At 61.3% G+C, this 57,671-nt stretch carries 46 protein-coding genes, 2 rRNA genes and 3 pseudogenes (1 of these 51 running past the window's edge); 32 read left to right on the forward strand and 19 right to left on the reverse strand.

The features are described from left to right. The 8 genes from BLP99_RS24685 to BLP99_RS24720 form a co-directional block, all read left to right on the forward strand. Positions 1-228 (forward strand): 23S ribosomal RNA (locus BLP99_RS24685); the annotation flags it as partial. Positions 229-386: 158 nt separating this feature from the next. Then, positions 387-502, forward strand: a 5S ribosomal RNA gene (rrf, locus tag BLP99_RS24690). Positions 503-658: 156 nt separating this feature from the next. Then, a complete protein-coding gene (gene recC, locus BLP99_RS24695; RefSeq protein ID WP_092182021.1) occupies positions 659-4,111 on the forward strand; it encodes an exodeoxyribonuclease V subunit gamma in 3,453 nt (1,150 codons plus the stop codon). Next, positions 4,108-7,797 carry an exodeoxyribonuclease V subunit beta gene (gene recB, locus BLP99_RS24700; protein ID WP_092182024.1) on the forward strand — a complete coding sequence of 1,230 codons (3,690 nt, stop codon included), beginning with the start codon at positions 4,108-4,110 and terminating at the stop codon, positions 7,795-7,797. Before recC ends, recB begins: the two co-directional genes overlap by 4 nt. Next, the gene (recD, locus tag BLP99_RS24705) at positions 7,794-9,890 is read left to right on the forward strand and encodes an exodeoxyribonuclease V subunit alpha (protein WP_072388712.1); all 2,097 of its coding nucleotides are present in this window, start codon (positions 7,794-7,796) and stop codon (positions 9,888-9,890) included. The genes recB and recD overlap by 4 nt, the downstream gene beginning before the upstream one ends. 130 nt (positions 9,891-10,020) lie before the next feature. Further along, positions 10,021-10,596: a regulatory sequestration protein YfiR gene (locus tag BLP99_RS24710; RefSeq protein ID WP_072388710.1), complete on the forward strand. Its 576-nt coding sequence runs from the start codon at positions 10,021-10,023 to the stop codon at positions 10,594-10,596. Then, positions 10,593-11,843: a diguanylate cyclase DgcN/YfiN gene (locus BLP99_RS24715; RefSeq protein ID WP_092182027.1), complete on the forward strand. Its 1,251-nt coding sequence runs from the start codon at positions 10,593-10,595 to the stop codon at positions 11,841-11,843. The genes BLP99_RS24710 and BLP99_RS24715 overlap by 4 nt, the downstream gene beginning before the upstream one ends. 71 nt (positions 11,844-11,914) lie before the next feature. Beyond that, the gene (locus BLP99_RS24720) at positions 11,915-12,367 is read left to right on the forward strand and encodes an outer membrane lipoprotein YfiB (RefSeq protein ID WP_083568919.1); all 453 of its coding nucleotides are present in this window, start codon (positions 11,915-11,917) and stop codon (positions 12,365-12,367) included. On the opposite strand, the gene BLP99_RS24725 is transcribed toward BLP99_RS24720, so the two are convergent. Next, the gene (locus BLP99_RS24725) at positions 12,364-13,311 is read right to left on the reverse strand and encodes a LysR family transcriptional regulator (RefSeq protein ID WP_072388704.1); all 948 of its coding nucleotides are present in this window, start codon (positions 13,309-13,311) and stop codon (positions 12,364-12,366) included. The genes BLP99_RS24720 and BLP99_RS24725 overlap by 4 nt on opposite strands. A 138-nt stretch (positions 13,312-13,449) precedes the next feature. On the opposite strand from BLP99_RS24725, the gene BLP99_RS24730 reads away from it, so the two are divergent. The 8 genes from BLP99_RS24730 to gntB all read left to right on the forward strand — a co-directional run bounded on the left by BLP99_RS24730 (position 13,450) and on the right by gntB (position 22,904). Continuing rightward, complete coding sequence (locus BLP99_RS24730; RefSeq protein ID WP_092182030.1) at positions 13,450-14,976, forward strand: CoA-acylating methylmalonate-semialdehyde dehydrogenase; 1,527 nt, start codon at positions 13,450-13,452, stop codon at positions 14,974-14,976. 10 nt (positions 14,977-14,986) lie between these two features. Further along, complete coding sequence (gene mmsB / locus BLP99_RS24735; protein WP_072388700.1) at positions 14,987-15,874, forward strand: 3-hydroxyisobutyrate dehydrogenase; 888 nt, start codon at positions 14,987-14,989, stop codon at positions 15,872-15,874. 241 nt (positions 15,875-16,115) lie between these two features. Further along, the gene (locus BLP99_RS24740; protein ID WP_072388697.1) at positions 16,116-17,078 is read left to right on the forward strand and encodes a proline dehydrogenase family protein; all 963 of its coding nucleotides are present in this window, start codon (positions 16,116-16,118) and stop codon (positions 17,076-17,078) included. Between the two features lie 10 nt (positions 17,079-17,088). Next, complete coding sequence (locus BLP99_RS24745; RefSeq protein ID WP_072388695.1) at positions 17,089-18,150, forward strand: threonine aldolase family protein; 1,062 nt, start codon at positions 17,089-17,091, stop codon at positions 18,148-18,150. Further along, complete coding sequence (locus BLP99_RS24750; protein WP_072388693.1) at positions 18,147-19,451, forward strand: hypothetical protein; 1,305 nt, start codon at positions 18,147-18,149, stop codon at positions 19,449-19,451. The genes BLP99_RS24745 and BLP99_RS24750 overlap by 4 nt, the downstream gene beginning before the upstream one ends. Then, positions 19,448-20,656 carry an MFS transporter gene (locus tag BLP99_RS24755; protein ID WP_072388691.1) on the forward strand — a complete coding sequence of 403 codons (1,209 nt, stop codon included), beginning with the start codon at positions 19,448-19,450 and terminating at the stop codon, positions 20,654-20,656. The genes BLP99_RS24750 and BLP99_RS24755 overlap by 4 nt, the downstream gene beginning before the upstream one ends. A 3-nt stretch (positions 20,657-20,659) precedes the next feature. Next, positions 20,660-21,775, forward strand: a complete 1,116-nt coding sequence (locus BLP99_RS24760; RefSeq protein ID WP_072388689.1) for an aminotransferase class V-fold PLP-dependent enzyme — start codon at positions 20,660-20,662, stop codon at positions 21,773-21,775. A gap of 142 nt (positions 21,776-21,917) precedes the next feature. Continuing rightward, complete coding sequence (gene gntB / locus BLP99_RS24765; RefSeq protein ID WP_072388687.1) at positions 21,918-22,904, forward strand: guanitoxin biosynthesis L-arginine gamma (S) hydroxylase; 987 nt, start codon at positions 21,918-21,920, stop codon at positions 22,902-22,904. A 66-nt stretch (positions 22,905-22,970) separates the two neighbouring features. On the opposite strand, the gene BLP99_RS24770 is transcribed toward gntB, so the two are convergent. Both BLP99_RS24770 and BLP99_RS24775 read right to left on the reverse strand, forming a co-directional pair. After that, a complete protein-coding gene (locus BLP99_RS24770; protein ID WP_053152030.1) occupies positions 22,971-23,315 on the reverse strand; it encodes a cupin domain-containing protein in 345 nt (114 codons plus the stop codon). A gap of 99 nt (positions 23,316-23,414) precedes the next feature. Further along, entirely contained in the window at positions 23,415-24,299 is an 885-nt protein-coding gene (locus tag BLP99_RS24775) for a LysR substrate-binding domain-containing protein (RefSeq protein ID WP_072432057.1), read from the reverse strand. A gap of 218 nt (positions 24,300-24,517) precedes the next feature. Here BLP99_RS24775 and BLP99_RS24780 point away from each other — a divergent pair, with 218 nt between their 5' ends. Continuing rightward, on the forward strand, positions 24,518-25,282 hold the full coding sequence (locus tag BLP99_RS24780) for a sulfite exporter TauE/SafE family protein (RefSeq protein ID WP_072388683.1): 765 nt from the start codon (positions 24,518-24,520) through the stop codon (positions 25,280-25,282). Here the strand turns inward: BLP99_RS24780 and BLP99_RS24785 are convergent. Then, the gene (locus tag BLP99_RS24785) at positions 25,272-25,586 is read right to left on the reverse strand and encodes a putative quinol monooxygenase (RefSeq protein ID WP_072388681.1); all 315 of its coding nucleotides are present in this window, start codon (positions 25,584-25,586) and stop codon (positions 25,272-25,274) included. The genes BLP99_RS24780 and BLP99_RS24785 overlap by 11 nt on opposite strands. Before the next feature lie 197 nt (positions 25,587-25,783). Here BLP99_RS24785 and BLP99_RS24790 point away from each other — a divergent pair, with 197 nt between their 5' ends. Continuing rightward, complete coding sequence (locus tag BLP99_RS24790; protein ID WP_072388679.1) at positions 25,784-26,374, forward strand: NADPH:quinone oxidoreductase MdaB; 591 nt, start codon at positions 25,784-25,786, stop codon at positions 26,372-26,374. Between the two features lie 86 nt (positions 26,375-26,460). Then, entirely contained in the window at positions 26,461-27,363 is a 903-nt protein-coding gene (locus BLP99_RS24795; RefSeq protein ID WP_072388677.1) for a LysR family transcriptional regulator, read from the forward strand. 89 nt (positions 27,364-27,452) lie between these two features. Here the strand turns inward: BLP99_RS24795 and BLP99_RS24800 are convergent, their stop codons facing one another. Beyond that, positions 27,453-28,898: a SulP family inorganic anion transporter gene (locus BLP99_RS24800; RefSeq protein ID WP_072388675.1), complete on the reverse strand. Its 1,446-nt coding sequence runs from the start codon at positions 28,896-28,898 to the stop codon at positions 27,453-27,455. 370 nt (positions 28,899-29,268) lie between these two features. Here BLP99_RS24800 and BLP99_RS24805 point away from each other — a divergent pair, with 370 nt between their 5' ends. From BLP99_RS24805 to BLP99_RS24825, 5 genes and pseudogenes are all read left to right on the forward strand, one after another. Further along, positions 29,269-30,618 (forward strand): GntT/GntP/DsdX family permease, encoded by a 1,350-nt coding sequence (locus tag BLP99_RS24805; RefSeq protein WP_072459569.1) that lies wholly within the window; start codon positions 29,269-29,271, stop codon positions 30,616-30,618. A gap of 82 nt (positions 30,619-30,700) precedes the next feature. Further along, positions 30,701-31,561: a MurR/RpiR family transcriptional regulator gene (locus BLP99_RS24810; RefSeq protein WP_072388671.1), complete on the forward strand. Its 861-nt coding sequence runs from the start codon at positions 30,701-30,703 to the stop codon at positions 31,559-31,561. Between the two features lies 1 nt (position 31,562). Next, positions 31,563-33,035, forward strand: a complete 1,473-nt coding sequence (locus BLP99_RS24815; protein ID WP_092182033.1) for an N-acyl-D-amino-acid deacylase family protein — start codon at positions 31,563-31,565, stop codon at positions 33,033-33,035. 123 nt (positions 33,036-33,158) lie between these two features. Beyond that, positions 33,159-33,527, forward strand: coding sequence for a glyoxalase superfamily protein (locus tag BLP99_RS24820; protein ID WP_072388667.1), 369 nt, complete (start codon positions 33,159-33,161; stop codon positions 33,525-33,527). Between the two features lie 68 nt (positions 33,528-33,595). Then, a pseudogene (locus BLP99_RS24825) lies at positions 33,596-33,844 on the forward strand (FitA-like ribbon-helix-helix domain-containing protein). 79 nt (positions 33,845-33,923) lie between these two features. Here the strand turns inward: BLP99_RS24825 and BLP99_RS26995 are convergent. After that, positions 33,924-34,787, reverse strand: a complete 864-nt coding sequence (locus tag BLP99_RS26995; protein ID WP_440776639.1) for a methyl-accepting chemotaxis protein — start codon at positions 34,785-34,787, stop codon at positions 33,924-33,926. A gap of 42 nt (positions 34,788-34,829) precedes the next feature. Continuing rightward, positions 34,830-36,188, reverse strand: a pseudogene (locus tag BLP99_RS27000) (methyl-accepting chemotaxis protein); the annotation flags it as partial. Between the two features lie 345 nt (positions 36,189-36,533). On the opposite strand from BLP99_RS27000, the pseudogene BLP99_RS24835 reads away from it, so the two are divergent. Further along, a pseudogene (locus BLP99_RS24835) lies at positions 36,534-36,874 on the forward strand (DUF6124 family protein). 67 nt (positions 36,875-36,941) lie between these two features. Continuing rightward, on the forward strand, positions 36,942-38,450 hold the full coding sequence (locus BLP99_RS24840; protein WP_256327896.1) for a leucine-rich repeat domain-containing protein: 1,509 nt from the start codon (positions 36,942-36,944) through the stop codon (positions 38,448-38,450). A gap of 111 nt (positions 38,451-38,561) precedes the next feature. Here BLP99_RS24840 and BLP99_RS24845 read toward each other — a convergent pair whose 3' ends face one another. From BLP99_RS24845 to BLP99_RS26480, 6 genes are all read right to left on the reverse strand, one after another. Then, positions 38,562-39,158 (reverse strand): DUF4276 family protein, encoded by a 597-nt coding sequence (locus BLP99_RS24845; RefSeq protein ID WP_176776527.1) that lies wholly within the window; start codon positions 39,156-39,158, stop codon positions 38,562-38,564. Further along, positions 39,155-40,309, reverse strand: a complete 1,155-nt coding sequence (locus tag BLP99_RS24850) for an AAA family ATPase (protein WP_092182039.1) — start codon at positions 40,307-40,309, stop codon at positions 39,155-39,157. Before BLP99_RS24850 ends, BLP99_RS24845 begins: the two co-directional genes overlap by 4 nt. 570 nt (positions 40,310-40,879) lie before the next feature. Next, positions 40,880-43,252, reverse strand: coding sequence for a TonB-dependent siderophore receptor (locus BLP99_RS24855; protein WP_092182041.1), 2,373 nt, complete (start codon positions 43,250-43,252; stop codon positions 40,880-40,882). 139 nt (positions 43,253-43,391) lie between these two features. Beyond that, positions 43,392-44,375 (reverse strand): DUF4880 domain-containing protein, encoded by a 984-nt coding sequence (locus BLP99_RS24860; RefSeq protein WP_092182044.1) that lies wholly within the window; start codon positions 44,373-44,375, stop codon positions 43,392-43,394. Then, positions 44,362-44,877, reverse strand: coding sequence for a sigma-70 family RNA polymerase sigma factor (locus BLP99_RS24865; RefSeq protein ID WP_072388761.1), 516 nt, complete (start codon positions 44,875-44,877; stop codon positions 44,362-44,364). Before BLP99_RS24865 ends, BLP99_RS24860 begins: the two co-directional genes overlap by 14 nt. 54 nt (positions 44,878-44,931) lie before the next feature. Next, complete coding sequence (locus BLP99_RS26480) at positions 44,932-45,072, reverse strand: hypothetical protein (protein ID WP_156682187.1); 141 nt, start codon at positions 45,070-45,072, stop codon at positions 44,932-44,934. A gap of 31 nt (positions 45,073-45,103) precedes the next feature. On the opposite strand from BLP99_RS26480, the gene BLP99_RS24870 reads away from it, so the two are divergent. Further along, complete coding sequence (locus BLP99_RS24870; RefSeq protein ID WP_092182047.1) at positions 45,104-45,937, forward strand: oxidoreductase; 834 nt, start codon at positions 45,104-45,106, stop codon at positions 45,935-45,937. Positions 45,938-45,958: 21 nt separating this feature from the next. Further along, a complete protein-coding gene (locus BLP99_RS24875) occupies positions 45,959-46,897 on the forward strand; it encodes an AraC family transcriptional regulator (protein WP_072388655.1) in 939 nt (312 codons plus the stop codon). A 168-nt stretch (positions 46,898-47,065) separates the two neighbouring features. On the opposite strand, the gene BLP99_RS24880 is transcribed toward BLP99_RS24875, so the two are convergent. Next, complete coding sequence (locus BLP99_RS24880) at positions 47,066-47,575, reverse strand: Lrp/AsnC family transcriptional regulator (RefSeq protein WP_072388653.1); 510 nt, start codon at positions 47,573-47,575, stop codon at positions 47,066-47,068. Between the two features lie 199 nt (positions 47,576-47,774). Between BLP99_RS24880 and BLP99_RS24885 the strand changes: the two genes are divergently transcribed. The 4 genes from BLP99_RS24885 to mdeB all read left to right on the forward strand — a co-directional run bounded on the left by BLP99_RS24885 (position 47,775) and on the right by mdeB (position 52,547). Next, positions 47,775-48,791, forward strand: coding sequence for a 1-aminocyclopropane-1-carboxylate deaminase (locus BLP99_RS24885; RefSeq protein ID WP_076405610.1), 1,017 nt, complete (start codon positions 47,775-47,777; stop codon positions 48,789-48,791). 135 nt (positions 48,792-48,926) lie between these two features. Further along, positions 48,927-49,385 carry a transketolase gene (locus BLP99_RS24890; protein WP_072388649.1) on the forward strand — a complete coding sequence of 153 codons (459 nt, stop codon included), beginning with the start codon at positions 48,927-48,929 and terminating at the stop codon, positions 49,383-49,385. 46 nt (positions 49,386-49,431) lie between these two features. Next, positions 49,432-49,854, forward strand: a complete 423-nt coding sequence (locus BLP99_RS24895; protein ID WP_092182050.1) for a hypothetical protein — start codon at positions 49,432-49,434, stop codon at positions 49,852-49,854. Then, positions 49,851-52,547, forward strand: coding sequence for an alpha-ketoglutarate dehydrogenase (mdeB, locus tag BLP99_RS24900; protein ID WP_092182053.1), 2,697 nt, complete (start codon positions 49,851-49,853; stop codon positions 52,545-52,547). Before BLP99_RS24895 ends, mdeB begins: the two co-directional genes overlap by 4 nt. A 117-nt stretch (positions 52,548-52,664) precedes the next feature. On the opposite strand, the gene BLP99_RS24905 is transcribed toward mdeB, so the two are convergent. The 5 genes in view from BLP99_RS24905 to BLP99_RS24925 are tightly spaced (at most 16 nt apart) and all read right to left on the reverse strand, a layout consistent with a single transcriptional unit that may run on beyond the window. Next, complete coding sequence (locus tag BLP99_RS24905) at positions 52,665-53,819, reverse strand: M20 family metallopeptidase (RefSeq protein ID WP_092182056.1); 1,155 nt, start codon at positions 53,817-53,819, stop codon at positions 52,665-52,667. Continuing rightward, the gene (locus tag BLP99_RS24910) at positions 53,816-55,240 is read right to left on the reverse strand and encodes a M20 family metallopeptidase (protein ID WP_072459562.1); all 1,425 of its coding nucleotides are present in this window, start codon (positions 55,238-55,240) and stop codon (positions 53,816-53,818) included. The genes BLP99_RS24905 and BLP99_RS24910 overlap by 4 nt, the downstream gene beginning before the upstream one ends. Further along, on the reverse strand, positions 55,237-56,226 hold the full coding sequence (locus tag BLP99_RS24915; protein WP_092182059.1) for an ABC transporter ATP-binding protein: 990 nt from the start codon (positions 56,224-56,226) through the stop codon (positions 55,237-55,239). The genes BLP99_RS24910 and BLP99_RS24915 overlap by 4 nt, the downstream gene beginning before the upstream one ends. Continuing rightward, positions 56,223-57,239 carry an ABC transporter ATP-binding protein gene (locus BLP99_RS24920; RefSeq protein ID WP_072459561.1) on the reverse strand — a complete coding sequence of 339 codons (1,017 nt, stop codon included), beginning with the start codon at positions 57,237-57,239 and terminating at the stop codon, positions 56,223-56,225. The genes BLP99_RS24915 and BLP99_RS24920 overlap by 4 nt, the downstream gene beginning before the upstream one ends. A 16-nt stretch (positions 57,240-57,255) precedes the next feature. Beyond that, positions 57,256-57,671: the final stretch of an ABC transporter permease gene (locus BLP99_RS24925; RefSeq protein WP_072388636.1), read on the reverse strand. Its footprint extends 487 nt past the window's final position; the window shows 416 of its 903 coding nt (coding positions 488-903); the start codon falls outside the window, past its right edge; it ends in the stop codon at positions 57,256-57,258.

Below are 57,671 nucleotides of genomic sequence, written 5' to 3' on the forward strand. Positions count from 1 at the left end.
GAACCTCTGGTGTTCCGGTTGTCACGCCAGTGGCATTGCCGGGTAGCTATGTTCGGAAAAGATAACCGCTGAAAGCATCTAAGCGGGAAACTTGCCTCAAGATGAGATCTCACTGGAGCCTTGAGCTCCCTGAAGGGCCGTCGAAGACTACGACGTTGATAGGCAGGGTGTGTAAGCGCTGTGAGGCGTTGAGCTAACCTGTACTAATTGCCCGTGAGGCTTGACCATATAACACCCAAGCAATCTGTCGACTCGACAGAGACCAGATTGCGGTGTTGTGAAGACGAAACGAACCGAAAGTTCGAACGTGCTGCAGGCAACACACAAACTATCGCATACCCATTCGCTGGAACGTGACCGCAAGGCACGCGCTGGCTACCGAATTTCTTGACGACCATAGAGCGTTGGAACCACCTGATCCCATCCCGAACTCAGAAGTGAAACGATGCATCGCCGATGGTAGTGTGGGGTTTCCCCATGTGAGAGTAGGTCATCGTCAAGATTAAATTCCGAAACCCCTATCTGCTGATGCAGGTAGGGGTTTTGTTTTGCCTCCAGGAAAGTTCTTACGACAGACGCGGACCGTTCCCGGCTGTCACAACTGCCCGACAGTGCTAAGGTTCGGCCCTAGCTTATGCTCTTTCCAAGGATGCCTTCTATGCCGGACGCAACGTCCCTCAGCCCTGCTTTCATGGTGGTTCACGGAAATCGCCTGGATGAGTTGCGCAGTCTGGTCATCAGCTTGATGCGGCGGTATCCGCTGGCCCCTCTTGAAAATGAAATCGCACTCGTACAAAGCAACGGCATTGCCCAGTGGCTCAAGCTCGCATTGGCTGAGGATCCGGAAGATGATGGTAGCGGTGGCTGCGGTATCGCAGCTGCCATCGATGTGCAGTTACCAGGCAGCTTCATGTGGCATCTCTATCGTACGGTTTTGGGACGTGACGAAATTCCCGCCAATTCCCTGCTCGACAAGGCCCCGTTGACCTGGCGACTAATGCGTCTCCTGCCGCAATTGATCGAGCAGCCTCATTTCGAGCCACTGCGCCGTTTTCTGACCCACGACACCGACCTGCGCAAGCGTTACCAGTTGTCCGAGCGCCTTGCCGACCTGTTCGATCAATACCAGGTGTACCGTGCCGATTGGCTTGAGGATTGGGCAGAGGGCCGACATCAAACGAGAAATGTGCGTGGTGAAGCCAAGGCGCTTGCACCGGCCAATTGCTGGCAGGCCGAACTGTGGCGAGCCTTGCTACTGGATGTGGGAGAGCAAGGCATGGCTCAAAGCCGTGCTGGCGTGCATCAACGATATATCGAACGGATCAACAGCTTGGAGAGCCCACCCAAAGGCCTTCCAAGCCGGGTCATCGTGTTCGGCATTTCTTCGCTACCCGCCCAGGCCCTCGAGGCGCTCGCCGGTCTGTCACGGTTCAGCCAGGTGCTGCTGTGTGTCCATAATCCCTGCCGCCATCATTGGGCGGATATCGTGGCTGACAAGGACCTGCTACGGCATCAATACAAGCGTCAGGCGCGAAGGGCCGGTATGCCTGCCGTTCTCGATCCGCAAACTCTGCATCAGCACGCTCATCCTTTATTGGCAGCCTGGGGCAAGCAAGGGCGCGACTATATCAACCTGCTCGACAGTTACGACGATCCCAACAGTTATCGTTCTGTTTTTCGAGATGGACGAATCGACCTGTTCAGCGAAGGCAATCCCACGACGCTCCTCAATCAGTTGCAGGATGACATTCTTGAGTTGCGCCCCTTGGATGAAACCCGCGCAACGTGGCCCGCCGTGGATACAGGGCGAGACGGGTCCATTCGGTTTCATGTGGCCCACAGTGCCCAGCGTGAGGTCGAGATTCTTCATGACCAGTTGCTGGCTCATTTCAGTGCGGATCCTACGTTGCGTCCCCGGGATATCATCGTCATGGTTCCGGATATCGACAGTTATGCACCGCATATCCGCGCCGTGTTCGGCCAGCTCGACAGGACGGATCCACGTTTCATTCCGTTCACCCTGACCGACCAGGGGCAGCGCGGAAGGGATCCCTTGCTGATTGCTGTCGAGCATCTGCTGAAGCTGCCCGATAGTCGCTTTCCTGTAAGTGAGATCCTGGATTTGCTGGATGTCCCGGCACTGCGCGGGCGTTTCGGTATCGATGAAGCCGATTTGCCGACCCTGCATCGGTGGATCGAGGGCGCGGGTATTCGCTGGGGCATGAGTGCCGATCATCGTGCCGCGTTGGGACTGCCCGCAGAGCTTGAGCAGAACAGCTGGCGTTTTGGTCTGCGTCGTATGTTGCTGGGGTATGCCGTTGGCAGCTCGGATGCCTATGAGGGAATTGAACCTTACGATGAAATCGGCGGCCTCGATGCGGCATTGATCGGCCCGTTGGTCGCCTTGCTGGATGCTCTGGAAGTCGCTCATCAGGCGCTTACTCAGCCAGCAGCGCCGCAGACATGGGGGGCGCGTTTGCACGACCTGATGCAGCTGTTTTTCCTGGCGGGTAACGAGCATGAGGATCATCTGCTGGCCCAGCTCGAAGACCTGCGCGAAAACTGGCTGGAAACCTGCGAGTCGGTTGGTCTGCAGGATGAGCTGCCGTTGACCGTGGTGCGTGAAGCCTGGCTGGCAGGCCTTGACCAGGGGCGACTGTCCCAGCGTTTTCTCGCCGGAGCGGTGAACTTCTGCACGCTGATGCCAATGCGGGCAATCCCTTTCAAGCTGGTTTGCCTGCTGGGGATGAACGATGGCGATTATCCACGGGCCCAGCCGCCGTTGGATTTCGATCTCATGGGCAGCGACTATCGTCCGGGCGATCGTTCCCGGCGTGAGGATGATCGTTACCTGTTGTTGGAAGCGCTGCTCTCGGCCCGGGAAAAACTCTACATCAGTTGGGTGGGGCGCAGTATTCGCGACAACAGCGAACGACCGGCATCAGTGCTGATAGGACAATTGCGCGATCACATCGCCAGTGGCTGGCGGCTGGGGGGTACTGGTGAGGATCTTCTCGAGGCGCTGACCCTGGAGCACCCTCTGCAACCCTTCAGTGCCCGTTATTTTCTCCAGGGCGATGAGTTGTTCAGTTATGCCAGCGAATGGCGGTTGCTGCACGGCGATCGCAACACGGCTCTCAGCCCGCCTTTACTGGAGCCATATGTGCAGGAAGAACCCCTGAGCCTCGGACAGTTGCAGGATTTCATGCGCAACCCCGTCCGCCATTTCTTCAGCCAACGACTCAAGGTGTTCTTCGAGACCATCGAGGCTCCGCTGGCCGATGACGAGCCTTTCGTTCTCGATGCCCTTGAACGCTACAGCCTGAGTGACAGTTTACTGGAGGCTGCCCTGGCACGTCTGGATCAGCCGGATCTCGCCCTTTCGGCCCACGCCAGGAGGCTTCAGAACAGCGGCCTGTTACCAATGGCCGGTTTTGGTGAATGCCTGCAGCGCGAGCTGATCGAGCCCTTGCCTGACTTGCTCCAGCGTTATCAGCAGATCCTCGCGTCATGGCCTGTACCACTGACCAGCGCCGTGCCGGTCAGCCTTCAGTTGCAGGGAGTGAGTGTCGAAGGATGGCTTAGTGGCCTGCACCAGCGTTCCGATGGCGCCGTCCTTGCCATTACTGCAATACCCAATAGCATCGGCTCTGCGAAGACTCGTAAATGGCATCGTCTCATCCGACCCTGGGTAAACCACCTAGTGGCATGCGCCAATGGCTTGTCGATGACTACCGCACTGGTGGCCAGCGATGACAGCCTGCTATTGCCGCCTTTTGAAGAAACTGTCGCTCAAAGATTGCTCAGCGATCTGCTACAGGCTTGGCAGGCCGGCATGCGCCAACCGTTGCCGGTCGCGGTGAAGACTGCCTTTGCCTGGCTTGGCCAGCCCGAGCCGGTCAAGGCCATGGCGGCTGCTCGGAAAACCTACGAAGGCGATGGGCAGAACTCTGAAGGCGAGCGACGGGAGAGTCCTGCCCTGGCCCGGCAATTTGCCGACTTCGAAGCCCTGATGGCTGAGGAAACGTTTCCCGACTGGTGCAATGCGCTTTATCGGCCGCTGTTCGAGGCTCCATGGCGTTCGGCGGCTGGCGAGGAGGCACGCTCATGAGCCGGCAGACACCGTTGGCCCTGGCGTTTCCCCTGCATGGAAGCCAGTTGATCGAGGCCAGCGCCGGTACTGGCAAGACCTTTACCATCTCGGCGTTATACCTGCGCCTGGTACTGGGTCATGGTGGACCGGCGACCGGGTTTGGTCGCGAGCTGCTTCCTCCACAGATCCTGGTGGTGACCTTTACAGACGCCGCTACCAAGGAGCTGCGTGAGCGTATCCGTACTCGCCTGGCCGAAGCGGCACGTTTCTTTCGTGACGAGATACCGGCCCCGGACTCACTGATCGTCCAGTTGCGCGGCGAATTTGCCGAGGAGCATTGGCCTGCCTGCGCCAATCGGCTGGACATCGCCGCGCAATGGATGGACGAAGCCGCGGTTTCGACCATTCACAGCTGGTGCCAGCGCATGCTGCGCGAGCATGCTTTCGACAGCGGCAGCCTGTTTACCCAGACCCTGGAAACCGACCACAGCGAGTTGCTCGGCGAGGTGTTGCGCGACTACTGGCGGATGTTCTGTTATTCAATGCAAGGCGAGGCGCTGAACTGGGTGCGGGCCCATTGGGGTGGACCGGCTTCCCTGTTGCCGCGAGTGAAGGGACTGTTCGCCAGCGAGCATGGCAATGGCGAGGGACCCGAGCCGGCCGAGCTCATCGCCGCATCGCTACGCGAGCGCAGTGCTGCCTTGCTCGATCTCAAGGCACCCTGGCGGCAATGGGCGGTGGAACTGCTGGAAATCTGCCAGCAAGGTGTTGCCAACAAGCTTGTCGATGCGCGCAAGATGCAGGCTCGCTACTTCGAGCCTTGGTTCCAGAAGATTTCTGCCTGGGTAGAGGACGAAAGCGTCGAGTTGTTGGACATCGGCACCGGCTTCACCCGGCTGACGCCCGAGGGCATGGCGCAGGCCTGGAAGGGAGAGGTGCCCAGTCATCCAGGACTGGACGCCATGGTCGGTCTCAAGGCCAGCCTGGAAGCCTTGCCTACTCCGGATGCCGCAGTGTTGCAACATGCGGCGCAATGGGTTGGGGCGCGTTTCGAGGCGGAGAAGCGCCGACGCGCAGAGATGGGGTTCGACGACATGCTGCTGCGTCTGGATGCGGCGCTGCAGGCCGAAGGCGGCGAGCGCCTGGCGAGCCTGATCCGTGAACAGTTTCCAGTTGCGCTGATCGATGAGTTCCAGGATACCGACCCGGTTCAATACCGGATCTTCGAAAGCATCTACCGTATCGAAGGCAACAACCCTGAAACCGGCCTGTTCCTGATCGGTGACCCGAAACAGGCCATCTATGCCTTTCGCGGCGCCGATATCCACACTTACCTGCGGGCCCGAGTAGCCACCGCCGGCAGGTTGCATACGCTGGGGACGAATTTCCGTTCCAGCCATGCCATGGTGGGTGCGGTAAACCATGTTTTCCAATACGCCGAATCTCGTCCGCAGGGGCGTGGAGCGTTCCTGTTTCGTGAGGCTTCCGGGAACAATCCGGTGCCGTTTTTGCCCGTCGAGTCACAAGGGCGCAACGAGTTCCTGCAGATTGCGGGCCAGGCCGTCACGGCAATGAACATCTGGCACCTGCCATCGGAACAACCGCTTTCCGGCGCGGTGTATCGACAGAACATGGCGGCGGCCTGTGCCAGTGCAATCACGGGGTTGCTCAATGGGGGCCAGGCCGGTCGCAATGGCTTCATGGACCCTGAAAGCGGACTCCGTCGGTTGTTGCCTGCAGACATTGCCATCCTGGTGCGCGACGGCAAGGAAGCGCAGGCCGTGCGAGATGAGCTGTCCGCACGGGGCGTGCGCAGTGTCTATCTATCGGACAAGGATTCGGTCTTTGCCTCGCAGGAGGCGCGCGACCTGCTGATCTGGCTCAAAGCCTGCGCCGAGCCCGATGTCGAACGGCCGCTGCGGGCTGCGCTGGCCAGCATTACCTTGAACCTGCCGTTGACGGAGCTGGAGCGGCTCAACCAGGACGAGTTGGTATGGGAAGCCCGGGTCATGCAATTCCGTGGCTATCGCACGGTTTGGCGGACCCAGGGGGTACTGCCCATGCTCCGGCGGCTGCTGCATGACTTCGAGCTGCCCCAGGCGTTGATGGCGCGCAGCGACGGTGAGCGGGTACTGACCAACCTGCTGCACCTGTGCGAACTGCTGCAGCAGGCCGCCGGAGAGCTGGATGGTGAACAGGCCCTCATTCGACACCTGTCGGAGCACCTGGCGTTGTCCGGACAGGCCGCAGAGGAGCAGATCCTGCGCCTGGAAAGCGATGAGCAACTGGTCAAGGTGGTTACGATCCACAAGTCCAAGGGGCTTGAATACCCGCTGGTGTTTCTTCCGTTCATCTGTTCGACCAAGCCGGTGGATGGTACCCGCTTGCCTCTGCACTACCACGATGAATCGGGAAGGGCGGAGGTCAGTCTCAGGCCCACCGTCGAGTTGATTGCCAGGGCCGACGAGGAGCGCCTGGCCGAGGACCTGCGTCTTCTCTACGTGGCACTTACCCGTGCCCAGCATGCCTGTTGGCTGGGTGTCGCCGATCTCAAGCGAGGGAGTAACAACACCTCGATCCTGCATTTGTCCGCGTTGGGCTATCTGCTGGGTGGCGGAACGCCGCTGGCCGACTCGGTGGAGCTGAAGCGCTGGCTGGAAGACCTGCAACAAGGCAGCGCGACCGTGAGTTGCCAGGAGATGCCCCTGGCGACCGACGAGCATTACCAGCCTCCACGCAGTGAGGCGGTATTGCGCGAACCGCTCAAGCCTGCCCGCAAAGCCAGCGAGAACTGGTGGATTGCCTCCTACAGTGCGCTACGTATCGGTGAAAGCCTGAGTGCGGGCAGTGACGCCGCGCCGGAGGACCCACAAGCCCAGAAACTGTTCGACGACGAGCGACTCGATCCGGAGGCTCCAAGGGCAGTTGCCGTTGCTGGCGGCGATATCCATCGTTTTCCCCGTGGCCCCAACCCGGGCACCTTCCTTCATGGTCTTCTGGAGTGGATCGCGGGCGAAGGATTCGCGGCTGCGCCCTCGGTCATCGAAGACGTCATTGCCCGGCGTTGCAATCGTCGAGGCTGGAAAGGCTGGATCACGACGCTGAATGACTGGCTGCAACACCTCGTGGCCCTGCCTTTGCAGATTGGCAGCAACCAGGCGCCCGTGGTGCTCGCGCATCTGGACCAGTTCCAGGTCGAAATGGAATTCTGGTTCGCCAGCCACAAGGTCGATGTTCTCAAGCTGGATCAACTGGTCTGCCAGTTCACCCACGGTGGCGTGGCCCGCGTCGCCGCGGAACCCGTGCTGCTCAACGGCATGTTCAAGGGGTTCATCGACCTGACGTTCGAGCACGACGGTCGTTATTACGTGGCGGACTACAAATCCAACTGGCTGGGGGCCGATGACGCGGCCTATACCTCGCAGGCGATGGAGCAATCGATCCTGGATAATCGCTACGATCTGCAATACGTGCTGTACCTGCTGGCGCTGCACCGCCAGCTCAAGGCGCGCCTGCCCGATTATGACTACGACCGCCATGTCGGCGGCGCGTTGTACCTGTTTCTTCGTGGCACCCGCGCCACCAGTCAGGGCGTGTATTTCACCAGGCCTGCTCGAGCCTTGATCGAACAACTGGATCGTCTGTTCCAGGGCGTACCCGAGCCCAAGGCCGAGCCGGCATGGGTACAGGGAGAATTGCTATGAGTCGTTCTTTCGCCGATCTGCTGCCCGGCACCTCCGACGACGACAGCCTGGTAGAGCTGTCGCCCCTGAGTCGTGCCGATGACCTGTTGCGGCTGCTGACCCGTTGGGTCGAGCGAGGATGGTTGCGTGCCTTGGACAAGGCGTTCGTCGCGTTCCTCCAGGAGCTGGCGCCCGACGATGATCCACTGGTGCTGCTCGCCGCCGCGCTCACCAGTCATCAGCTGGGGCATGGGCATGTCTGCCTGGACCTGTACGAAACACTCAAGGAACCGGATTTTGCCCTGTCGCTACCCCCCGAGGGCGACCTGCAGGCCGGGGCAATGCTGTTGCCTTCACAGTTACTGCAAACCCTGGACGGGGCTCAATGGTGCAGAACCCTGGCCTCCAGCCGTCTGGTGGCCCTGGCTGCGGACCAGAGCGAGGAGGCAAGGCAGCGCCCGCTGGTGTTGTCAGGTAAACGGCTTTACCTGCGTCGTTACTGGAGCTATGAGCGGCGGATCGACGAGGCGCTGCGGCAACGGCTTGCCGAGCGGGACGCGGCGCCCGATGATCTGCGCGAGCGTCTGGATGGCTTGTTCGGGACGGCTGCCGGCCCGGGGGCGATCGATTGGCAGAAACTTGCCTGTGCCTTGGCCACCCGCGGCGCCTTCAGCATCGTTACCGGAGGGCCGGGAACCGGCAAGACCACCACTGTCGTGCGCTTGCTGGCCTTACTCCAGGCACCCGCCGTCGAGGCCGGCAAGCCGCTGCGCATTCGCCTGGCCGCGCCCACCGGCAAGGCCGCGGCACGCCTGACGGAGTCCATCAGCCAGCAGGTCCTGAGCCTGGAGGTGAGCGCCGCCGTACGCGAGCGCATTCCCTGCGACGTGACCACCGTCCACCGTCTGTTGGGCAGTCGGCCCGGGACCCGTCATTTCCGCCACCATGCGGGTAACCGGTTGCCATTGGATGTGCTGGTGGTCGATGAGGCCTCCATGATCGACCTGGAGATGATGGCCAATCTGCTGGATGCATTGCCGGCCCAGGCCCGTCTGGTGCTGTTGGGAGACAAGGATCAACTGGCCTCGGTGGAGGCCGGTGCGGTCCTGGGGGACTTGTGTCGAGACGCCGAAGAGGGCTGGTACACGCCCCGGACTCGGGCCTGGCTTGAATCGGTCAGCGGCGAGAACCTGGCGACCAGTGATCTGCAGCAGGACCTCGACGGCACCCATCCGTTGGCCCAGCAAGTGGTCATGCTCAGGCATTCACGACGCTTCGGCGAGGGCAGTGGTATCGGCCAACTGGCTCGCTGGGTCAACCAGCAGCAAGCCGAAAAGGCTCGCCAGCTCCTGCAGGGCAAGCAGTATGCCGATCTGTTCTCCCTGGCGCTGAAGGGGGAGCACGATGATGGGCTGGAGCGCTTGCTGCTCGAGGGGCGCACGGAGGGCCCCCAGGGGTACCGACACTACTTGAATGTGTTGCGACAACGGCGCCCGGACACTTCCCGCCCCTTGGACGACCATTGCTGGGCCGACTGGGCTCGGGAAGTCCTGTCGGCATTCGATGCTTTCCAGTTGCTCTGTGCCGTGCGCAAGGGCCCGTGGGGTGTCGAAGGGTTGAACCAGCGGATCACTGCCGCGTTGCTCAAGGCCCGTCTTATCGACAGCGATCACCACTGGTACGAAGGGCGCCCGGTGTTGATGACCCGCAACGATTACGGGCTGGGGCTGATGAACGGTGATATCGGCATTGCCCTCAGGTTGCCCGAGCGTGAGGGGCCGGAGGCGGGCAAGCAGGTCCTGCGGGTCGCATTCCCTCGTAACGATGGGCGAGGTGGTGTGCGTTTTGTCCTGCCCAGCCGCTTGAATGACGTGGAAACCGTCTATGCCATGACGGTGCACAAGTCCCAGGGCTCGGAGTTCACCCATACGGCCTTGATCCTTCCGGATGCGCTGAACCCTGTGTTGACCAAGGAGTTGGTATACACGGCCATTACCCGTGCCAAGCAGTGGTTCAGCCTGATCGAACCCCGGGCGGGCGTGTTCGAGGAAGCGGTTCGGCGCAAGGTCAAGCGGCTGAGCGGGTTGATGCTGGATCTGGATCGGGACGACTGAATGATTCGGCTTTCTTAGGTCGGTCGCGATTCTGCCTGCTTCTGTCAGAAGAGACGTAGGACGCTGTCTCGCTGGGTTTTTGGCACTGTGCTATCGTTCCGGCATTTATCGGACCGACAAGAGATTCTTCATGGATGTGGCTGGTCGAGAGGCGGCGCGCAGCAAGGGTTGGAAGCATTACTTGCTTGCCAGTCTTCTGGGCCTGTTGCCGCCTGTGATCGCTGCTCAGGATCAGGCAACCACGACCAGGGCTGAACAGCGAGCCGAGTCGGTGACCCAGGTGGTATTGGGCATTCTCAGCTATGCCCGATGGCCGGTGGAGCCCACGCAGTTGCAACTGTGCATCGTCGGGCCGACCCAATATACCGATGACCTGGTCAAGGGGACCGCCCAGGCCACGGGCCGACCGGTCACCGTCCAGCGTCTGTTGGCAGATCATCCCGGCATCGCGACCGACTGTAACGCGGTCTATGTGGGACGGCTCACCAGCGAGGAGCGCACCCGTCTGTACGCCTCCTTGATCGGCAAGCCGGTCTTGAGCATCAGCGAAGGAGGCGACCCATGCACCGTGGGCAGTCTCTTCTGCCTGCGGGTGGGTGACGAGCAGGTGTCGTTCGAGGTCAATCTCGATTCCGTGGCACGCAGCGGCGTGCGTATCCATCCCAGTGTCTTGCAGCTTTCCCGACGCAGGCCGGCGGCACCATGAGCCTGTCCACCCCAAGGATTCTTCCTACCCTGGGCTCGGTCATCGGGCGCGGTCACTTGATCGTCGCGTTGGTGGCGATCGCCATGGCCAGCATTTCCCTGACCTTGCTCGGTGTCCTGGCGCTGCGGGTATACGCCGACCACAACCTGCACCTGATCGCGCGTTCGATCAACTACACCGTGGAAGCGGCCGTGGTGTTCGATGACTCGGCTGCCGCCACCGAAGCGCTGGCCTTGATCGCCAGCACCGAAGAGGTGGCCGACGCCCAGGTGTTCAATGAACACGGTCGCTTGCTGGCGCGCTGGCAACGACCGGAAACCGGCTTGTTGTCTGATCTGGAAATGCACATCGCCAAGGCCTTCCTTGGGAAGCCCATCAGCCTGCCTATTATTCACCAGGGCCAGGCCATCGGCAGCGTCCTGCTGGCGGGGCACGGCGGCAGCCTGTTGCGCTTCCTGCTCAGCGGCCTGGCGGGGATCATCCTCTGCACGGCGGTCAGTGCATGGATGGCGTTGTACCTGGCCCGGCGTCAGTTGCGGGCGATTACCGGCCCTTTGCGTTGCCTGGCGGAAGTGGCCCACGCCGCGCGCAGCGAGCGGGCCCTGGACCGGCGGGTACCACCGGCCGCCATCGCTGAGCTGGATAACCTGGGCAATGACTTCAATGCACTGCTCGCCGAACTCGAATCCTGGCAGACCCACCTGCAAAGCGAAAACGAAAGCCTGGCCCACCAGGCCAGTCACGACAGCCTGACCGGATTGCCCAACCGGGCGTATTTCGAAGGCCGGCTGATTCGCGCCCTGCGTAACGCCAGCAAGCTCGACGAGCAAGTGGCCGTGCTGTACCTGGACAGTGATCGGTTCAAGGGGATCAACGACAATTTTGGTCACGCTGCGGGAGATGCGGTGCTGACGGCTGTGGCAACCCGGGTCCGGGCGCAGTTGCGTGAGGATGACCTGGTGGCGCGGCTGGGCGGGGATGAATTTGCCGTGCTGCTCTCGCCGTTGCACAAGCTGGAGGATGCCGAAATGATCGCTGAGAAAATCATCGCCAGCATGGAAATGCCGATCCAGTTGCCCGGCAATGCCTCGGTGCTGACTTCCCTGAGCATCGGCATTGCGGTGTATCCCGAGCATGGCACCACTCCAGGCGCCTTGTTGCATGCCGCCGATGCAGCGATGTACCAGGCCAAGCGTCTCGCCCGGGGAGGGCGACATTCGTCGGGGGCGGAGCACCCCGTTGCTTAACCACAATCAGGAGCCAATCCGTGCGTTCATTTTTCCAATCCAGCCTGCGACGGTCCTTCGTATTTCTGTTCATGGCCATCCTGGCCATGGGTGGTTGCCAGACCACACCGCCGAAAGGGCTGACTCCGGCGCAAATCACCGTATTGAAGGAGCAAGGCTTCAAACTGACCGATGAGGGTTGGGCGTTCGGCCTGTCGGGCAAGGTGTTGTTCGGCAGCGACGTGGAAACCCTCAACCCGGCCAGTACCGAGATCGTCGAGCGGATTGGCAAGGCCCTGCTGGGGGCTGGCATCGAACGGGTACGCGTCGATGGCCACACCGACGCATCTGGCTCCCAGGCGTATAACGAACAATTGTCGATACGGCGCGCCAACAGCGTCGGCAAGGTCCTGACCAGTGTCGGCATGCGCGAAGAGAATATCCAGCTGCGCGGCCTGGGCAGCAGCAAGCCAGTGGCCTCCAATGACACGGCCAGCGGGCGTACCGAGAACCGTCGAGTCGCCATCGTGGTCATCGCCGACTAGTCGGCGAACACCATCTCCCGGCTGTCTCCCATCAGCAGCGACCGGTTCTGTTCGGTCACTTCGCGAATGTAATCCCACAACAAGGTGATCCGCTTCAACTTGCGCAGATCCTCCCGGCAGTACATCCAGAACTGCCGGGTGACGTTGATTTCCTCCGGTAGCACGGGCAGCAGGTCTGGATCCTGGGCGGCGAGGAAGCACGGCAGGATCGCCAGGGAGCGCCCTTGCTGCGCCGCCACGTACTGTGCGATCACGCTGGTGCTGCGCAGATGGGCATTGGCCCCAGGCAGGACATTCGCCAGGTAGAGCAGCTCGGAACTGAATGCCAGGTCGTCGACGTAACTGATGAACGAATGCTTGCCCAGATCCGCCGGGCGCTGGATGGGTGGGTGATTATCGAGATACGACTGGGTAGCGTAGAGCTGCAAGCGGTAATCACACAACTTGCAACACACGTACGGGCCGTGTTCGGGGCGCTCGAGCGCGATGACGATGTCGGCTTCTCGCTTGGAGAGGCTGATGAAGTGCGGCAGCGGGAGGATGTCCACCGAAATGGCCGGGTAGGCATCGACGAAGTGGCTCAGTTGCGGCGTGATGAAGAAACTGCCGAAGCCCTCGGTGCAGCCCATGCGCACGTGGCCGGACAATGCGACGCCAGACCCCGAAACCTGCTCGCAGGCCATGTGCAGGGTGCTCTCGATGGACTCGGCGTAGCTGAGCAGGCGCAGGCCTTCGGCGGTGAGCACGAAACCGTTGGTCCGGGATTTTTCAAACAGCAGCGTTCCCAGTGAGGTTTCCAGCGAGCTGATGCGACGCGACACCGTGGTGTAGTCGACAGCGAGGCGTTTGGCCGCCGTGCTGGCCTTGCGGGTGCGGGCCACTTCCAGGAAGAACTTGAGGTCGTCCCAATTCAGCGACCCCAGGGAGGTGATGTTTTTTTGCATGATGGACCGGTTTTTATGTGCGTTCTTATTAGAAGTTTGCACATCTATACTCCAAAAACCGTCTCATCACCAAGGTCTCTGCATACCTTGGCCTTTGCTCGAAACAGCGCTCCCTACAAGAACAATCCGGAGGCCAGCATGAACGTTTCCCTCACGCCCAGCGACACCACCCTGCAAACCGTCAAACTGTTGATCGATGGCGAGTGGGTCGAATCCCGCTCCAATGAATGGCACGACATCATCAACCCGGCCACCCAGCAGGTGCTGGCGAAAGTCCCGTTCGCCACCGCGACGGAGGTCGAGTCCGCCATTGCCGCGGCCCAGCGCGCGTTCCAGACCTGGAAGCTGACGCCCATCGGCGCGCGGATGCGCATCATGCTCAAGCTCCAGGCATTGATTCGCGAGCATTCGAAACGCATTGCCGCGGTGCTCAGCGCCGAGCAGGGCAAGACCCTGGCGGATGCCGAGGGCGATATTTTCCGCGGCCTGGAAGTGGTCGAGCATGCCTGTTCCATCGGCACCCTGCAGATGGGCGAGTTCGCCGAGAACGTCGCCGGCGGCGTCGATACCTACACCTTGCGCCAGCCCATCGGCGTGTGTGCCGGGATTACTCCATTCAACTTTCCGGCGATGATTCCGCTGTGGATGTTCCCGATGGCCATTGCCTGCGGCAACACCTTCGTCCTCAAGCCGTCGGAACAGGATCCACTGTCGACCATGTTGCTGGTGGAGCTGGCGATCAAAGCCGGCGTGCCGGCCGGCGTGCTCAATGTGGTGCATGGTGGCAAGGACGTGGTGGATGCGCTGTGCACCCACAAGGACATCAAGGCGGTTTCCTTCGTCGGTTCCACGGCGGTCGGTACTCATGTGTATGAGCTGGCGGGGCGCCATGGCAAGCGTGTGCAATCGATGATGGGCGCCAAGAACCACGCCGTGGTGCTGCCGGATGCCAATCGCGAACAAACCCTCAATGCCCTGGTCGGTGCCGGTTTCGGTGCGGCGGGCCAACGCTGCATGGCCACTTCCGTGGTGGTGATGGTGGGCGCGGCCAGGCAATGGCTGCCAGAACTCAAGGCCCTGGCACAGAAGCTCAAGGTCAATGCGGGCAGCGAGCCGGGCACCGACATCGGTCCGGTGATTTCCAAGCGGGCCAAGGCGCGGATTCTCGAGTTGATCGAGAGCGGCGTGAACGAAGGCGCGAAGCTGGAACTCGACGGTCGCGACATCAGCGTGCCGGGCTTCGAGCAGGGCAACTTTGTCGGCCCGACCCTGTTTTCCGGCGTGACCACCGACATGCGTATCTACACCGAGGAAATCTTCGGTCCGGTGCTGGTGGTGCTGGAAGTTGACACCCTGGATCAGGCGATTGCCCTGGTCAACGCCAACCCATTCGGCAACGGCACGGGGCTGTTCACCCAGAGCGGTGCGGCGGCGCGTAAATTCCAGAGCGAAATCGACGTGGGCCAGGTGGGGATCAATATCCCGATTCCGGTTCCGGTGCCGTTCTTCAGCTTCACCGGCTCCCGCGGTTCGAAGCTTGGCGACCTCGGTCCGTACGGCAAACAGGTGGTGCAGTTCTACACTCAGACCAAGACCGTCACCGCCCGCTGGTTCGACGACGACAGCATCAATGACGGTGTGAACACCACCATCAACCTGCGTTAAGGAGCCGGACATGAACATCGCATTTATCGGTCTGGGCAACATGGGCGCCCCGATGGCGCGCAACCTGCTCAAGGCTGGCCATTCGCTGAACCTGTTCGACCTGAACCAGACGGTGCTGGCTGAACTGGCGGCGCTGGGTGGCACCATCAGCACCTCGCCTCGCGATGCGGCCCAGGGCGCTGCGCTGGTGATTACCATGCTGCCGGCCGCCGCCCATGTGCGCAGTGTCTGGCTGGGTGAGGACGGCGTGCTGGCGGGGATTGCCACCGGCACTCCGGCAGTGGATTGCAGCACCATCGACCCGCAGACCGCACGTGATGTCGCTGCCGCAGCCGCCAGGCAAGGCGTGCCCATGGCCGATGCGCCCGTCTCGGGTGGTACCGGAGGCGCGGCAGCTGGCACGCTGACGTTCATGGTCGGCGCCACCGCCGAACTATTCGCCACCTTGCAGCCGGTGCTGGCTCAGATGGGCCGTAACATCGTGCATTGTGGCGAGGTCGGGACCGGGCAGATCGCCAAGATCTGCAACAACCTGCTGCTGGGCATCTCGATGGTGGGGGTCAGCGAGGCCATGGCCCTGGGCGATGCCCTGGGCATCGACACCCAGGTGCTGGCGGGCATCATCAACAGTTCCACCGGACGTTGCTGGAGTTCGGATACCTACAACCCTTGGCCGGGGGTGATCGAAACGGCGCCGGCCTCGCGTGGCTACACTGGCGGTTTCGGGGCCGACCTCATGCTCAAGGACCTGGGCCTGGCCACCGAGGCTGCGCGGCAGGCTCATCAACCGGTGGTGTTGGGGGCGGTGGCACAACAGCTGTATCAGGCGATGAGCCAGCGCGGCGAGGGTGGCAAGGATTTCTCGGCCATCGTGAACAGCTACCGCAAGCCTCAATAACCATTGCCTGATGCTTGTCCCCGCCTGAACCGCGGCGGGGACAATATGAGCGTCCGATGTTTCGTGAAGCTGTAATAAATAATATTTAATGTTGGGTTCGCTCCGTTATTCCCGAGTTTCATATATATATGAAACTTTGGAGAATTGGAGCGGGCCATTATTATTCGAGGGTTGACAGACAAAAATCGTTGCACAATACTCGGCGCTCAGGACGAGCACTACATATCAAGGAGCGATACCCATGCCTTCGCAGGATACATGCGTACTTACGGCTGCCGGCCTAAAAAAATTGGCACTCAATCAGGAATGTCGAGATGCCTTCAATAGGGACTCGTTATTCTTCAGGTTATTTGAGCGCGCCGCGCAGCGCTACATCGTTTCGTCCAGCCTGGACGGGCTTCCTGAAAAGTTGAAACTGCTCTGGGACAAGGGTTACAGGCTGGGTGTCGAATATGTCGGCGAAGAAAACCATGATCCGCGAGTGGTCCAGGCCTTTGTCGATGAATACTTGAAATCCATTCAGGTTTTCTCCAAGGCCAAATTAACTCCCCAGTTAGGTTTCGATTTAAGCGCCGTGGGTATGCTCATATCCGCGGAAACTGCTTATCGCAACGCAGCCACTATCTTGTCCGCCGCTGCGGAACATAATATTCCAGTGATGATCAGCATGGAACATTCCTCCGCGGTCGATAAGATCCTGGAGATATATTCCAAACTGGCCCCCGACCATTCAAATGTCGGCCTTACTGTTCAAGCCCATTTGCATAGGACGGTAAATGATCTGCCGGCCATCATTGGTCATGGTCGCAAGATCAGGTTGGTCAAGGGTGTCTATAACGAAGCGCCTGAAGTTGCTCTTCCTCGCGGTGCGGAACTTGATGAGCGCTATCTGAAACTGCTCGCCGATATCCTGGATGCCGGGGTCCCGGTCAGTTGTGCGACCCAGGATCCAGGCCTGATCCAGCGCATCTTCGACCAGGGCCTGCACACCCGGATTCACGAGTTGGAGATGCTCCACGGTGTGCAGCCCGAGGCGTTGCGCAAAGCCAGGGAGGCGGGGGTGGCCTGCCGGATAGCGGCGGTTTATGGCGACAGCTGGTACCTGCACTTCCTGCACCGATTGGCGGAGTCGCCTGAAAACGTCCTCGAGGCCTTGGCCGATTTCTACGATCCCTCCCGCATTGTCTTTGGCGCAGGTTACTAAGGAAGCCCTCATGTTTATCGATCTCAGAAGCGATACGGTCACCAAGCCAACGGAAGGCATGCGCAAGGCGATCTATCAGGCGGAAGTGGGGGACGATTGCTTCGGCGAAGACCCGACCGTACGAGCCCTGGAAGAATACTGCGCCCAGTACTTCCAGAAGGAGGCGGCGCTTTTCACCTCTGGCGGTACGTTGAGCAACCAGTTGGCGGTCAAGGCCATGACGAGTCCGGGCGATGAGATCTTCCTGGATGCGTCCTACCACATCAATTTCTATGAATCTGCCTCGACATCGGCTTTTTCCGGGGTCAACTTCTCGCTATCGACCCACGACAGCGGGCTGTTCGATGTCAGCGACCTGGAAAGGCTCTACGCTTCCAAATGCCGCTGGAGCCAGAACTATGCCTTGCCCCGGGTGGTGGTCATCGAGAACACGCTGGGGTGCAAAGGCGGCGCGATCTTTCCCCTGCAACAGATGAACGACGTCTTCGCCTACGCCCAGGGCATCGGGGCCTATCGTTACCTCGATGGAGCGCGGATTCTCCATGCCTCCATCGCCTCCGGCATCGACGTGACGTCCTATACCGATAACGCCGACCTCCTGTCCATGTGCCTGTCCAAGGGCCTGGGAGCGCCGATCGGTTCGATCATGGTGGGCTCGCTGGAACTGATACAGCGGGCCAGGAAGTACCGCAAATGGTTCGGGGGCGACCTGCACCAGGCCGGCATGATGGCCGCCGCCGGACTCTACGCGATGCACAACCACGTCGAACGCCTGGCCGAAGACCACGAGCACGCGGCGTTGCTGTATCGACTGCTCGACGACATCGATCAAGCGCCGGCCCGCTACAAGGGCACCAACATGGTGACCCTGGACATTTCCGCCCTGGGGATCGCCCCGGTGCAGTTCGCCGGCTATCTGCGCCAGCAGGGCGTTGGCGGGCTGCCCTACAACGCCAGGGAGATGCGCTTCATGCCGCATATCAACATCACCCGTGACGATATCCAAAAGGCGGCCGGCATTATCAAGGATGTCGTGCGAGCCCTGAGCCAGGCCCGGGAGACGGTCAAGTGATCTACAAGAAGAATGTCGTGCTGATCGTCGATGCCTATTCGATCGGCAGCCTGATCGCGCCTGCTTTCATTTCCCGGGGGCTGGAGTGCGTACACCTGCGTTCCACCGCCAACGTCAACGAGTTCTACAAGCCCTGGTTCCGTCCCGCCGATTTCATCAAGGACATTCTCTACCGTTCGGATGCCGAGCTGCGCCAGGCCCTGTCCGGATATTCGGTGCAGTTCGTGCTGGCCGGTTGTGAGTTCGGTGTCGAACTGGCCGCTCACCTGGCTGCGCTGTTCGAAGTCGAGCGTCGGAACGACCCGAGCCATGCCATTCGCTGGCGCGACAAGTTCGAAATGCATGAGGCCCTGCAACGGGCCGGGGTGCGTTCGATCAAGCATTTCAAATCGGGGTCGCTGGCGGCGATCCAGGACTGGATCAAGGAGCAGAAAATCCTGCCCGTGGTCTTGAAGCCGATCAAGAGCGCCGGCTCGGACAACATCCATATCTGCACGCGGGAAAGCGAAGTCGAGCGGGCGTTCGAGATCATCAAGTCGAGCCGCAACCTCTTTCTCGAAGACAACGATGAAATCCTGGTCCAGCAATACCTGGACAATTGCGACTTCAAGTCCGAGCTGTCGGCGAGCAAGTCCAGCGATGTGGATATCGAGTATTGCGTCAATACCGTGAGCGTCGACGGCCAGCACTATGTCAGCGAAATCATCCGCGTCTTTCGCACCCGGATCGGCGACTCGCCGGTGCATGACTACAACCAGCTGATGTGTCCGGTGGACAACGCCGATGTCTACAGTCGGCTGTCGCGGTACATCTTTTCCGTGCTCGATGCGCTGGGCATCCGCCAGGGCGTCGGTCACAGCGAGCTGATGATCGTCGACGACGAACCGGTGTTGCTGGAGACGGCCGCACGCATGCCGGGCGGTATCGACCTGTCGGCCTACACCCGGGCCCTGGGGCATAACCAGTTGAGCCTGTGGATCGATTCGTTGGTCAATCCCGAGGCCTTCTTCGATTACCGTCAGCGGCCGCGCAAAAGGCTCTATTTCCACTCCAGTTGCGTGTTCCTGATCGCCCGACAGTCCGGGCTCATCAAGCGGGCGCCGGAGCTGGCGCGGTGGAAGGCGATTGCCGGGGTGCACAGCATCAAGATCCAGGACGAAGGTGAGCTCAAGGAAACCGTCTCCCTGGAAAACTGCCCTGGCCATGTCTTCATTCTCGGCAAGGATCGCGCCGCCATTCAGCACAGCATCGAACTGCTGCGCGAAGACGAGCCCGGCGTGTACAGGGACATGCTGGCATGAAGGACCTGTCGGGAGAGCTGACCGTGTCGGGGGAAGCCAGGGTCTACACCAGGCCGGTGGTGTTGTTGCTGTCGGCAACATTTGTCCTGACCATTGCCCGGGCCATGGCCTTGCCGTACCTGGTGGTCTATTTCTCCCAGGCGTTCGGCCTGGGCGTGACCGACATCGGCCTGGTGGTGGGCGGCGCGTTGATCGTCAGTTCCGTTCTGGGAGTGTATGGCGGCTTCCTGGTGGACAGGTTTTCCAACGACCGGATCCTGCTGGCCGCCGCGAGCCTGTTTGCCCTGGCCTTTGCCGTGGCATTCCAGGTCGGCAGCCTGGTGCCGTTCATCATTGCCATTGTGGTGGTGAACCTGTCCTATGCGGTGGTGGATATCGCGGTGAAATCGGGGATTGGTTTCCTGGTGACGCCGGACAAGCGCGGCGGCGTGTTTTCCATGAAATACACCCTGACCAACGTCGGCTACGCCATCGGTCCGTTCCTGGGCGTGCTGTTCGCCAAGATCAGTCCCGGCATGCCCTTCGCGGTCTCGGCGATCATCGGCGCGGGGTTCGTGGCGTTCTACAGCAGCCTGGGTGCGCGGCTGCCGCGGGCAGGACAGACGGAGCGCACGAACCAGCCGTTCGCCCGCGTGCTGGTCCATCTGGTGCGCAATTACCGGCTGGTCTGCTTCACCATCGGAGGTGTCCTCAGTGCCATCGTGTTCGGACAGTTCACGGCTTATCTGTCGCAATACCTGATCGTCACCAGCACCCCCGAGAACACCTACCGGATCATCAATTACCTGGTGACCACCAACGCTTGCGTGGTGATTGGCTTGCAATACCTGATCGGCTCCAGGATCCACCAGAAGAACCTGTTCCGCATGCTGATGCTGGGCATGGCGTTCTTCATCGCGGGGCTCATGGGGTTCGCTCATGCACAGGCCTGGATGGCCTGGGTGGTCGCGATGATCGTTTTCACCGTGGGTGAAATCATCATCATCCCGGCCGAGTACCTGTTCATCGATTACATCGCGCCGGAGGACATGCGAGGCGTTTACTACGGCGCGCAGAACCTCTCCAACCTGGGCGCGGCCCTGGGGCCTGTGCTGTGCGGATTCGTGCTGTCGCTGTATGCGCCCCAGGCGATGTTCCATGTGTTGTCGCTGTGCGTGGTCGCGGCCAGTGTTTTCTATTTCCTGGGTTCAAGGCGAAAGGGGTAATGGATGATCCATTTCAACACTGCGGGGTCGGGCATCATGTCCCCAGAGACATTGAGTCTGATGCAGGCCTACTTGCAGGAGGAAGTCGAGGCGGGCGCCTATGAGACCGAGCTGAATCATTCGCCTGTCCTGGACGTCGAGGTCTACGAAAACATCGCCCGCCTGCTGGGGGCTTCTGCACGCAACGTCGCGCTGTTCGACGGCGCGACGAAGGCCTGGGTGACCGCGCTGGAGGCGCTGACCTGGTCCGAAGGCGATCGCGTTCTGGTCACGCCCTATGAATACGCGGGCAATCTGATCGCACTGTCTACGCTGCAGCGCCTGCATGGCGTGGTGGTCGACGTGATGCCGTTGCTGTCCGATGGCAACCTGGACCTGCACTGGCTGGCCCGGCACATGAGTGCGCAGGTCAAGCTGGTCTCGGTGGTCCATGTGCCTTCCTGCTGCGGCATCGTGAACGACATCGCGGCGGTGGGAAACCTGCTGCGGGATTTTCCTTGCCTGTACTTCGTCGACGCCTGCCAGTCGGCGGGAATGCTGGCGCTGGATGTGCAGGCCATCGGTTGTGACGTGCTGACCGCCGCTGGCCGGAAATTCCTCTGCGGACCACGGGGCACGGGCTTTGCCTTTCTTTCCGAGCGTTTCCTGGCTACCGCGCGGCCTCGTTTCACCGATCTGGGACGGGCCAGCGTGGATGTGCATGGCACGGTCCATCGGACGCTCGAGGATGCGCGCGGCTTTGAATACGCCGAACGCAACAATGCCGCCGTGGTGGGGCTGAACCAAGCGATCAAGGAGCGTCTGTCGAAGGCCTACGGCACGGAATCCGAACGCTATCGCAACCTGTTCGAGCGGCTGGCGACGATGCCCGGCATCAACCTGATTGCCCCAGGCACGCAGCACCAGGGCATCATCGCCTTCACCCATGCCCGCTGCCCGGCCACGGAGCTGGTCGCCTACCTGCGCTCGCGCGGCGTCAACGGCTGGCCTGGGTATGCGTCGCATACGCCGTACTTCATGTTGAAGCAGGGGCATGAGCGTTTCGTACGCTTGTCCGTCAACGCCAGTAACAGCGTCCGGGATATCGATGAAGTCATCGCATTACTGTCGCAACTTTGAATGACCGGAGGGCATGAAACGCAAGAAACCATGGCAGTGGACTGCCTGGTAAGTACCGCACTGATTGTTTGGAAAAATGATTGAGGGCCGTGCAGGCGGGCGTCGCCTGTATTGATCACGTTGAGTACGAAAGGGAATTCCGATGAACGAGGTAAACAGGTTCAATCCTGCTGCTGAACTGAGGCAGCGCTTGCGTCCGCTGTACAGGAAAGACAACTGGCACTGGCTGGTTGCCCTGGGTGCGGACCTCATGGTCATTGTTTCGGCTGTATTGCTGGGCCATCGCTACAACGTCCTGTATCCCCTGGCGCTGCTGTTCATCGGCTCGCGGCAGCGGGCCCTGGCTTCGCTTCTGCACGAGGCGGCGCACATGACCATGGCCCGGAACAAAGTGATCAACAAGTGGGTCGGCGAGTACCTGCTGGCTTATCCGATCTTCCAGAACTACGAAGCGTACCGTCGCTCCCATGTGCAGATGCACCATCATCACCTGGGTGACCAGGACAAGGATCCCGATCACCGGTTCTATATCGAATCCGGCTTGTACGAGGCTCGGGATCGCCTGGACTTCCTGTCCCGTCACCTGTTCAGGAGCGTAACGCTGGTCAACACCTACAAGTATTTCCTCTACCTGGTGAAGAATCGCGCCGGGGACATCCTGGCGAGCCCCTGGCAGGGCGTGAAGCTGCTGGCGGTTCATGGCGCCATCCTGCTGCTGTTCAGCCATTTCATCGGCCCGTGGGGCTATGTCCTGTTCTGGCTGGTTCCGTACTTCACGGTGTTCCAGGTCATCGGCTGGTTCTCAGAGATTTCCGAGCACTTCGGCATGTTCGGCGTGTACAAGGATGAGGTGCAGTTGACCCGCAATCGTTTCCCCACCCGGATCGAGCGGTTGTTCATCGGCATGCATGGCGACAACTATCACCTGACCCATCATCTGTTTGCCGGCGTTCCTTTCTGGAACCTGCCGCACGCGCATCGGATATTGATGGAAGACGAAAGCTACGCCGCAGCCAATCGCGGCTGTGGTGGCATCTTTACGGCCAGGGGAGAGGCCCGGTCCAGTATCCATCAGATACTCGAGGCCTATCGCAGCGGGAAGATCGCGACCATCCAGGTCACGGGATAGGGGGCGTCCTGTTGCGCTGTGCTCAGGGGCGAGCACAGCGCAACGCGCGGATCTGTCGGAGCGGTATCAGGCGAAGACGAAGTACTTGCGCACCGTTTCGACCACTTCCCAGGTGCCTTTCATGCCCGGTTCCACCACGAAGATATCGCCGGCCTTCAAATGGATGGGGGCGTGTCCGTCCGGGGTGATGATGCAGTAGCCTTCCTGGAAGTGGCAGTATTCCCACTTCACATAGTCCACACGCCATTTGCCCGGCGTGCAGATCCAGGTCCCCATGATCTTGCTGCCGTCTTCGCTGGTGTAGGCGTTGAGGTTGACGGTGTGCGGGTCGCCTTCGAGCTTTTCCCACTTGCAAGCGTCGAGGACGGGCAGCGGGTGGGTATCGCGCAGGACGGTGATAGGTGCGGTCATAGGGACTCCGGGCAGTGGACGGTAAGCTCAAGAGCACCCTATAGGCCCGGGCGTGGGGTCAGTTGTCTGTACTCGACATCCGGCTACCCAGAAACGCAATCAATCGCCGGCCAGGTGCAGGGCCAGCGCCCTGGCGTAGGCCGGCAATGCCTGGAAGTCGCGCGCGGCCAGCAGCAAGGCCCGTTGCGCCCAGGCTTCCTGCAGTGGCAGGCATCGGTAAGAGGGCGCGGGCGTGCGGCGCTCGATGGCGGCCCTCGGCACGATGGCAATGCCTGCGCCGTGGGCCACCATGCGAATCACCCCGTCGAAGCTGTCGGCACGGATACGGATCTGCATGCGCAGCCCGCTGTGCAGGGCCTGCTCCTCGAGGTAAACCGCCAGGGCGCTGGAAGCGTTCAGGCCGACGTAATCATGGGCCAGGGTCTCGCTGAAACTCACCACGCGACCGTCCGCCAAGGGATGCCCGGAAGGCAGGATCAAGGTCAGTGGATCGTGTCGAAAGGGACGGGTCTGCAAGCCATCGGTGTCGACTGCGTCGGAGACGATGCCCAGGTCCGCCGCGCCCTGGCGCAACGCGTGGGTGATCCGCGTACTGGGCAGTTCCTGCAGGTCGATGTCCAGATTGGGGTGGCCCTTGAGGAACGTCGCCAGCAATTCGGGCAGGTATTCGCTCATGGCGCTGGTGTTGCACAACAGCCGCACGCGGCCTTTGACCCCCTTGGCGTATTCAGCCAGGTCTTGCTGCAAGTGCTCCGCATGCTGCAACAACACCCTGGCATGTTGCGCCAAGGCCTTGCCTGCCGGGGTCGGTGTGACGCCCCGCCGCCCGCGTTCGAACAGGGCGATCCCCAGGGAGGCCTCCAGGGCGCGGACCCGGGCACTGGCCGCCGCCAGGGACAGATGGCTGCGGCTGGCACCGGCGGTGATGTTGCCGGTGTCGAGAATGTTGAGGTAGAGGCGCAGGTCGGTGAAGTCGAAATGCATGGGCGTTGATTCTCTGCCGGGTTCGGCGGTGGCCGATGGGACACCTTCGCGGGCAGGATGCGCGCGCCTCATGTGAGGGGCATCCACTTTTTCTCTGTGGAAGCGAGCCTGCTCGCGAAAATGCCAGATGCGTGAACTTCTCTGCCTCTTGTCCTGCAAGAGGCTGCCTCAGTATATGGCAGATTTCCAAATCGGCGTGCGCAGGCCAGGATAGCGCCATGGACACTCTCATCGTTTTCTATCAGAACCTGGGCCTGGCGCTGTCGTTGCTGGTCATCGCCACCTTCCTGCTGGCCGGCACCGTCAAGGGCGTGATCGGCCTCGGCCTGCCGACCCTTTCCATGGGCCTGCTCGGGTTGGCTATGGCACCGGTGCAGGCTGCGACGTTGCTGATCATTCCGGCCACGCTGACCAATATCTGGCAACTGGCGTCCGGCGGCCATCTGCTCGCCTTGATCGGGCGTTTATGGCCGCTACTGCTGGCGATTTCTCTCGGCACCGGCCTCGGGTCCTTATGGATCGGAATGTCGGGCGGGCCCTGGGTGGTCCGGGCCTTGGGCGGGGCGTTGCTGCTGTATGCATTGAGCGGGCTGATGCTGCCGACACTGCGGGTGGCGCCGCGGATCGAGCCGTGGCTTGGCCCGCTCTGTGGATTGCTGACCGGTGTCATCACCTGCGCCACCGGAGTGTTCGTGATTCCGGCGGTGCCTTACCTGCAAGCCCTGGGCTTGAGCAAGGATGAGCTGGTGCAGGCGCTGGGGCTGTCCTTTACCGTTTCGACGCTCGCACTGGCCGCCGGCCTGCTATGGCGCGGCGCCCTGGGCGGCGGTGAGTTGAGCGCTTCGGTGCTGGCGCTGGCCCCGGCGCTGTTGGGCATGTGGCTGGGCCAGGCCTTGCGTCGGCGGATCAGCGCCGTGCTGTTCCGGCGGGTGTTTTTCGTCGGCCTGGGCGCGCTGGGCGTCCACTTGCTGGTCAGCGGCTAGCCGAGGACGGGCTGAGCATGTCGACCCGGCGGATCTCGAAGTCGCGCTCAAGGTAATCCATACGGTGCTCGAAAAACGCCTTCATGTGCGGCAGGTTCGAGTGCACGTCGAGGTGGGCCTGGGATTCCCAGATCTCATAGAAGATAAACAGCGTCGGATCTTCCCGATCCCGCAGCATGTGGTATTCGATGCAGCCGGGCTCGGCGCGGCTTGGTTCGACATAGGCCCGGAACAGCGCTTCGAAGGCTTCGGCTTTTTCCGGGCGAGTCTTGGCGTGAAGAATGAAACCGTGCAATTGGCTCATGGAAGGCTCCTGGAGGGTCAGTGCCCAGGATTTTAAGGCAACAATCGCTCGCGGATTCGTGCTTGTAAGTCAAATGAGTTTTGCCGCTGCGGTGCTTATTCCGCGCGAGGCTCATCGGTACTCTGCCGCCATCGTTTTTCAACTCTCCATCCGGCGACTTCCAATCAGTACGCCGTGGAACCCGATGAGGTGACTCCATGAAAAAAGTTCTGCTGCTCAATGGCGGTAAACAGTTCGCGCATTCCGACGGTCGCTACAACGCGACGCTCCACGAGACAGCGCTCAGCGTGCTGGACCGTGGCGGCCTGGATGTAAAGACCACGTTCATCGATGGCGGCTACGACATCAAGGAGGAAGTTGCCAAATTCCTCTGGGCCGACGTGATCATCTACCAGATGCCGGGCTGGTGGATGGGGGCACCGTGGACCGTCAAGAAGTACGTCGACGAAGTCTTCACCCAAGGCCATGGCAGCCTCTACGCCAATGACGGCCGTACTCGCTCCGATGCTTCCCAGAAATACGGCAGCGGTGGCCTGCTGCACGGCAAGCAGTACATGTTGTCGCTGACCTGGAACGCGCCGCAGCAGGCCTTCGACGACCCGACCGACTTCTTCGAAGCCAAGGGTGTGGACGCGGTGTACTTCCCTTTCCACAAGGCCAACCAGTTCCTGGGCATGACCGGCCTGCCGACCTTCCTGTGCGTGGACGTGATGAAACGCCCGAACATCGAAGCCGATATGGCGCGTTATGAGCAGCACCTGAGCGAAGTGTTCGGCCTGAAGGCCTGACCTTGCCCTGGTCCGGTGTCCCGTTGCTATCCTGTGGCGAGGGATCGATGTCCTCGCCATGAACCGACCAGCCGACAGGGGCCTATGTGAAAGCCAGATCCGATGAGTTGCAGGTGTTCATCTGCGTGATCGAATGCGGGTCGATTTCCGCCGCCGCCGAGCAGGTCGGACAGACGCCCTCGGCGGTCAGCCGCACCTTGTCGCGCCTGGAGGCCAAGCTCGACACCACCCTGATCAATCGCACCACGCGCCGCATGGACCTGACGGAGGAGGGCAAGTATTTCTTCGAGCAGGCCAAGGGCATCCTCGACCAGATGGAGGCGCTGGAGGAGCGATTGTCGTCCCGCCAGAAAAAACCGGCCGGACGGCTGCGGATCAACGCCGCTTCACCGTTCATGCTCCACGCCATCGTCCCGCACATCGAGGAGTTTCGCGGCCTCTACCCGGACATCCAACTGGAGCTCAACAGCAACGACCTGATCATCGATCTGCTGGAGCAGAGCACGGACATCGCCATCCGCATCGGCACCCTCTCCGATTCGACCCTGCATGCCCGGCCCCTGGGTTGCAGCCCGCTGCACATTCTCGCCAGTCCTGGTTATCTGGAGCGGCATGGCACGCCGGCCAGCGTTGCCGAACTGGCGGAACACGCGCTGTTGGGCTTCGCCCAGAACGATGGCCTCAATCAATGGCCCCTGCGCCATCTCCATGGTGATCGCTGGCCGATCCAGGCGAGCATCAGCGCCTCCAGCGGCGAGACGGTGCGCCACCTGGCGCTGCAAGGGCAGGGCATCGCGTGCCTGTCAGACTTCATGACCCGGGAAGATATCCAGGCCGGTCGATTGAAAGTCCTGCTGGCGCAGGCCAACAGCGGATACCGTCAGCCCATCAACGCGGTGTACTACCGCAACTCCCAGCTGGCGCTGCGGATCCAGTGTTTCCTGGATTTCATCCAGGGCAAGCTCGCCGACTACGCCTCGCGGCCTTAGCCTGGCACCGTTGCTGCCCGTGATCGCGGCGTATCAGTCCACACGGCGTTGAATGCAAGGGTCGCGCCCTTGGCGGGTTTGCCAGCGCCTCAGTCGTGGTGCACGCCCGCGCGCTTGAGCATCTGTTTGCAACGCTCGGACAAATGGAACACCCGCAAATGCTTGCCGGCCTTGGCGTAGCGCTCGCGCAGGGTTTTCAGCGCGGCGATGGCCGAGTAGTCGACGAAGCTCAAGTGGCGGCAGTCCAGCGTCACCTGGGCCGGATCGTTGGCCGGGTCGAACTGATTGAGGAACGGTGTCGTCGAAGCGAAGAACAACGTGCCATGCAGGCGATAGAGCTTGCTGCCGTCCGCCTCCAGATACGTGTCGGCGTACAGCTCGCGGGCCTGTTGCCAGGCGAAATTGAGCGCCGCGATGATGATGCCGCACAACACCGCGACGGCCAGGTCGGTGAAGACCGTAATGACCGTCACCGCGACGATCACCAGCACATCGTTCTTCGGCACCTTGTTGATCACCCGCAGCGAGGCCCAGGCGAAGGTCTGTTGCGCCACCACGAACATCACCCCCACCAGTGCGGCCAGGGGAATGCGCTCGATCAACGGCGACAGGAACAACACGAACAGCAGCACCATCACCCCGGCCACCACCCCGGACAAGCGGCCGCGACCGCCAGAGCTGAGGTTGATCACCGTCTGGCCGATCATGGCGCAACCGCCCATGCCGCCAAACAGGCCGGACGCGATATTCGCCGCGCCCAGCGCCACGCATTCGCGGTCCGGATAGCCGCGGCTTTCGGTGATTTCATCGGTCAGGTTCAGGGTCAGCAGGGTTTCCAGCAGGCCGACCATCGCCATGATCACCGCATAGGGCAGCACGATCTGCAGGGTTTCCAGGTTCCAGGCAATGTCCGGCCACGCAAGGACCGGCAGCCCGCCGGCGATGTGCGCCATGTCACCCAGCGTCCGGGTGGGCAGGCCCAGCAGGTAGACCGCCAGCCCCACACCCAGGATCGCCACCAGGGCCGGCGGCACGCTGCGGGTCAGGCGTGGCAGCAGGTAGACGATCGCCATGGTCAGCGTCACCAGGCCGATCATCCAGTACAGCGGGGCGCCGCTGAGCCAGGTTTCGCCGCGCTTGAAATGCTCCAACTGGGCCAGGGCGATGACGATTGCCAGGCCGTTGACGAAACCGAGCATCACCGGATGAGGCACCATGCGCACCAGCTTGCCCAGCCGCAACAGCCCGAACGCCATCATGATCAAGCCGCCCAGCAGCACCGTGGCCAGCAGGTACTGAACGCCGTGCTGGACCACCAGTGCGACGATCACCACCGCCATCGACCCCGCCGCCCCCGACACCATGCCCGGCCGCCCCCCGAACAGCGCGGTCAGCGTGCAGAGAATGAACGCGCCATACAGCCCCATCAGCGGGTTGAGATGAGCCACCAGGGCGAAGGCGATGCATTCGGGAAGCAGAGCGAAAGAAGTGGTGAGGCCGGCGAGGATGTCGGCGCGAAGACGTGCTGGTTTCATGGATTACCTGAGTGGGCGCCGGTGGAGCGTCGGCTACCGGGCATGATGCAAAACAGTAGAAGCGGAACGCGCAGCGTCCCTGGCGGCATCCCACGCGCGAGCGTGGGAGCGATCGACCGATGCGGATGGTACGGAATTGAGTGCGGGGCGGCCAGCCGTGTGTGGCGAGGGGATGAATCACCTCGCCACACACGAATGGTTCTGCATGAAAGTCCGGCGCGGGATTTTCATGAGGACTGCGTTGCGATGTCCATCAGCGACGTTTCTTGTCTGTGCACGAAAATTACTTTCAGTGAGTTTGAAAACTCCTCGTTGAAATGATTTATGAGTTTCACAACACATCGACGTGACCCCATTCGAGGAGTAGCGCATGGCACCTGCTTTCGGTTATTGGCTGTTGGTCTACGCCGCCATCGCCATCATTGCATTGATCGTTCTGATCGCCCGTTATCGTCTGAACCCGTTCATCGTGATTACCCTGGTGTCCATCGGCTTGGCGCTATTGGCCGGCATGCCCCCGACAGCGGTAGTGGGGGCCTACGAGGCGGGTGTCGGCAAGACACTGGGACATATCGCGCTGGTGGTGGCCCTGGGCACCATGCTCGGCAAGATGATGGCCGAGTCCGGTGGCGCTGAGCGTATGGCGCAGACGCTGATCGAGCGGTTCGGAGAGCGCAACGCCCACTGGGCGATGGTCTGCATCGCCTTCCTGGTGGGATTGCCGCTGTTTTTCGAAGTGGGGTTCGTGTTGCTGGTGCCCATTGCCTTCACCGTGGCCCGTCGTGCCGGCGTGTCGATCCTGATGGTGGGCCTGCCGATGGTGGCCGGGCTCTCGGTGGTGCATGCCCTGGTCCCGCCCCATCCGGCGGCGATGCTGGCGGTGCAGGCGTTCCAGGCTTCGGTAGGGCAGACGTTGCTGTATGCGATCCTGATCGGCATTCCCACGGCCATCATCGCCGGGCCGGTCTATGCCCGCTTTATCGTGCCACGCATTTCGTTGCCCGCCGACAACCCGCTGCAACGGCAGTTTCTCGAACGTGAGCCGCGCGCCAACCTGCCGGGGTTCGGCATCACCCTGGGGACCATCCTGCTGCCGGTCATCCTGATGCTGATCGGTGGTTGGGCCAACCTGATCTCCACCCCTGGCAGTGGCTTCAACCAGTTCCTGCAGTTCATCGGCAACTCGGTGATCGCCCTGTTGCTGGCCACGGTACTGAGTTTCTGGACACTCGGCCTGGCCCAGGGCTTCAACCGTGAGTCGATCCTGAAGTTCACCAATGAGTGCCTGGCACCGACCGCCAGCATCACCTTGCTGGTGGGCGCCGGTGGCGGTTTGAACCGGATCCTGGTGGATGCCGGGGTCACTCAACAGATTGTCGGGCTGGCCCAGGCGTTCCAGTTGTCGCCGCTGGTGATGGGCTGGCTGTTCGCCGCGTTGATGCGCGTCGCCACCGGTTCGGCCACGGTGGCGATGACCACCGCCTCGGGCATCGTCGCACCCGTGGCGATCGGGCTGGGTTATCCCCATCCCGAGCTGCTGGTGCTGGCCACCGGGGCCGGGTCGGTGATCTTTTCCCACGTCAACGACGGTGGCTTCTGGCTGATCAAGGAATACTTCAATATGACCGTCACCCAGACCTTCAAGACCTGGACGGTGCTCGAAACGCTCATCTCCCTGGTCGCGTTCGTCCTGACACTGGGTCTTGCGCGCCTGCTCTGATCGCCGCGCATTGCGAGGCCGTTTTCAACGCAGCATGAACGAGTATCAGGGCTTTTCGTACAGAGCCTACACAGGAGTCGTCATGGACATCCTCTACCAGATCCGCTCCCGGCAGGATTTCTTCAGCGCCGGCGAAGGAAGAATCGCCCGTCTGATGCTCGATGACGTAGGCTTCGCCGCGTCCGCCAGCCTGGAAGAACTGGCCCAGCGCGCCGAGGTCAGCAGCGCCACGCTGTCGCGCTTCGCCCGCACTGTCGGTTGCCGCGACCTGCGGGACCTGCGCCTGCAGCTGGCCCAGGCCAGCGGGGTCGGCAGCCGGTTTCTCGACCCGGCCGGCGCCCCCGAACAGTCGGCATTCTATGGGCAGATCGTCGGCGACATCGAGTCGACCCTGCGTCGGCACCTGTCGGCCTTCGAAGAGTCGCGCTTTGCCGATGCCGTGCGATTGCTGGGCAAGGCGCGGATGGTCCATGCGTTCGGGCTCGGTGGCTGGTCGGCACTGTGCAGCGAAGAACTGCAGGTGCGGCTGGTGCGGTTCGGCTACCCGATTGCCGCGTGTCGCGACCCGGTGATGATGCGCATCACGGCCACCTCGCTTGGGGACGAACACCTGGTCATCGCCTGTTCGCTCACCGGCATCACCCCGGAATTGCTGGCGGCCGTCGAGCTGGCGCGCAGCTACGGTGCCGCGATCCTGGCCATCACTCGCGCCGACTCGCCCCTGGCGCAACTGGCAGACGTGGTGCTGCCCCTGCAAAGCGCCGAGACCTCGTTCATCTACAAACCCACGGCCGCACGCTACGGCATGCTGCTGGCCATCGACGTGCTTGCCACCGAGTTGGCCCTGGCTCATCCCGAAGACAATCAAGAGCGTTTGCGGCGGGTCAAGCTCGCCCTCGACGATTACCGTGGCGGCGACGACGATCTGCCCCTGGGAGACTGACATGCTGTACGACACACTCATCCGCGATGCGCTGGTCATCGACGGCAGCGACACCCCCGGCTACCACGCCGATGTGGCGATTCGCGCCGGTCGCATCGAACGCATCGGTGCGTTGTCCGACGCACAGGCCATCGAGGAGCTGGACGCCGCCGGCCGCGTGCTGGCGCCGGGGTTCATCGATGTCCACACCCACGACGACACCGTGGTCATCCGCCAGCCGCACATGCTGCCCAAGCTCAGCCAGGGCGTGACCACGGTCATCGTCGGCAATTGCGGCATCAGCGCCGCGCCGGTCAGCTTGCGCGGCGATCCGCCGGACCCGATGAACCTGCTGGGCACCGCCGCGGCGTTTTGCTATCCGAGCTTCGGTGATTACCGCGCAGCGGTGGAATCGGCCATGCCAGCGGTCAACGTGGCGGCACTGGTGGGGCACACGGCACTGCGCAGCAACCATCTGGACGACCTGTTGCGCACCGCCAGCGCGCAAGAGATCACCGCCATGCGCCAGCAATTGCGCGAAAGCCTGCAGGGCGGCGCGCTTGGCTTGTCCACCGGCCTGGCCTACGCCAACGCGTTCGCCGCCTCCACCGATGAAGTCATGCAACTGGCCGAAGAGCTGAACGCGTTCGGTGCGGTCTACACCACGCACTTGCGCAGCGAATTCGAGCCGGTGCTCCAAGCCATGGACGAAGCTTTCCGGATCGGCCGGCATGCGAAGAGTCCGGTGATCATTTCCCATCTCAAATGTGCCGGCGCCGGTAACTGGGGGCGTAGTGCGCAGGTGCTCACCGCGCTGGAAAACGCCGCCGCTGCCCATCCGGTCGGGTGTGACTGTTATCCCTACGCCGCCAGCTCCTCGACCCTGGACCTCAAGCAAGTGACCGATGCCCACCCCATCACCATCACCTGGTCGACGCCCCATCCGCACATGGGCGGGCGCGACCTGGCGGGCATCGCCGCCGAGTGGAGCGTTTCGCTGCTGGAGGCGGCCCGTCGCCTGCAACCGGCCGGCGCGGTGTACTACGGCATGGATGAAGACGATGTGCGCCGCATCCTTGCCCATCCGCTGTCCATGATCGGCTCCGACGGGCTACCCGAGGACCCGTTTCCTCATCCGCGCCTGTGGGGCGCTTTCCCACGGGTATTGGGGCATTTCAGCCGCGACGTCGGGCTGTTTCCCCTGCACACCGCCGTGCACAAGATGACCGGCCTTTCAGCGGCGCGCTTCGGCCTGAAGGAGCGTGGCGTCGTTGGCGAGGGATATTGGGCGGACCTGGTGTTGTTCGATCCAAGAACCGTTCGTGACGTCGCCGATTTCAACGAACCGCAACGGGCCGCGCAAGGAATCGATGGCGTGTGGGTCAACGGTGTCCTGAGTTATCGCCAAGGGCAGGCAAACGGGCGTCGCCAGGGGCGCTTCCTGGCGCGCGAGGGCGATCTGCGCCAGGGTTTCGGCCCATGGAATGGCGTGTAGACGGCCGATAATGTTTGATTGGCGTCACAATAATGGCACTACGACACTAAAGAAGCCGGGGCCGAGGCCGAAGCACTAGGGTCAACCCATCTACACTGGGTCTTTTCAGCCAGGGAGCGCCCCATGAGCTTTGGTAAAACCACCCCGATCCTGCGGATCTTCGATGAAACCAAGGCGTTGGCATTCTATGTCGACTTCCTGGGCTTTACCGTCGACTGGCAGCACCGCTTCGGGGATGACTTCCCGCTGTACCTGCAAGTGTCGCGCGGCGAATGCGTGCTGCATCTGTCCGAACACCACGGCGATTGCACGCCGGGCTCGGCGCTGCGCATCGAGACCGACGAACTGGAAGCCTTCCAGGCACAACTGCTGGCCAAGCAATACCCTTTCGCCCGTCCACACATCCAGGCCATGCCGTGGGGCACCCAGGACATGGCGGTGGTCGATCCGTTCGGCAACCGGCTGGTCTTCACCAACGGGATCAGTGTGTAGAGGTCTGGACTAGCCGGCTGGCGATAGCCTGGCCCGCAATCAATGATTTCATTGATTGCCGAGGCGAAATGGCCAGCATCACGATTCGTAACCTCGATGACAAGGTCAAGGAACAGTTGCGCCTGGCTGCGGCCCACAACGGCCGCTCCATGGAGCAAGAGGCCGGTTTGATCCTGGGGCGCACTGGCGCCGGTGAGCGCTGCGGGTGGGCTGGGCAGCCGTATCCGTAGTGGATTCGGTGCGCTGAGGGCGTTGAGTTGCCGTTGCCTGCGCGCAGCCACTCGTCATACCAGGAACTTCAACTTCCCAGGTCTTGAGGTCATCGATCCCTGGAACGCCTGAACCACTCCTTCAGAGAAGCGCCCGTTCCCTTGGGTAAACGGGCGCTTGCCGGGATCAGACCCGGAAGTGGCTCACCATCATCTGCAACTGATTACCCAACCGCGCCAGCTCGACACTGGAAGCGGCGGTTTCCTCGCTGGCGGCGGCGGTCTGTTCGGACACGTCGCGCACGTTGATGATGCTGCGGCTGATTTCCTCGGCCACGGCACTTTGCTGTTCGGCCGCCGCGGCAATCTGCTGGTTCATGGACTGGATGTTCGACACCGTGCGGGTGATGTTTTCCAGGGACGCGCCCGCCTTGCGGGTCAGGGCCACGCTGCTGTCGGTGAGGCTGCGGCTGTTGTTCATCACGGCCGCCACTTGCTGGGTGCCGTTCTGCAGGCCGGCCACCAGGCCTTCGATTTCCTCGGTGGATTTCTGCGTGCGCTGGGCCAGGCCTCGCACTTCATCGGCCACCACCGCGAAGCCGCGACCGGCTTCACCGGCCCGTGCGGCTTCGATCGCGGCGTTGAGGGCCAGCAGGTTGGTCTGCTCGGCCACCGACTTGATCACGTCCATGACGCTGCCGATCTTGTCGCTTTCCTGTTGCAGCATGGTCATGGCGTCGGTGGAACGTACCACCTCGCTGGCCAGGCGCTCGATCTGGGCGATGGCTTCGTTGACCACCTGGTCGCCGGCACGGGCTTCGCCGTCGGCGGCAGCGGCGGCCTGGGAAGCTTCCTCGGCGTTGCGCGCCACTTCCTGGACCGTGGCGGTCATTTCGTGCATGGCGGTCGCCACCTGGTCGGTCTCCACCTTCTGGTTGTTGACCCCGGCGCTGGTCTGCTCGGTGACGGCGGACAACTGCTCGGCGGCGCTGGCGATCTGGGTCACGCCATCGCGGATGCCGCTGATCAGGTCGCGCAATGTCACGCCCATGCGAGCGATGCCTTGTTGCAGCACGCCCAGCTCATCGCGACGGGTGACGACGATGGTGTGGGACAGGTCGCCGTTGGCGATGCGCTCGACCACCGTCAGGGTTTCGCTCAGTGGGCGGGTGATCTGCCGGGTGATGACCACGGCGGCGATGATGCCCACCAGCAAGGCCAGCAGGGTGCTGACCAGTTGCAGGGTGCGGGCCTGGGCGCTTTCGGCGTCGCGGCGGTCGAGCTGGATCTGGTACAGCTGCTCGCTCAGGCTGACGATGGTGGCGCCTTGCTCGGTCATTTCCTTGCGCGCCTGCACCACATCGGCGTTGGCCAGTTTGAAGGCCTGTACCGCGCCGCGGTATTGGGCCAGGGCGCTTTCCAGCTGGCGCAGCTCATCTTGGCGGGTGCTGGCGAAATGCAGGTTCAGCGGCTTGAGGGCGGCAATGGCCGTGTCCAGTTGGTTGAGGGCTTTTTGCTCGGTGTCGGCGTTGCTGTTGGCGGTATAGCCGCGCACTTCGTAGCGGGCCAGCATGAATGCCTGCTTGGCCTGGGTGATGGCCTGGAACTGCTCGAAGCGCTCGTCGCTCAGGGCCATGTGCTGGACGTCGGTGTTGATCGCCTCGATCAGTTTGTAGGCGGTCTCGGCGTTGGCCGACATGACTTCACGGGCCGTGTTACCGGTGCGGTAGGCACTGCGCATCTTGTTCAGGGAGCCTTGATAGGCGTTGATGGTTGCGTTCTGCTCCTTGAGCAGCCTGACGTTCTCGGGGCTCTTGAAGCTGGCGAGCAGGGCGTTCTGCTGCGCCAGGAACCCATCGAGGGCAGTCTGTACGCTCTGGGCGGCGGTCTCGTCGCCGTTGGTCAGCATGTACTGCAGGCGTGTGACGCGAAGCTTGGTCAGCCCGGCATTGAGCTGGGTGATGTCGCTCATCCAGTTGCTGCGCTGGATGAGCCCGCCCAGGCTGGTCCAGCTGGTCAAGGCCAGGATACCGGTCAGGACCAATACCAGGCCGAACCCCAGGCCCAGTTTCATGTTGACGCTAATGTTGCCAAACCAGCTATTCATCAAATTCCTCCAGGAACGTTGTGCTGCTTGATCGTCGGTTGGCTGGAAGATTGTTGTTGTTAAGCCAGCAAAAAAAGTGAACAGGGCTGTATCGGCGGCAGCGTCGAGATCTGAAAACTTTTTTTGGCGTCGGCATTTCGCCGCTCGTCCCGGCGCGGCGACAGAGGCGGTCGAGGAATGGAATTTCAGGCAAAAAAAAGCCCGCGGGGAGCGGGCTAAAACCTTAGTTTCTTGAATGAGCGAAGGGACTTTACCTCGTAAACCTGGGGGCTGGGGTGAAGAATAGTTTATGTGGTGCCGGCGTCGCGTCAGGTGGTTTCGTCTGCCTCGATACACCGCGCACATGGTTGAAGCACACAGGACGAAACACTTTGTACCGGTACCTTTCCCATTGACTTGCAGGACATTTCCTAGAAAATCCCAACCTCTTGCGCCTGCTGATTTCGGTGTCTAGCCTGTGTTTGCCGCTGTCCATTCAGCGGTCGGGTTTAGCAGCTCGGAAGTCACGTTAGGCGCATGGCAATCCCATGAGTGCAGGCATCGTTATTGCCTGAATGCTTATGGCGGCTGTGCGCAGGGCATCCTCGGGTGCGCCGGTTTCCTAACGTACCGGTCTGCTAACCTGCGCGCGGCTGCCACCCCCTCGTTTAGCAGCGAACGTGGCGGCTCCCACCTACGTTAGGAGTACCCATGGACAAACTCATCCCAGACCCACCCGTCCCACCGCTGCACCTGGACATCGCCGCCGATGCCAACGCCGAACGCGTTATCGATTCCTACCTGAACCCCAAACCCAATCCGCCCGACAAGCAACCTGCCCCAGGCCAACTGTTCACTATTGTCCAAGGCGTGGATGCAGAGAGCCTGTTGGCCAACCTCAGCGAAACCCTGGCCTGCGCCAATGTCATGGCCGGTGACCTGCGTTCGAGCTGGACGGTTCCCGGCGGCATTTTGCGTTGGGCCTGCAACAATTGATTGAACTGGGCCAGCTCCTGGCGAACCGGGCGCTGGACGTGGTCGATCCCAGGTAAAACGAAGGTGTTCGGGTTTGATCGACGGGTGTCGATCAAACCCCTTTTTTGCGGCAGCATACGCCGCATGTTCCCTTCGGATTCCTGGACCGTGCCGACTTCCAACCGCAACGCCCTGATGGCCCGACTCGCTGGCGCACCGGATGACATCGCCACGCGGGTTTCGCTTTACCGCGACCTGCTCGACACCGGCGAGGCTTCGCTGGACGGTGTGCGCGTCGCCGCTGGCCTGTACGATCCGGCCGCCATGGCCGTGGTAGCCGAGTTGGACGTCAAGGTACACAGGAATCGGTCGGCACCGTTGTTGCCGCAGCTTCGCGGGTTGCCGGTCGATCATCTGGCGCTGGAAAACGCCGAGCCGCAGTGGCTCGACGCCTTGGCCGGGTTGCCGCTGCGTTCGTTGGTGCTTGGCAGCCCGAGGTTCAGCTGCGATCAGGCACTTTGGCGACGTCTGCCGGATGTCGCCCTCGAGGCTTTGGAGATCAGCGGTTTTTCCCGCGACGATGACCTCACCAGTCTCCCTTCCCTTGAGCGCTTGCGCCGACTGGAACTGGAAACTTACGGCGAAGATTTCGACGACCGTTTCCTCAGGCAACTGGGCAGCAAAAGCAGGCTGCAAGCGTTGTCGTTGAACCGTTGTGATGAATTGACCGACGACGGTCTGCTGGGGCTTTCGCCACTCCAGTTGCGCTCGCTTTCGTTGGAGCGTGTCGGGCAACTGACCGCCCGTGGGGCGGCGTATCTGTGCAGCCATCCCCTCGAACAGCTGTCGCTGGGCTGGAACAGCAAGATCCTGGAGGATCCTGCCTGGCTCTCGGGTTTAACCGCGTTGCGTTCTCTGAGTCTCGATGATTGTCATGCATCCGATGCCACGCTCAACGCCATTCGGGATCTTCCGATCGAGCGGCTATCGCTGCAGTCTTCGTATCTGTGCGAGGACGACCTTGAGCTACTAGAAGGCATGCCCTTGGCGGACCTGGACCTCAAGGCCTCTCGACAAATCATTGAGCGGCTCGACGTGCTGCACGCGTTCCCCTTGAAGCGGTTGGGGCTCAGCGACGTGCAAGGTATCGACAAGCAGACGTTGCGGGACCTGGAGGGGCTGGAACTGGAAGCGCTGGACCTCTCGTTGAACGATGTTTCCTGGAAGGAACTGAAACAACTGGCGGGTCTGCCGCTGAAGCGGCTGGATCTCAGTTTCTGCCAAGGGGTTGATGGCAAGACGTTGCGCAAGCTGTGCGAAATGGGCCTGCCGTTGGAGCAACTGGAAATCAGCGGCCTGGACCTGCGCGATGGCGATCTGGCGTGTCTGCGTGATTTGCCACTGCAACGCCTGGGCTTGTATGAAAGCCCCTGGCTGACCGATGCCGGCGTCGCCCACCTTGCCGGGCTGCCATTGCGGGACCTGACGCTCGAAGCGGGTCCGGGGGAATCGCGGCTCACGTCAGCCATGGTGCCGGTGCTGGAGCGCTTGCCACTGGAGAGATTGTCGTTGCGCAATGGCTCGCAGATCTGCGCGGGTGGATGGGACCGTTTGGCGAGATTGTCTGCTTACGTGACTGGGCCTGGGGTCTAGCATCTACATGGAAGTTGTAATTATGTTCTCAACTGGTTGCGGTTTATTTTTTAAAATTTAAAGTTATAACGCTTGCCTTGGGTGGCGTTTTGGTTGATTTGAGTAAATAATTTATTTCCTTAGCCTCTCTGAAAGCTCACGTAGGCGAATTCGGGTTCGATATAAACTTGGGGAGTGCTCTGCGGCCCTTTCAGGTTGCCATGTTTCAGTTACCCAGTTTCCTAAAAGTGCGTTGTAGCCGACTCCCTGACTTGCTACAGCTCCTCTCTGAGCTACGAGTTCTTCCCGGACTTTTTTTGGGGCGTTTTTGGCTAGCGAAAGAAGTGTTCTTTTTGGATCAAAAAGCTCGTCAGGGCGACTGGTGATAGAATTTTTGAGTCCAAACAGTTTCTGAATTGCTATCTGGTCTGCCAGTAACCAAGATTCTACTTCCCGGACTGCCACTCTGAACAAGAAGTTGTCATGAGGTGGGGAGTTTCCAAGCCATTCACTGATCAAGTCGGTCGGGCATTTCTTTTTATCCAAATCAGTAATCAACAAAACAGGTGCTTGTTTTGCCATTCGGCAGAAGTTTTCCACTCTGCTTTTCAGATATCCAAATCCATTTCGACGTAAACATTGCCCAACCTCTAGGCCAGCTTCGGCGGCTAAACGAATGCCAACTTTTTCGCTTAGTTCATCCTCGGTTGCGAGGAATATCCAGTTCATTTCCATAGGCTCATTTGCTCGCCTAGGGTAGGGTGCGTTTTGGGCAATACAACCTCGGCAACAGATAGTCCATTTTCCAATGCAAAAGCTTCTTTATCATCAATTCCTCGAACCCTCGTACCTTCTAACTCTGGTTCTAGCAAAAGCACGCCTCTGCCATCAATGCCGGGATTGCTAAGAAGCGCTTCGCTATGGGTGCTTATAAGAACTTGACGTTGTTTCTTGCCCCGTAGTGCACGCTGCAATAGTCTCGGTATTTCTCTTACTATCGAATCGTTCAGTGAAAGCTCAGGCTCCTCGAGAAGCAATAGTGAATCTCCTTCAAGTAAAACCCAAAGAAGGCCAAGTAGCCGCAAGGTTCCATCGGAAAATTGCTCTTCCCGCTGCCAGCCAGCATTAGGACGATAGTGGCTATAACGAGCTTCTAAATGTGGATGTCCTTTGATCTTGTCGGGTGCAAATCGTAGCTCTTTGAATTGGGGGACTGCTAGGGTTAAAGCCGACTCGATTTTTTTAAGCCTAGCATCTCTTGTTTTGGCTGGAGTTAGTGCTATGCGTTCAAGAAATCCTTGCCCGAATGGATCATCTTCCAATCGCTGACCTCCAAGCTGCTCCGCATATTTCAATAGCTGTGGAACTAGGTGAAGGTAGGTCGTCTCGCCAAAAAAAGTCGCCAGGTCGCGAAAGCTCGCATTGGCTTGAATTTGCTCTAAGGCAGTTTGAGTTAATCGCATAGTATCTTTGTTGTCGTCTTTGCTCGGTCGATCTAAGACTAGTTTTTCCTTCTGCCATACTTGCTCTATAGAAATAAGTGTGCGCTGTGCCCCCTTGCCCTCAGGTTTGAACCCCAAAATGTATCGCCAGAGTGGTTCGGTATCGTCGGCACTGTCAGATAAATGGATCTCGATTCGAACTTCAGGATCACGTCGAGCATGTAAGCATCTTAGTTTTTGTACTCCGCCTCTATCGTGGATAGCCTTTTGCAATCCCCCGCCCTGAGGTTTGCAAATATCCCTCAAAAATCTAAATACATCGAGGAGGTTTGATTTGCCAGCAGCATTTGCACCTAACAGATAGGTGCGCTCACGCAGGGGGATGTCCACACTTCTAAAGTTACGCCAATTTTTCAAGATAAGATGAGTAACAATCATCGAGTCAGTCTCAGGTTGAACAGCGCGGCTACGGCGTTAAGTTGATGGCTTTAAGTAGTTGGTGAGGCGCATTCGACGCTCCTTGAGACTGAATTCCAGTGCCGAGGAGCTGTGACGAATGGATCTTAAGGGGAAAAGCATGAAAAACTCAAAGGGTATACACGGATTTAGAGTGTGTAATTTCAGCTCAATAGCGCAATGAGCATAGCTGGTACGCCCCAATTTTTGATGGGTTCCTTGCAGAAATAACGATTTACTTTTCTCAGTAACCCGGCTCGTATCGTGCGGCTGCACTGTGGGATCCGACCTTTGAAGCGGGTCCGGGGGAATCGCGGCTCACGTCAGCCATGGTGCCGGTGCTGGAGCGCTTGCCACTGGAGAGGTTGTCGTTGCGCAATGGCTCGCAGATCTGCGCGGGTGGATGGGACCGCCTGGCCAGGCTGCCGGCTCATGTCATCGGCCCGGGCATTTGATGCTCGCCGCGCTAGTTTCGTCCTGATGGAAATCGCCCCCGGGCTGTGGAGCAGGCTTGCTTGCACAGCCCGGGGCGCTCATGAACGGCCAGTTTTTTTACCAGTTGTAGCTCAGCTTTGCGGTGATTTCGCGGCCCGGGTTGTAGTAGTTCGCGGTACCTGAGCCAACCACATGTTGCTCATCCAGCAGGTTGCTGACGTTGATCGCCAGGTCTGTGCCTTTGAAGAGGTTGTAGTTGAAGGCCGCATCGAAGAGCGTCGTGCCATCGCTGGTTCCGGTGTTGGCCGCATCGAAGTAGTAGGAACCGACATACCGTGCACCCAGGCCGACGCTGACATCGGTGTTGGGTACGTTGTAGTAGGTCCACAGCGAGGCGGAGTGTTTCGGCGCCGTGGCGAACTCATTCCCTTTGAGCGAACTTCCGTCGTACAAGGTCCCGCGAATGACTTCGGACTCCATGTAGGAATAGCCACCCACCAGGCTCAGGTTGGAGGTCAACTCGGCCTTGGCTTCCAGGTCCAGGCCGCGCACGCGCGATTCGCCGACGGTCTGTTGTTCGATCACACCGCTGGGCAGTACGACGGCGATGCTGACGTTTTCCTGGGTCAGGTCGTAGACGGCCGCCGAGAACAGCGCGTCCATGCCCATGGGCGCATATTTCACACCCACTTCATATTGCCTGCCCGTCTTCGGAACGACGCCAACGGTGGGCGGCGAGACCGATTCCACCATGCTGATGTAGGTGGACACTTCGTCGTTGACGATATAGGTCAGTGCGCCGCGATAGGACGTTTCCGAGAAGTTATCCGACTCTTTTACGTTGTTGATGTCGGTATTGGAGAGATCCAGCGAGTCGTTGCGCACACCGGCAGTGACGATAAAGCGCTCATAGAAGGACAGGTTCTGCTGCAGGAACACGGCCTTGGTTTCAGTATCGAGCTTGTTATTGCTGTAGGGCGCCACACCGCCTGGCACGCCGGTGAATACCGGGTTGGCCAGGTCGATGGATCCTGTCGGGGCATACACCGAGCGTTCCTCGGTCGAGGAGTCGCCATACTCCACACCCACCAGCGTGCTGCTGTCGATATTCTCGAAGCGGGCATCGTATTGCAGCATCAGGTTGCCGTTCAGTTGCTCGGCATCGCTGTCGGTGCCGAAGATATAGCGCGGGACGGTGGTGCCGGTGCGGGTAGGGGAGTCGCTGAGGAACACATAGCCGAAATCATCGGTCAGTTCGCTGTAGCGCAGGTTGCTGCGCAGCACGAACCCATTGTCGAAATCATGGCTGAACGTGCCGCTGATATTGGTGCGTTCCACATCGTGGAAGTTGTAGCTGGGCTCGCCGTAGAACTTGTCGCGATCGTATTCCTTGTCCAGCGGATAACCGCCGCTGTTGGGCGAGCTTTGAGTCTTGAGGTAGTCCACGATCACGGACGCCGAGGTGAACTCCGTGGGGGCCCAGGTCAGGCCGCCCATCAGGAACTTGTTGTCGTCCTGCGAATGGTCGTACTCGCGGTCACTGTCTTGCATCTTTGCCGTGAAGCGACCGGCCAGGGTTTGCTCTTCGTTCAGCGAGTCCCCGACATCGATGCCGGATTCGAGATGGTCGAAAGAACCGTAGGTGACGTAGCCCTGGCCGAACTTGTCGAAGCGGGGCTTCTTGCTCACAAAGTTCACCGAGCCGCCCGGGTCGGCCGGGCCGAACAGTGTGGAGTTGGCCCCGCGTATCACCTCGACGCGCTCATAGGCGAATGGCTCCTCGCGCACACCGCGCATCGAACCCAGGGTCAGGCCGTCCCGATAGGTCGTGGCTTGAAAGCCGCGGATCTGGAAGTAATCGTTGCGGTCGTCGGTGCCGTAATAGTCGGTAATGACCCCCGGCGTGTATTGCAGGAGTTCTTCCGTGGTGCTGACGCTGCGTTGCTTCATTTCCTTGTCGGTCACCACGGACACCGAGGCGGGCGTGTTGAGGATGCTGGTGGCCACCTTGCCGCCAACCCAGAGTTCCTGGGCGACCACGGAATTGGCGTCTTCGGTGCCATCGACCCTGGCCTTGGCGTTGACGAGGATGGGCGCCAGGCGGAAGGCCTCGAGGTCGCCGTCCGCCTTGGCTTGTGGCGTCAGCAAGTAGGCGTTCGGACCTTGCTGCTGTATCTCGATGTCGCTCCCCTGCAACAACGACGATAGGGCCGTGGATGTATCGAGCGTGCCGCTCACGCCTTGGGTATTGCGGTTCGCCACGCTTGACGCATCGAAGGAAAGGCTGATGCCAGCCTCGCGCGCGAAGCGGTCGAGCGCCGGTGCCAACGGGCCGGCCGGGATGTTCCACTGATGAACCTGTTGGGCCTGGTCGACGGCCGAAGTCTGCGCCATGGACGGTAGCGCGTAGCTGCTCACGATGACGCCGAGGACCGCACCCTGTAAGGCACGATTCAGTAGATGACGCTGTGGAACCGGGGACGAACTCATTTACTCGCTCCGTTAAAGGGAATCGGCAGATAGGCCTGTATTTCGGCCTTTCTTACATGCCGAACGAGAATGAGAAATCACCTCATTTTTATTTGATATTTTTGTGCGACAAAAAACACTCAGGCTTTTCAGACAGGGCCTAGCTGGCGGCGCTCAACGTCACCCAGTATTGGGTTCGATATTCGATTTGTAAGTGCAGTGACTGCGCCACCAATGCCAGTACCTGATCGGTGTCGGCAAGCTGAAAGGTCCCGGAAACGCGCAAGCCCGAAACCTCTTCGGCGCAGCGCAACAGGCCGGGGCGATAGCGCGACAGGGCCCCGATGAAATCACCGAGGCGCATATTGCGTGCGCTGATCACCCCGTCGCTCCAGCTCCATAGATCCAGGCCGTTATCCTTGAACTCACGAACGCCATCCGAGGTGAACAGCCGCTGGCTTCCGGCCTGGACGGTGTCGTTGACCGCAACGGGTTGGCTGGCCCCGGGAAACACGGTGACTGTGCCGCTCTGCACCGCGATGAGCGTCCCGTCGTCACGCTCGTACGTCAGGAACCGGGCATTCAGGGTGCGTATCATCCCGTCCCGTGTCTGCACCCAGAACGGACGCGGTGAATCCGCGCCTGAGTCCGCGCCAGTGTTCACGATGATTTCGCCGCGCCGCAGCACGAGCAGGCGCCGCTGTGGGTTGAAATAGCTGTCGACCGCGCTGTCGCTGTTGAGCTGGACAAGGCTGCCATCATCGAGCTGGAAGCGCTTGCGCTCCCCGGTCTTGCTGTGTTGCTGGGCAAGCATGGCCGGCAGCGGCGTGTAGTCGCGGCCCAGCCAGGCCGCGCCACCCACGGTGGCCAAGGTACCCAGCAGCTTCAGGGCCTTGCGCCGATGCATGCCCGAGCGGCTGCCCTTGAGGGTATGCCGGGCCAGGTCGGAGGGAATGCCCGCGAAATCGTCGCCCAGGACTTGCACACGCTGCCACGCGAGCAAATGCTCCGGACACCGTTGCAACCAGTGCTCGAAAGTGCGCTGGGTCTGCTCATCGGCGGGATTGAAGCGCAGGCGCACCAGCCAGTGGATCGCCTGGTCGACCACGGCCGGATCCGGCACTCGGGCTTCACTGTTCGGCATAGCGCAAGCGATAGCAGTGTTGCAGGGCCTTGGCCAGGTCGCGTTCGACTGTAGAGCGGGAAACGCACAACTTGTCAGCTATTTGCTGGCAGGTCAGGCCGTCGAGCTGGGCCAGCAGGAATGCCTCGCGGACCCTCGGCTTGAGCAGGTCGAGCAGGCGGTCTATCCGTTCCAGGCTGTCGAGAATCAGCAACCGTTCTTCTTCAGACGGGATTTGCTGGGAAGGGAGCAGCGCAAGGCTTTCGAGGTAGGCCCGTTCGAGTTCGCGACGGCGATACCGATCGATCATCAGTCCACGTGCGATGCTGCTCAGATAAGCCCGGGGTTCGCGCAAAGGACTCAATTGACGCGATTTGAGCAGCCGTACGAAGGTGTCCTGCGCCAGGTCCGCAGCGCTTTCGCGGCAACCGATGCGCCGGCTCAGCCAGCTGTGCAACCAGGAGTGGTGGCTGCTATAGAGCAGCGCGAGATCGGCATTGCCCAGTGTGTCGTTGCTGCGCATCAGCATCCCGGAAACAGACATAATTGATAATGAATCGCATTATATTCAGACAGATCACGCCAGGGCAAATGTGCGCGAGCGGCCCAGGTCAACGGCCCGGGCATTGACGTCCGTCACGCCAGTCCGGCCCTGATAGGAATAGGCAAGGCTGCAAGGCAAACCGGCATAGGTGCCGCGGTTTCCCATCGATACCATGGCCTCGTCCCCACCTTATCGGAGGCTCGCCATGAGCAGCAGCAAAACCCTATTCATCACCGGCGTCAGCAGTGGCCTGGGCAATGCCCTGGCGCGGGAGGCACTTGCGGCGGGCCACCGGGTGATCGGCACCGTGCGCAGTGACGCGGCGTTGCAGGCCTTCGAGGCACTGGCGCCGGATCGTGCCCACGGGGTCATCCTGGATGTCACTGAGTTCGACCGGATCGACAGCGTGGTCGCCGCCACACAAGCCAGTCATGGCCCGGTGGACGTACTGGTGAACAATGCCGGTTATGGCCACGAGGGGATCTTCGAAGAGTCACCGTTGCAAGAGATGCGCCGCCAGTTCGACGTCAATGTGTTCGGCGCGGTGGCGGTGACCAAGGCGTTCGTGCCGTATTTTCGCGAGCGCCGCGCCGGTCATATCCTCAATATCACCTCCATGGGGGGCACCATCACCATGCCGGGCATTTCTTACTACTGCGCGAGCAAGTTTGCGCTGGAAGGGATCTCCGATACGCTGAGCAAGGAGTTGCTGCCGTTTGGGATCTTCGTCACGGCGGTGGCTCCCGGCTCGTTTCGCACCGACTGGGCGGGTCGCTCCATGCAACGTACCCCGCGCAGCATTGCCGACTACGACGCCAGTTTCGACCCGGTTCGTAAAGCGCGGGAAGAGAAAAGCGGCAAGCAGCTCGGCGACCCCCGCAAGGCCGCCCAGGCGATGCTGCAGGTGATCGCCAGCGCGACGCCACCGGCCCACCTGCTGCTGGGCAGTGACGCACTGAGCCTGGTACGCGAAAAACTGAGCCGCACCGCCCGCGAGATCGATCAATGGGAAACACTGAGCCGTTCCTCCGACGGTTGAGCGCCAAGCAAGAGGACACCCATGACTCAGGCCGACCCCCGCACCGCATGCATGGTGCAGTTGCTGGAACAACTTGCCCCGGTGGAGGGCTACAACCTCAGCGCGCTGGAGGACATCCGCTTCCTGCGTTCGAACCGCCCCCTGACCCGCACGCCGGTGCTGTACGACCCCGGCATCGTGATCCTGTGCCAGGGCCGCAAGCGCGGCTACCTGGGCGAAGACGTCTATGTCTACGATGCCCAGCATTATCTGGTGGTGTCCGTGCCGGTGCCTTTCACCATGGAGACCGACGCCAGCGAGACAGAGCCCATGCTGGCCATCTACATGCGCCTGGATTTTCAGGTGGCCAGCGAGTTGCTGCTGCAGGTGGACGAGGTCCTCGGCCCCAGCGATGCCCCGCCCAAAGGCATGTACGCCTCGCCCATGGACGACTCACTGCGCGCCTCGACCCTGCGCTTTCTCCAAGCCATGAGCGACCCCGGCGAAGCGCAGATACTCGGCCCTGCCCTGAGGCGCGAAATCTACTACCGCATCCTCACCGGCGAGCAGGGCGGCTCAATGCGCGCCGCCCTGCGCCGCCAGGGACATTTCGGCCAGATCACCCGTGCGATCCGCAAGATCCACAGCGGTTACCAAAAGCGACTGGACGTCGAATCCCTCGCCCAGGAAGCGGGCATGAGCATACCCAACTTCCACCTGCACTTTCGCAGCGTGACCGACACCTCGCCCATGCAATACGTGAAATCGACGCGCCTGCACCAGGCTCGCCTGCTGATGCTGCGCAACACCATGAACATCTCTGCCGCGGCATTCAGCGTCGGCTACGAAAGCGCCTCGCAGTTCAGCCGCGAGTTCAAACGCTTCTTCGGCCGCACCCCCCAGGCCGAGATCGAGTGGATGAAGGCGACTTATGCGTTACCCGCGCCTGCCACGCCGTCTGTCTATGTGTCATCGCATTAGCCACGTGATGACGTGGGGAAATCCTGCCCCTGTCATTGCATAAGGACGTTGCGCCACTTTTTGGGCGATAGTCCAGGCATGCCCTGAAAATGTGGAATGAAGCGAGGGCATGCGCGAAGCCACCCCCAAGGGAAATCTGGCCAATCTGGCGATCGGGGCCAACGAGCCTCAAAGGGGAATGTGAGTGGTCGACAAGACCTGGCGCAACCCCATGAACGAGCGAATCTGGCGAACTCCGGGCAGGTAGAGCAGTTGCTCCGCGTGGAGCCGGTTGAAGCTGTTGCTGTCCTTGGTTCGTATCAACATGAAGTAGTCGAACTCCCCCGTCACCACATGGCATTCCATGCAGCCGGACACTTTCTGCGCGGCCGCCTCGAATGCGGCGAAGGACTCCGGCGTGGAGCGATCCAGCACCACCCCGATCAAGACCACCATCCCCGCCTCCAGCGCTTCATTGTCCAGCAGTGCGACGATGTGCTTGATCAGGCCGGCCTGCTTGAGCCGTTCGACACGTCGCAGGCAGGCCGGCGCGCTCAGTTTGACCTTCTCGGCCAGCGCCACGTTGGAGATGGAGGCATCTCGCTGCAGGGCCTTGAGAATGGCGCGGTCGGTTCGATCCAGCGGCTGTGGCGTTGACGCTGTTTCGCTCGGCTTCTTGCGAGTATTTGTTGCGCTCATATGGGTTTATACGCAGTAAAAGTGTGTTTGATGGTTTTAGCTAAAAATTATGTTTCTTTAATTGCTAATAATTTGCAATACATATTTTTTGATTTCTTCTTAGTATTGAACTCATCGAAGCCCCCGTGAAAGAGCCTGGAATGCAGCCCTTTGCTTCTCGGCCTGGCGCTTGGATATTCAATCATCGAGGAGCAGAGTCATGAACCTGAATCGTTTTAAACGTTATCCGTTGACCTTCGGTCCATCTCCCATCACGCCCTTGAAGCGCCTGAGTGAACATCTGGGGGGCAAGGTCCAGCTGTATGCCAAGCGTGAAGATTGCAACAGTGGCCTTGCCTTCGGCGGGAACAAGACCCGCAAGCTCGAATACCTGATTCCCGAAGCGATCGAGCAAGGCTGCGATACCCTGGTCTCCATCGGTGGCATCCAGTCGAACCAGACCCGCCAGGTGGCGGCGGTGGCCGCGCACCTGGGCATGAAGTGCGTGCTGGTGCAGGAAAACTGGGTCAACTACTCCGATGCCGTGTATGACCGGGTGGGCAACATCGAGATGTCTCGCATCATGGGGGCGGAGGTACGACTGGACGCCGCGGGGTTCGACATCGGTATCCGGCCAAGCTGGGAGAAGGCCATGGACGACGTGGTGTCGCGCGGCGGCAAGCCGTTCCCGATCCCGGCGGGTTGTTCCGAGCATCCCTATGGCGGCCTCGGGTTCGTCGGCTTTGCCGAAGAAGTGCGAGAGCAGGAAAAACAGCTGGGCTTCACGTTCGACTACATCGTGGTCTGTTCCGTGACCGGCAGTACCCAGGCCGGCATGGTGGTCGGTTTCGCCGCGGACGGCCGTTCGAAGCAAGTGATCGGCATCGATGCCTCGGCCAAGCCAGAGAAAACCAAGGCACAGATCCTGCGTATCGCCCGGCATACCGCGGAACTGGTGGAGCTGGGCCGCGAAATCACCGAAGAGGACGTGGTGCTCGACACTCGGTTCGCCTATCCGGAATACGGCTTGCCCAACGACGGCACGCTGGAAGCCATTCGCCTGTGCGGCAGCCTGGAAGGTGTGCTGACCGATCCGGTGTACGAAGGTAAATCCATGCACGGGATGATTGAAATGGTCCGCCGTGGCGAGTTCCCCGAAGGCTCGAAAGTGCTCTACGCGCACCTGGGCGGAGCGCCTGCCCTGAACGCCTACAGCTTCCTGTTCCGCAACGGCTGATTCACACCAGACCTGTAGGCGAGCGCTTGCTCACGAGGCGGTGGGGCAGTCGGCATGCATGTTGAATGTCACGGCCTCATCGCCGGATCGCCGCTCGGAGCGAGCCGCTGCAATCCAACCGCCGGGAGTACCGCCATGCATGCGATATCGCAATCCGCAGTCTGGATCAAGGAACCTTCGGCGGATGCCGGAGTGGTCATCGTGACCAGCGCCGCGTTGCCTAAGTACATGATCGACAAGCTGCACGTGACGATAGATGACTGGGACCAGGTGGCCTACCTGGCCGTCCAGCAGTCGGAGGCGCTGAGGGTCGACTGGTTGCGGGTCGGGTCCAGTGCGCAGCCGTCTGCCGGAGGCGACGCGTGTTATGCCAGCCAACTGTTGCGCGGCGTTCCCCACGACAGCTTTCTGCTGGAAGTCGGCACGGTGCCAGGCCTGACCTGGCTGGGATCGGTCTGCGGCCATCCGCTGCGTGTCGTCGAACTTGGAACAATCGCTTCATCCACTGCGGCGATGGATCGGCAGGTGGAAGAGGTGTTATCGGCGACCCGGCGTCTGGCCAAAAGCGTGCTGCAGGCGCGCGGCGTCATTTAACCCAGCCCTCGTCAATTCGCCTGTGCAAACCAGTAAGGCAACGCTTATGAGCCGAACCGCCCATGCGCGCATCCACGCAATGAAGTGGATGCGCGAGCCTTCCAGTCATACGCGTATCGTGGTCATCGTGAGCGGACTCGATAGCGATCACATTGACTTGATCCATCAGGGGTTCAGCTGTTTCGACAATGTCGCGCTGATCCATGTCGATACGGTGAACACCGCGCCTGGCAAGCTCGTCGAAGGGCACGTGGCCAAGCGTGACTACCGTTTCGTGGTGCTCGGTGAACTCGATGAGCACGTCTTGCACGACCTTTCCATCGCTCAGCCATGCCTCTACCCGGTCGCCCCAGACGAGACGAGCGAGCGCTCCATCATGGCGGCGGTAGAGCAAGTCAAAAACCTCGCCCGAGGCAGTCATTCGCGCCACCTCGAAGCGATACCCGACATCAGCAGGAGTTGCCCATGAACCTGTCCAATCCCCATGCCCAATGGCCGTCCCGGGCTGTCGAGGATGAAGAAATGGCCGAGTGGCGCGAGGCCTTGCTGTCGGTCGCCGCCCACGGCGGCACGGACCGGGCCAAACAGATCCTCGACATGCTGCTGGCCGTGGCAAGCACTGCGGACATCGGCTGGCGGCCCAGCCATGGCACTCCCTACATCAATACCATCGGCGTCGAGCGGCAACCGGTGTTTCCCGGAGACCTGGCGATCGAGGAACGCCTGGCATCCATCATGCGCTGGAATGCCCTGGCGATGGTTGCCCGGGCCAATCACGCCTATGGCGAATTGGGTGGACACATCGCCAGTTATGCCAGTGCGGCGGATCTGTTCGAAGTGGGCTTCAACCATTTCTTCAAGGCGCGCACCCCGACCGACGGCGGTGACCTGGTCTTCTACCAACCGCACTCGGCGCCAGGCGTCTATGCCCGGGCGTTCCTCGAGGGACGCCTGGAAGAAAAGGATCTGCAGCACTATCGACAAGAGATCGGCGCACGCGCCAATGGCGCCCGGGGGTTGTCGAGTTATCCGCATCCCTGGTTGATGCCGGACTTCTGGCAGTTCCCGACGGGCTCCATGGGGATCGGTCCGATCAGCTCGATCTACCAGGCGCGTTTCATGCGGTACCTGGAGCACCGCGGCCTGCAAAAGACCTCGGGGCGTACCGTCTGGGGCGTGTTTGGCGACGGTGAAATGGATGAGCCGGAAAGTATGTCGGCGCTGACCCTGGCGGCGCGCGAAGGGCTGGATAACCTGGTCTGGGTGGTCAACTGCAACCTCCAGCGCCTGGACGGCCCGGTGCGTGGCAACGGTCGCATCATCGACGAGCTCGAGGCGTTGTTCGGCGGTGCGGGCTGGAACGTGATCAAACTGGTCTGGGGCTCCGACTGGGACAGGTTGTTTGCCCGGGACAAGGACGGCGCGTTGGTCCGGGCCTTGTCGGCCACGGTCGATGGCCAGTTCCAGACGTTCGCGGCCAAGGATGGGCGCTTCAACCGTGAGCATTTCTTCGGTCAGGACGAAGCCCTGGCGGACTTGGCCCAAGGCCTGACCGACGAGCAGATCGACCGCCTCAAGCGCGGTGGTCATGACCTGGTGAAGATCTTTGCCGCGTATCAAAGCGCGATGCTCGAGGGCAAGAAACCGACGGTCATCCTGGCCCAGACCAAGAAGGGCTTCGGCATGGGCGACGCCGGACAGGGCAAGATGACCGTACACCAGCAGAAGAAACTCGACAGTGAGGCGTTGATCGCGTTCCGCAACCGTTTCAACCTGCCATTGACCGATGAGCAGGCCACCTCCCTGAGCTTCTTCAAACCGAGCGACGACAGCGCGGAAATGCGCTACCTGCATGCACGCCGCCAGGCGTTGGGCGGCTACATGCCGGCACGACCTTCGGCCTGCGAGTCATTGGCCGTGCCCGCTGTAGAGCATTACGCCGGGTTCGCCATCGCCGCCCAGGGCAAGGAAATGTCCACCACCATGGCCTTCGTGCGGATGCTCAGCGGCTTGCTCCGGGACAAGCAACTGGGGCCGCGCATCGTACCGATCGTGGCGGATGAAGCGCGTACCTTCGGCATGGCCAGCCTGTTCAAGCAGATCGGCATCTACTCCAGCGTGGGGCAACGTTACGAGCCGGAGGACATCGGTTCGATCCTCAGTTATCGAGAAGCCCTGGACGGGCAGATTCTCGAAGAGGGCATCAGCGAGGCTGGCGCCATCAGCTCCTGGGTCGCCGCCGCGACCAGCTACTCGGTGCATGGCCTGCCAATGCTGCCGTTCTACATCTACTACTCGATGTTCGGCTTCCAGCGCATCGGCGACCTGATCTGGGCGGCGGCGGATCAACGGGCCCGCGGGTTCCTGCTCGGTGCCACCGCGGGCCGCACGACATTGGGTGGCGAAGGCCTGCAGCACCAGGACGGCAACAGTCACCTGATGGCGGCGATGGTTCCCAATTGTCGGGCTTACGATCCGGCATTCGCCGGCGAGTTCGCGGTGATCCTGGATCACGGCATGCGCCAGATGCTGGAGCGCCAGGTGGACGAGTTCTACTACGTTACCCTGATGAACGAGAACTACCCGCAGCCCAGCCTTCCCGAAGGTGTCGAACAGGCCATTATCCAGGGCATGTATCGGTTTGCCCGACATGAAGTCGAGGGGGCGCGTGGACGTGTCCAGTTGCTGGGGTCCGGCGCCATCCTGGGCGAAGTGATCGCCGCCGCCGAGTTGCTGGCCAGCGATTGGGGGATCGACAGTCAGGTCTGGAGCGTAACCAGCTTTACCGAATTGGCACGTGATGCACGGGAAGTGGAGCGCTGGAATCGATTGCATCCCGGACAGCCTGCCAGGCGCAGTCATGTCCAGGAATGCCTTAACGACTCGGCGCCCATCATTGCCTGTACCGATTACGTACGGGCCTTGCCCCAGTTGATCGCCAGTTATCTTGATGGCCATTACACGGTGCTCGGTACCGACGGGTTTGGCCGCAGCGATACCCGCAGCCAACTGCGCAGGTTCTTCGAAGTGGACCGGCACCAGATCGTCCTGAGTGCGCTGACCTCGCTGGTGCAAGAGGGGAGGCTGCAGGCCGGCGTCTGTGCCGAGGCCATTGAGCGCTACGCCATTGACGTTGACGCCATGGCCCCTTGGGACGCTTGAGGCTGGCTTGCCCCTTGTGGGAGCGAGGTTGCTCGCGAAGTCGGTGGTTCAGCTATATGGAGGTTGGAGGTGTCCTGCTCTTGTTGCTTTGGACCTTGATCTCGACGCCCCGTTATTTCAACTGCTCTGGCCAACAGCCAGGATGGTCGCCACCAAGGCCTGGGCGCGAGGCACCAGCGTATCCAGCTCCAGGTATTCACGATCGGTGTGGACCTTGCCTCCCACCGGGCCGAGGCCGCACAGGGTTGGGATGCCCAGGCTGGCGGTGAATCCGGAGTCGGCGCAACCGCCGGTGAATTCGCCTTCGACGCTGAAACCCAGCGCCAGGGCTTTTTGTTGGTAGATTTGCAACAGCCGTTCGCTGTGACGGGCCTCCATCGGCAGAAAGGTTGTCGCCTCCTTGAGGATGGCGTGGGTACCGATCAGTTCTTCTTCGGCGACGATGGCCAGGATCGCGGTAAGGATCCGGTCCCAGTGCTTGAGTTCGATGAAGCGCACATCCAGCCGCGCCGAGGCGCTCGGAGCAACGGTGTTGCTGGACGTTCCCCCGGATATCAAGCCGACGTTCGTGGTGATGCCTGCCGAGTAATCGGTCAGGGCATGGAGCTTGACGATCTTGCGTGCCAGGGCCTCGATGGCGCTGGCGCCGTCGGCATGGTTGACCCCGGCATGCGCCGCGCGACCGCTGACTTCGATGATCAGCGTGGCACCGCCTTTGCGTGCGCTGACCACGTTGCCGCTGGCCCGACCGGGTTCGGTATTGAGCACGGCGCGGGCGGCACGGGCTGCGTGTTCGATATGGGGCCTGGCGCTGCCGGAGCCGATTTCTTCGTCACCGGTGTACAGGACCTGCACCGGATAGGGCAAGGGGCCGGCACGCTTGAGTGCCTTGAGGGCGAAGCAATTGAGCACCAGGCCGCCTTTCATGTCGGCGACGCCGGGGCCAAAGGCGAGATTGCCATCGCAGCTGTAGCCGCGCGCCGTGGTGGTGCCTTTGGGGAACACCGTGTCGCGATGGCCCAGCAGCAACACCGGCTTTCCAGGTTCGCCTCGCACTTCGGCGAGCATTACGTCGCCAAAGCCTTCCACCGGCATGCGCTTGAGCAGGATGCCGTCGGCCTCCAGCTCTGCCGCGAGCAGCGCGCCCACGGCGTCGACCCCCGCCTTGTCATAGCTGTTGGAGTCGGTGTCGACGATACGCTGCAGCAGCGTTTCCATGGCTTGGCGCTGGTCGGCAAGCCAGTCCAGCGCCTGTTGTGGCGTGGCGCTCATTGCATTTGCTCCCGCAACTGATGCGCCTGGGTCAGGCGTGCCGCATCGTTGCCCAGGTCCCAGAACAACCCCGCCATGATCTGCAGGCTTTCCTTGACCACCGGTGCCAGCAAGTGCTCGTTCGGCGCATGCTGCGAGCAGGCCGGGTACGAATGCGGCACCCACAAGGTGGGCAGGCCGAGCACGTCGGCGAACACATCGTTGGGCAGCGAACCGCCGAGGTTGGGCAGCAGCGCAGGTTTTTTGCCGGTGGTCTGGGCCAAGGAGCTCAGCGCCCAATCGACCCATGGGCTTTGCGGGTCCAGCCGAGTGGCGTGCATCACCTCGACGTGGCTTTGCTTGACCTCGACATTGCTGAAACCATGGGCATCCAGGTGGGCACGCACCGCCGGGATGAAGGTCGTGTAGTCGCTGTTCACCACGAAGCGGATGTGGCAGTGGGCGTTGGCCTTGCCGGGGATCGCGTGTACGGGGGCGTCCGGGTTGCCGGTCTTGAAGGCGATGACGTCGAGGGTGTTCCAGCCGAACACCTTTTCGCTCAGGGAGAGCTCGGGGTTACCCCAGTTGGCGTCGATGTCCGGATCGCCCGGTCCGCCACCGACGTCAATATCGGCCAGCGCCTGACGAACCGGCTCGGGCAGTGATTCAGGCATCAGGCCCGCCACTTTCACCCGGCCGTGTTCATCCACCATGCTCGCGATGGCATTGGCCAGGATGATCCCGGGGTTGGCCAGCAACCCGCCCCAGTTGCCAGAGTGATGAGCGCCTTCGCGCAAATTGACCACCAGCTCGAAGTTGAACACCCCCCGTGAGCCGAGAAAAATCGTCGGTCGTGACGCCGCCAGGCGCGGGCCGTCCGAGGCGATGAAAATATCCGCGGCGAGCTCTTCACTGTGCGCGGCACAGAATGCATTCAAGCCCGGCGAGCCTTCTTCTTCGCCCATTTCCAGCAGCAGCTTGACGTTGAACCCCAGCTTGCCGTCGCGAGCCTTGAGGGTTTGCTCCAGCGCGGTCAGGTTGATCAGGTGCTGGCCTTTGTTATCCGCCGTGCCGCGGCCGTACCAGCGATCGCCTTCGGCAATGACCTGCCACGGCGACAGGCCTTCACGCCATTGCGCTTCATAGCCGCGTACCACATCACCGTGGCCGTAGCTGAGCACGGTCGGCAGTTGCGGCTGCTCGATGCGCGTGGCGATCATGAACGGGCCGCGCCCTGCCACCGGGTTGTCATAGACAGCGACGCTGAAGCCCATCGCCTCGACATGCGGGGTGATGAACTCATGGAGATAGCGATACAACTCGGGTTGGCTGTCCGCTGCCTGGCTTTCAGTGTGCAAGGCGACGCTGCGTTCGAGCAGGTTGAAAAATGCGCCGTTATCGAATTGCGCTGTGGTGTTGCTGATGGCCAGTGAACGACTCATGAGTGGACAAGCTCCAGGGTTTGGGCGGGACTGTCGTGAAGGTGGCAACGCACGTTGCCGCCGATAATCGGATCATTGGCCGGGTAGGCCGTCTTGCAGGGGGCGAAGCAGCTCGGACAGCGCGGATGGAAGGGGCAGCCGGAGGGCGGTGACATCGGATTGGGAAAGGAACCACCCAGGCCGATCTCGGGAATGCCCAAGCGCGGATCGGGCGTGAGCACCGAATCCAGCAAGGCGCGGGTATACGGGTGGCCGGGTTTGGCGAATAACGCTTCGCGGGTGCGTTCCTCGACGATACGCCCCAGGTACATCACCGCTACCCGGTCGGCGAGGTGTTCGATGACCGCCAGGTTATGGCTGATCAAAAGATAGGTCAGGCCGAATTCGCGCTTGAGGTCTTGCAGCAGGTTGAGAATCTGCGCCTGCACCGAAACGTCCAGTGCCGAGGTGGGTTCGTCGCAGATCAACACGTCAGGGCGCATGATCAATGCCCGGGCAATGGCCACCCGTTGCCGTTGGCCGCCGGACAGTTGGCTCGGATAGCTGTCGATGACCCGCTTGGGCAGGCCGACCACATCGAGCATCGCTTCGGTTTTCTTGCGTCGCTCGGCGGGGCTGCCGATGTCGTGCACGATCAGCGGCAGGGTCACGATTTCGCGCAGCGTCTTGCGAGGGTTCAGCGAGGAGTACGGGTCTTGGAATATCGGCTGGATGTGCCGGGACATTTCCTTGCGATCCGTCGCCGCCAGGTGCTTGCCCCCCACCAGCACATCGCCGCTGGTGGGTGGCAACAGACCCAGCAGCATCTTGGCCAGGGTACTTTTTCCGCAACCGGACTCGCCTACCAGGCCGAGGGTCTCGCCTCGCATCAGCCGCAGGGAAACGCCATCGACGGCCTTCAGGGTGGCGGCGGGTTTGAACAAGCCGTTGTTGATCCGGAACTCGCGACGGATGTCGCACAGCTCCAATGCGATGTCTTTTTTCATGACCGAGCCCTCTCTTGAAGGCGAATCGGCGCCGGGGCCGGTGCGGCGAACAGGCAGCGCGCCATGTGGCCGTCCTGCTCGACTTCGGGAATGTCTTGCGCGCAGGCCGCTATCGCCTGGGCGCAACGATTGCGGAACGCGCACCCTTGCTGTTCGCCCACCAGGCTTGGCACCAGGCCTGGAATCGAACCCAGGGCCTCGCCCGGTCGGGTCCGCCCGGGGATTGGAATGCTGGTCAGCAGACCACGGGTGTACGGATGCTGTGGGTTTTCGAACAGTTGCCGGGCGGGGGCGGTTTCGACGATTTCCCCGGCATACATCACTGCGACCCGATCGGCGATCCGGGCCACCAGCCCCAGATCATGGGTGATGAAAATCACCGCCAGGCCGAACTCCTTCTGGAGATCGCGGATCAAGCGCAGGATCTGCGCCTGGATGGTCACGTCCAGTGCCGTGGTGGGTTCATCGGCGATGATCAGGTCCGGCTCGCACATCAACGCCATGGCGATGATCACCCGCTGGCGCAAACCGCCAGACAGTTGATGCGGATACTGGCGCAAGCGTTCGGTGGCATTGCTGATACCGACTTTCTCCAGCATCTGCGCGGCGCGCGCCAGGGCATCCTTGCGTGACACCTTGCGATGCTGGGTCAGCACTTCGCTGAGCTGGTCGCCAATGCTGTAGGCCGGGTTCAGCGAGGTCATCGGTTCCTGGAAGATCATCGCCAGACGGTTGCCGCGCAGATCGCACATGCGCCGCTCGCTCTGGCCCAGCATGTCGATGCCGTCCAGCGTCAGCCGGGACGCGGTGCGTCTGGCCTTGCGTGGCAGCAGGTCCATCAGCGCCAGCGAGGTCAGGGATTTACCGCAGCCGGATTCGCCGACGATACACAGCATTTCACCGCGCTCGACTTCGAAATCCAGACCGCGCACGGCATGCAGCATGTCATCCGGTGTCGGGCTGTTGCCCATGGGGATGTCCACGCGCAGGTTTTCAACATGCAGTAGTGCCATGTCCTGACTCCTCTAATCAGTTGCGGCCGTCGGGCAGGATCAGATCGCGCAGGCCGTCGCCGACCAGGTTGATGCCCAGCACCAGAATCATCAGGGCGACGCCGGGAATGGCGATGACCCACGGGGAAAAGAACATGTAGGGTTTGCCTTCGGCGATCATCAGGCCCCAGGACGGCGTCGGCGGCTGCACGCCAACCCCGAGGAACGACAGGGCTGACTCCAGCAGGATCGCGTGGGCCATCTCCAGGGTCGCGACGACGATCAGCGCACCGACCAGATTGGGCAGGATCTCGCTGACCAGGATGCGTAGGGTCGAGCAGCCAAGGGCCTGGGCAGAGGCCACATATTCAGCATCGCGAATCTGTTGCACCGAAGCCCTGACCACCACCGCGAAGCGATCCCATAACAGGCAGCCCAGCAGCACAATGACCA

Source organism: Pseudomonas sp. NFACC32-1, assembly GCF_900101215.1.
Lineage (GTDB): Bacteria > Pseudomonadota > Gammaproteobacteria > Pseudomonadales > Pseudomonadaceae > Aquipseudomonas.

What these genes read in the sequence shown, in the direction of transcription:
- BLP99_RS24860 (WP_092182044.1), bottom strand. Translation starts at nt 44,375, where the DNA reads ATGCCGAACAGTGAAGCCCGAGTGCCGGATCCGGCCGTGGTCGACCAG.
- BLP99_RS24895 (WP_092182050.1), top strand. Translation starts at nt 49,432, where the DNA reads ATGAGCCGAACCGCCCATGCGCGCATCCACGCAATGAAGTGGATGCGC.
- BLP99_RS24785 (WP_072388681.1), bottom strand. Translation starts at nt 25,586, where the DNA reads ATGAGCCAATTGCACGGTTTCATTCTTCACGCCAAGACTCGCCCGGAA.
- BLP99_RS24885 (WP_076405610.1), top strand. Translation starts at nt 47,775, where the DNA reads ATGAACCTGAATCGTTTTAAACGTTATCCGTTGACCTTCGGTCCATCT.
- BLP99_RS26480 (WP_156682187.1), bottom strand. Translation starts at nt 45,072, where the DNA reads ATGGTATCGATGGGAAACCGCGGCACCTATGCCGGTTTGCCTTGCAGC.
- BLP99_RS24840 (WP_256327896.1), top strand. Translation starts at nt 36,942, where the DNA reads ATGTTCCCTTCGGATTCCTGGACCGTGCCGACTTCCAACCGCAACGCC.
- recD (WP_072388712.1), top strand. Translation starts at nt 7,794, where the DNA reads ATGAGTCGTTCTTTCGCCGATCTGCTGCCCGGCACCTCCGACGACGAC.
- BLP99_RS24905 (WP_092182056.1), bottom strand. Translation starts at nt 53,819, where the DNA reads ATGAGCGCCACGCCACAACAGGCGCTGGACTGGCTTGCCGACCAGCGC.
- BLP99_RS24870 (WP_092182047.1), top strand. Translation starts at nt 45,104, where the DNA reads ATGAGCAGCAGCAAAACCCTATTCATCACCGGCGTCAGCAGTGGCCTG.
- BLP99_RS26995 (WP_440776639.1), bottom strand. Translation starts at nt 34,787, where the DNA reads ATGGGCGTGACATTGCGCGACCTGATCAGCGGCATCCGCGATGGCGTG.
- gntB (WP_072388687.1), top strand. Translation starts at nt 21,918, where the DNA reads ATGAACGAGGTAAACAGGTTCAATCCTGCTGCTGAACTGAGGCAGCGC.
- BLP99_RS24770 (WP_053152030.1), bottom strand. Translation starts at nt 23,315, where the DNA reads ATGACCGCACCTATCACCGTCCTGCGCGATACCCACCCGCTGCCCGTC.
- BLP99_RS24805 (WP_072459569.1), top strand. Translation starts at nt 29,269, where the DNA reads ATGGCACCTGCTTTCGGTTATTGGCTGTTGGTCTACGCCGCCATCGCC.
- BLP99_RS24920 (WP_072459561.1), bottom strand. Translation starts at nt 57,239, where the DNA reads ATGGCACTACTGCATGTTGAAAACCTGCGCGTGGACATCCCCATGGGC.
- BLP99_RS24755 (WP_072388691.1), top strand. Translation starts at nt 19,448, where the DNA reads ATGAAGGACCTGTCGGGAGAGCTGACCGTGTCGGGGGAAGCCAGGGTC.
- BLP99_RS24855 (WP_092182041.1), bottom strand. Translation starts at nt 43,252, where the DNA reads ATGAGTTCGTCCCCGGTTCCACAGCGTCATCTACTGAATCGTGCCTTA.
- BLP99_RS24715 (WP_092182027.1), top strand. Translation starts at nt 10,593, where the DNA reads ATGAGCCTGTCCACCCCAAGGATTCTTCCTACCCTGGGCTCGGTCATC.
- BLP99_RS24800 (WP_072388675.1), bottom strand. Translation starts at nt 28,898, where the DNA reads ATGAAACCAGCACGTCTTCGCGCCGACATCCTCGCCGGCCTCACCACT.
- BLP99_RS24760 (WP_072388689.1), top strand. Translation starts at nt 20,660, where the DNA reads ATGATCCATTTCAACACTGCGGGGTCGGGCATCATGTCCCCAGAGACA.
- BLP99_RS24845 (WP_176776527.1), bottom strand. Translation starts at nt 39,158, where the DNA reads ATGAACTGGATATTCCTCGCAACCGAGGATGAACTAAGCGAAAAAGTT.
- recC (WP_092182021.1), top strand. Translation starts at nt 659, where the DNA reads ATGCCGGACGCAACGTCCCTCAGCCCTGCTTTCATGGTGGTTCACGGA.
- BLP99_RS24865 (WP_072388761.1), bottom strand. Translation starts at nt 44,877, where the DNA reads ATGCGCAGCAACGACACACTGGGCAATGCCGATCTCGCGCTGCTCTAT.
- BLP99_RS24725 (WP_072388704.1), bottom strand. Translation starts at nt 13,311, where the DNA reads ATGCAAAAAAACATCACCTCCCTGGGGTCGCTGAATTGGGACGACCTC.
- BLP99_RS24815 (WP_092182033.1), top strand. Translation starts at nt 31,563, where the DNA reads ATGCTGTACGACACACTCATCCGCGATGCGCTGGTCATCGACGGCAGC.
- BLP99_RS24740 (WP_072388697.1), top strand. Translation starts at nt 16,116, where the DNA reads ATGCCTTCGCAGGATACATGCGTACTTACGGCTGCCGGCCTAAAAAAA.
- BLP99_RS24915 (WP_092182059.1), bottom strand. Translation starts at nt 56,226, where the DNA reads ATGAAAAAAGACATCGCATTGGAGCTGTGCGACATCCGTCGCGAGTTC.
- BLP99_RS24780 (WP_072388683.1), top strand. Translation starts at nt 24,518, where the DNA reads ATGGACACTCTCATCGTTTTCTATCAGAACCTGGGCCTGGCGCTGTCG.
- BLP99_RS24880 (WP_072388653.1), bottom strand. Translation starts at nt 47,575, where the DNA reads ATGAGCGCAACAAATACTCGCAAGAAGCCGAGCGAAACAGCGTCAACG.
- BLP99_RS24745 (WP_072388695.1), top strand. Translation starts at nt 17,089, where the DNA reads ATGTTTATCGATCTCAGAAGCGATACGGTCACCAAGCCAACGGAAGGC.
- mdeB (WP_092182053.1), top strand. Translation starts at nt 49,851, where the DNA reads ATGAACCTGTCCAATCCCCATGCCCAATGGCCGTCCCGGGCTGTCGAG.
- BLP99_RS24810 (WP_072388671.1), top strand. Translation starts at nt 30,701, where the DNA reads ATGGACATCCTCTACCAGATCCGCTCCCGGCAGGATTTCTTCAGCGCC.
- recB (WP_092182024.1), top strand. Translation starts at nt 4,108, where the DNA reads ATGAGCCGGCAGACACCGTTGGCCCTGGCGTTTCCCCTGCATGGAAGC.
- BLP99_RS24710 (WP_072388710.1), top strand. Translation starts at nt 10,021, where the DNA reads ATGGATGTGGCTGGTCGAGAGGCGGCGCGCAGCAAGGGTTGGAAGCAT.
- BLP99_RS24730 (WP_092182030.1), top strand. Translation starts at nt 13,450, where the DNA reads ATGAACGTTTCCCTCACGCCCAGCGACACCACCCTGCAAACCGTCAAA.
- BLP99_RS24890 (WP_072388649.1), top strand. Translation starts at nt 48,927, where the DNA reads ATGCATGCGATATCGCAATCCGCAGTCTGGATCAAGGAACCTTCGGCG.
- BLP99_RS24775 (WP_072432057.1), bottom strand. Translation starts at nt 24,299, where the DNA reads ATGCATTTCGACTTCACCGACCTGCGCCTCTACCTCAACATTCTCGAC.
- BLP99_RS24850 (WP_092182039.1), bottom strand. Translation starts at nt 40,309, where the DNA reads ATGATTGTTACTCATCTTATCTTGAAAAATTGGCGTAACTTTAGAAGT.
- mmsB (WP_072388700.1), top strand. Translation starts at nt 14,987, where the DNA reads ATGAACATCGCATTTATCGGTCTGGGCAACATGGGCGCCCCGATGGCG.
- BLP99_RS24720 (WP_083568919.1), top strand. Translation starts at nt 11,915, where the DNA reads ATGGCCATCCTGGCCATGGGTGGTTGCCAGACCACACCGCCGAAAGGG.
- BLP99_RS24875 (WP_072388655.1), top strand. Translation starts at nt 45,959, where the DNA reads ATGACTCAGGCCGACCCCCGCACCGCATGCATGGTGCAGTTGCTGGAA.
- BLP99_RS24910 (WP_072459562.1), bottom strand. Translation starts at nt 55,240, where the DNA reads ATGAGTCGTTCACTGGCCATCAGCAACACCACAGCGCAATTCGATAAC.
- BLP99_RS24790 (WP_072388679.1), top strand. Translation starts at nt 25,784, where the DNA reads ATGAAAAAAGTTCTGCTGCTCAATGGCGGTAAACAGTTCGCGCATTCC.
- BLP99_RS24820 (WP_072388667.1), top strand. Translation starts at nt 33,159, where the DNA reads ATGAGCTTTGGTAAAACCACCCCGATCCTGCGGATCTTCGATGAAACC.